Source organism: Kosakonia sp. MUSA4 (assembly GCF_013085925.1).
GTDB classification, from domain to species: domain Bacteria; phylum Pseudomonadota; class Gammaproteobacteria; order Enterobacterales; family Enterobacteriaceae; genus Kosakonia; species Kosakonia sacchari_B.
Map to the genome: position 1 here is coordinate 322,266 of NZ_CP025697.1, position 56,915 is coordinate 379,180.

Genomic DNA, 56,915 nt, shown 5'->3' on the forward strand with positions numbered 1-56,915 from the left:
GGCGAGTAATCCAGATCGTGATAGTGGATTTCGCCACGTTCGTGGGCCAGCACGACATCGCGCGGCAGCAAGTGCTGACGGGCATAGTGTTTAGCAACAATCCCTGCCAGCAAATCGCGCTGCGTCGGGATCACTTTACTGTCTTTGTTGGCGTTCTCGTTCAGCAGCGCCGAGTTGGTCTGCTCGACAAGCCCGCGAATATCCTGGTTCAGGCGGCCACGTTTTTCACGCGCGATATCGCGATCGTGGCGATATTCGATATAGGCGCGCGCCAGCTGTTTGTACGGCCCGGACATCAACTGGTTTTCAACGGCCGTCTGGATCTCGCTGATGTCAACCTGCGATCGATCCTGCATTTGACGACTGATTACGTCTGCGACGGTGGCGCAATAATCTGCGTCATCGACTCCCGCTGCTTTAGCTGCACGCAAAATCGCTTCTTGAATGCGCTCTGATTTGAAAGGCACTTTACAGCCATCTCGTTTCATCACATGCGGTGTCATGATTACTCCATTTTAAAAAACAGGTTATCCACAATGGAAGACGCACTAATGGCTTAGCTATTCATTACTAAAACCAATGAGTTTGTCTTGTTTTGGCCCGTGTTATCCACAGCGTGTATAGGTTCCCGTGGGGACGGCTTGTTTGAATAGTAGACGGAAAATACAAGATATTGGGCCGGAGAGCATTCTAAATTCTATATATAGTGATTTGCATCAAACATGTTTGCGTTTTTATTGACTCAGGACAAAGTAAAAATTTGATAGCACAGAGGACGGGCACCCTGGCGGAATGTAAATTTTAGCGTTCTCATTTTGACTAAAAATTCAACAAAAACAGCAGGCTTATGCCTGCTGTTGTGTTTGCGTTTAGTCGGATAAGTCTAAGACTGTCGCCACCACACGGCTTCGAACGGACGAAGCACCATGTCGCCAGGTTTTGCGGAGATTTCGGCATAATTGCTGATCACAACCTGCCAGTCGCCGGGCATCTCTTCCGGATGCCACGGCTGAAATGTGTTGCTCAGATTCGCAATAACCAGCAGCGTTTCGCCCTGCCACTGGCGGCGGTAACACCACAGATACTGATGTGTGGGCAGCAGATCCTGGTAATCTCCCCAGGTGAGCAGCGGCAGTGTTTTACGCAGACGGATGAGCTTCTGGTAGGTATAAAATACCGAATCCGGATCGCTGATGGCCTTCTCAACGTTGATTTCACGGTAGTTGTCGCACAGGCCAATCCACGGCTCGCCAGTGGTGAAGCCGGCATTTTTGCGGGCGCTCCACTGCATCGGCGTACGGCTGTTGTCGCGGGATTTGCTGGCCAGAATCGCCAGCAGTTCTTCCGCCTCGCGTCCGGCGGCGCGCTGCTCGGCAAACATATTGTGGCTTTCGACATCGCGGTAATCGGTAATGCGGGAAAAGTGCGGGTTGGTCATGCCAATCTCTTCGCCCTGATAGATATAGGGCGTGCCCTGCATGCCGTGCAACATCATCGCCAGCATTTTGGCGGCCGGAACGCGCAGCATGCCTTCATCGCCAAAGCGAGATGCAATGCGCGGCTGATCGTGGTTACACCAGAACAGCGCATTCCATGCGACGTTATGCATCCCCTGCTGCCAGTGGCGGAACAGCGCTTTCAGCGCCGCATAATCCGGCCGCGCGCGAACCCATTTTTCGCCGTTGGGGTAGTCCACCTTCAGGTGGTGAAAATTAAAGGTCATCGACAGTTCACTGCCGTCCAGCGCGCCATAGCGCTTACAGTTCGCCAGCGAGGTAGAGGACATTTCGCCCACCGTCATCAGTTCGCGCGGCTGGAAAACCTCGCGGCTCATCTCCTGCAGAAATTCATGCGCTCGCGGGCCATCGGTATAAAAGCGTCGCCCGTCGCCGTCGTGATCGTCCGGGAAATCCTGCTCTTTGGAGATTAAGTTGATGACATCGAGACGTAAACCGTCAACGCCACGATCCGCCCAGAAAGCGCAGACCTCTTTTAATGCGTCGCGGACCGCCGGATTTTCCCAGTTGAGATCGGCCTGCTCCGGCGCAAAAAGGTGCAAATAGTACTGGCCGCTCTGGCTGTGCCAGCGCCACGCGCTGCCGCCGAATTTGGAACGCCAGTTGTTTGGCGCCACGTCCGGTTCGCCGTCGCGCCAGATATAGAAACTGCGGTAAGGGCTGGCGGGATCCTGCGCTTCCTGAAACCAGGCATGCTGCGTTGAGGTGTGATTGAACACCATATCCAGAATCAGGCGTATTCCGCGTTGGTGCGCCTGTGCCACCAGTTCGTCAAAGTCTTCCAGCGTACCGTAAGCGGGGTCAATAGCGGTGTAATTCGCTACGTCGTAACCGTTATCGATCTGTGGGGAAATGTAGAACGGTGTCAGCCAGATGGCATCCACACCCAGGGTTTGCAAATAGTCGAGGCGGGCGATAACGCCGCGTAAATCCCCGGTACCGCTGCCGGTCGAATCCTGAAAACTTTTTGGGTAAATCTGATAAATGACGCCGTTTTGCCACCAGTGGGGAAGGGTATTCATAACGATTCCTGCGAAAACAAAGGGGGCGCAAACGCGCCCCAAACATTACACAATCTGCAAAGTGCCTTGACGGAACTTGCGCTGATAAACAAAGGAAGTGAGGGCAATAGGGATCACCACGGCGATGGCCATCGCAAGCGTATAGACCTGCCAGTAGGTGGGTTGAATAGAGAGAATGCCCGGCAAACCGCCGACGCCGATACCGTTCGCCATTACGCCGTTCAGACCGCACAGCAGCCCGGCGAAGCCGGAGCCAACCATGGCGCACAGCATCGGGAAGCGGTATTTCAGGTTAATGCCGTACATTGCGGGTTCGGTTACGCCTAAAAAGGCGGAAATGGCGGCAGGCACGGAGACCTCGCGTTCATTTTGTTTACGGCTGGCGATGATGATGCCGACCACTGCCGACCCCTGGGAGATATTGGAGAGCGCAATCAGCGGCCATACCGGCGTGCCGCCCATGCTCTGGATCATCTGCATATCGATCGCCAGCGTGGTTTGATGTACGCCAGTGATGACCAACGGCGCATAGAGAAAACCAAACAGCGCCGCGCCAATCGGGGCAAAGCTGCCGGTCATCAGGTGACGAACCGTATACGCCACGCCATCGCCAATCATGCGGCCGAACGGGCCGATAAAGGCGTGGGCGAGGAACACCGCCAGGATTAACGAGCAGACCGGTACGACCACCAGATAGAGGTAATCTGGCACCAGGCGTTTTAAGCGCGTTTCAATCACGCCCAGCATCAGACCCGCCAGCAGCGCCGGGATAACCTGCGCCTGATAACCCACTTTGGCGATGGTAAACAGGCCGAAATTCCATGCTTCCGGCGTTTGCGAACCCAGCAGATAAGCATTCATCAACTGCGGCGACACCAGCGTGATGCCCAGTACGATCCCAAGGATCGGCGTTCCGCCCATTTTGCGCACCGCTGACCAGCAGATGCCAACCGGCAGATAGAAGAAGATCGCCTCGCCAATCAGCCACAGGAAGTCGTAGACCGTTTTCAGCGACGGGAACATCTGCGCCAGCGTCTGGCCATTGCTCATCGGCACATCGCCGATCACGTTACGAAAACCGAGAACCAGGCCTCCGCTGATCAGCGCCGGGAGCAGCGGGAAAAAGATCTCGGCAAAATGAGAGATCAGGCGCTCGTGCCATTTCATATTTTGCCGCGCCGCCAGCTTGGCCTGCTCTTTATCAGCATGCGCCAGGCCGGTGGCTTCGCGCAGCGCCTGATAGTAGTCGCCGACGTTGGTGCCGATCACCACCTGAAACTGTCCGGCATTGGTGAAACAGCCTTTAACCATCGGCAACTGCTCAATCTCTTGCGGGTTGGCCGCTGCCGGATTGTTCAACACGAAGCGTAACCGCGTAATACAGTGGCTGACAGTCGCGATGTTTTCGCGTCCGCCCACCAGTGCGATCAACTTCTCAATATCTGATTGATTTACTTTGCCCATCAAGGTGCCTCTCGAAGGAGAAATGATGCGTAATGACCGGAGCAAAGCGTAACCAGGAGCAAAAAAATAGAAAATGGGAACGTTCCCGAAACCGGGCAAGGATCACAATAAACCGTACGGCAAAATCAGGCGAGTTTGGCGGGGATCACAATTTGCCGTAAATCAGCGCGACCATTAACTTGTTCTATTAACTGGGCAGCGGCCTGGCGGCCTGCTTGGGCATAGCCGGGATCGACGGTAACAATTTCCGGATGCAGGAACTTCATCAACGGCGTATTACCTACGCTTGCAAGTTGCAGGTTTTCGATGCGCTGTTGCTGCAAGTATTTGCTGGCACCCAGCGCCAGCGTATCGGTAGCGCACAGTAGCGCGGTGGTTTGCGGCGTCAGCACTTCAGCAACATGGTCGTAACCCTGCTTCATGGCAAGGCCCGGCAGCACGGAGAGCGGTTCAATCTGGTATTGCTGGCAGCATGCCAGATAAGCATCGTGGCGGCGTTTACCGGTCGTGACATCGCTGTGCGGCACGCCGATAAAGCTGATATGGCGATGACCCTGAGCGTAGAGTTTTTCCATCAATAGTTGAATGGCGCCTTCGTCGTCGTAACACACCGAAGAAAAACCGTTCGCGTCGCGCGCCAGCAGCACTAACGATGACTGCCAGGAGGCCAGCAACTCTTCGGTAATGCCGGTAAAACCAAACAGCACGACGCCGTCGATATTGCGGTGGCTCAGCATCTGCAAATGCTCGCCGACCAGTTCCGGCGAAAACTGGCTCTCCATCATGATCGGGTCGTAACCCTGTTCGTAGAAGGCGGGGAGCATGGTCTGCACCGCCAGGTTTTCCGACAGGGAATCGAGACGCGAGACGATAATCGCCACCACTTTGTCGCTTTGCCCGCGCATGGCGCGTGCGGAACGGGAAGGGGAGAAGCCGTGTTGATTGACGATGGCCTCCACTTTTTCGCGCGTCCGCTGGCTCACGCCGCTTTCATTATTCAGCACGCGGGAAACGGTGGATTTCCCCACTCCGCTTAAGCGCGCAATGTCTTTGATTGTCAGCCGGTTTTGCATGCGTCCTGTCCTGTTCCTTATTAAGGCGGATTGCAGAATAGAGGAGTTTCGTTCAGGTTCCAACCGCTCAGCAATGAGCAAAGTCTGGTTTATGCACTTTGTGCGGCTAAATATCGTTGCGTATACGTTTGGTTTAATTCAGCGGAGCTATGATACCGCCACGTAATCTTACGAATGCACTTCTTACCCTTACCGGAGGCCAGATGGATCCCGATCCCACACCTCTCCCGCGATGGAGAACTGTTTCCCGGTAAGCCTGCTTTTGCTGCCTTACCGGATGCGTAAGGCAGCGACGTTATTGTCCCTGCCCAAACAGAAACGCCTGCTGGCGCGGTGTTGCCACGCCACTTGCGTAAAATTTACACCCATCATTCATGCTGCATTGAGGCGGCAAGGTATTGAATTCCTCGCTTAACGCCTGGGATTCGCCGCCGCGATCGGGTCTGAAAGATGATGTGCAGAAGGCACCCGCGTGATGCGGGGGCAAGGATATGACTATGCTGAAAAACTTCACCCGGCAGCTCTTCGCTCGCCTGAACCGTCATTTACCGCGTCGTCTGGTACAGCGCGATCCGCTGCCCGGCGTACAGACCGTTAGCCACGGCGATATTCCCGCGTCGATGGGCGAACGCTGCCTGTCGATTGCTGCGATGGAACCGACACTGCTGTGGCAAACTTTTGCCAGCCACCCGGAAGGGCTCACCGAGCAGGAAGTGGCGCAGGCGCGCGAAACGCACGGCGAAAACCTGATCCCGGCGCAGAAACCGTCACCGTGGTGGGTTCATTTGTGGAGCTGCTACCGCAACCCGTTTAACCTGCTGCTCACCTGCCTTGGGGTGATCTCCTATGCTTCAGAAGATCTGTTCGCCGCAGGCGTGATTGCGCTGATGGTGGCGATTTCTACCCTGCTCAACTTTCTGCAAGAAGCGCGTTCCACCAAAGCGGCGGATGCGCTGAAAGCGATGGTCAGCAACACCGCGACGGTGCTGCGGGTGGTGAATGAAAAGGGCGAGAATAACTGGTGCGAGATCCCTATCGATCAACTGGTGCCGGGCGATATCGTCAAGCTGGCGGCGGGCGACATGATCCCGGCGGATCTGCGCGTCTTGCAGGCGCGGGATCTGTTCGTGGCTCAGGCGTCGCTGACCGGTGAATCGCTGCCGGTAGAAAAAGTGGCGATCAGCCGCCAGACGGCGCAGAAAAACCCGCTTGAGTGCGACACGCTGTGCTTTATGGGCACCAATGTGGTGAGCGGAACCGCGCAGGCCATGGTGATTGGCACCGGCGGCAACACCTGGTTCGGGCAACTGGCCGGGCGCGTCAGCGAACAGGAAAGCGAACCGAACGCCTTTCAGAAAGGGATCAGCCGCGTCAGCATGCTGTTGATCCGCTTTATGCTGGTGATGACGCCGATCGTCTTGTTGATCAACGGCTTTACCAAAGGTGACTGGTGGGAAGCGGCGCTGTTTGCCCTCTCGGTTGCCGTTGGCCTGACGCCGGAAATGTTGCCGATGATTGTCACCTCGACGCTGGCGCGAGGCGCGGTGAAACTGTCAAAACAGAAAGTGATCGTCAAACATCTGGATGCGATCCAGAACTTTGGCGCGATGGATATTCTGTGTACCGACAAAACCGGCACCCTGACGCAGGATAAGATCGTGCTGGAAACGCACACCGATATCAGCGGCAAAGTCAGCGAATGGGTGCTGCACAGCGCATGGTTGAACAGCCACTACCAGACCGGGTTGAAAAACCTGCTGGATACCGCCGTGCTGGAAGGCGTCGATGCGGAAGCGGCGCAGACGCTCTCTTCGGACTGGCGCAAAGTGGATGAGATCCCGTTTGATTTTGAACGCCGCCGGATGTCGGTGGTGGTCGCCCAACAGGCGGATGTGCATCAATTGATCTGCAAAGGCGCGCTGACGGAAATTCTCAGTGTGTGCTCGCAGGTCCGCTTTAATGGCGATATTGTCCCGCTGGATGAGACCATGCTGCGGCGCATTGAACGCGTCACCAGCACCCTGAACCGTCAGGGGTTGCGCGTGGTGGCGGTGGCGACCAAATACTTGCCCGCGCGCACGGGAGATTATCAGCGTGCGGATGAGTCGGATCTGATCCTCGAAGGCTACATTGCGTTCCTCGATCCGCCGAAAGAAACTACCGCTCCGGCGCTGAAAGCGCTGAAAGCCAGCGGCATCACCGTTAAGATCCTCACCGGCGACAGCGAACTGGTGGCGGCAAAAGTGTGTCATGAAGTCGGGCTGGAAGTGGGCGATGCGCTGACCGGCAGCGAAATCGAACATATGAGCGATGATGAACTGGCGCAGATGGCGAAACATATCACGCTGTTTGCCCGGCTGACGCCGCTGCACAAAGAGCGCATTGTTCGCTTGCTGAAACGCGAAGGGCATGTGGTCGGCTTTATGGGCGACGGTATTAACGATGCCCCGGCGCTGCGCGCGGCGGATATCGGTATTTCCGTGGATAGCGCGGTCGATATCGCCCGCGAAGCCGCCGATATCATCCTGCTGGAAAAGAGCCTGATGGTGCTGGAAGAGGGGGTGATTGAAGGGCGTCGGACCTTCTCCAACATGCTGAAATACATCAAAATGACGGCCAGTTCTAACTTCGGTAACGTCTTCAGCGTGCTGGTGGCGAGCGCCTTCCTGCCGTTTCTGCCGATGCTGCCATTGCACTTACTGATTCAGAACCTACTGTACGATGTGTCACAGGTGGCGATCCCGTTTGATAACGTTGACGACGAGCAAATTGCCAAACCGCAGCGCTGGAACCCGGCCGATCTCGGGCGTTTTATGATCTTCTTCGGGCCGATCAGTTCGATCTTCGACATTGTGACCTTCTGCGTGATGTGGTGGGTGTTCAAAGCCAATGTGCCGGAAGCGCAAACCCTGTTCCAGTCTGGCTGGTTTGTGGTTGGCTTACTGTCGCAAACGCTGATTGTGCATATGATCCGTACCCGTCGCGTGCCGTTTATCCAGAGCCGCGCCGCATGGCCGCTGATTGGCATGACGCTGATGGTGATTTGCGTCGGCATTGCGCTGCCGTTCTCGCCGCTGGCGAGCTACCTGCAATTGCAGGCGCTGCCGCTGAGCTACTTCCCGTGGCTGGTGGCGATTCTGGCGGGTTATATGACGCTGACCCAGTGGGTGAAAGGCTTTTACAGCCGTCGCTATGGCTGGCAGTAATCCGTTGATTGCCCGCTGGCGCTGCGCTTACCGGGCCTACGGTACTGCTACGTGCTGTGGGGAAGTTGTAGGCCGGATGGCGGCAGGCTTATCCGGCCTGTAAACCGGCTGGCCGGATACGTTTACGCGGCCACCCGGTATGCGGATTAGCGACGTACGGCGATCGCTTCAATCTCGATTTTCACATCTTTCGGCAGGCGCGCCACTTCCACGCAGGAACGCGCCGGGAAGGTGGCGTTATGCTCAGCGAAAAAGGCTTCGTAAGTGGCGTTAACGGTGGCGAAATCGTTCAGATCTTTCACGAACACGGTAGTTTTCACAATGTCGCCCACTTTCAGGCCAGCGGCTTCGACGATCGCTTTCACGTTGTCGAGAGACTGGCGCGCCTGCGCGGCGACATCTTCCGGCACGCTACCGGTTTTCGGATCGACCGGGATCTGGCCGGAGGTGAGGATCATATTGCCGAGATCAACAGCCTGCACATAAGGGCCGATGGCAGCTGGCGCATTTTCCGTCGCGATAACTTTAGTCATGATGTTTCCTGAATATCAGCGGTAATAAGGTGGCGGTCATTATACACGTTATCGCACAGACCGCCTCTTTACTGGCCGGGCGTTAATTGGCCAGCACGACGTGATGCGAGAACTCTTTCTCGCAATATTTGCACTTCAGCGCGATATCCTGCTCGCGTTGTTTCACCGCAAAGCTGGAAGCGACCGGCTCGGCATGGCTGATGCAGTTGCTGTTCGGGCACACCAGTACGCCAGTGATGCGTTCCGGCAGGCTCGGGCGCGATTTGCCCACCACTTCATACTCATCAATCCGGTTAACGGTGGCCTGTGGCGCATACAGCGCCAGCTGGTTGACCTGCTCATCGGTGAGAAAGGTGTTCTCGATTTTGATCAAATCCTTGCGGCCCATTTCACCGGACGGCAGGTTAAGGCCGATGGTGATGCGCTGGTCGGTTTCCGTCAGCTTGAACAGCGTCAGCAGCTTGAACCCGACGCGGGCAGGGATGTGGTCAATCACGGTGCCGCGTTTAATGGCTTCGACCTGAAGTTTATTATCGTGTGTCATTGTCGTTTCCCCCTTACAGAGCCAAATCGCGATTGAGAACCAGCGCCAGCAGAGCCTGGCGGGCGAAAATACCGTTGCCGGCCTGCTGGAAATACCAGGCGTGCGGCGTTTTATCCACGTCGGTGGTGATCTCGTCAACGCGCGGCAGCGGATGCAGCACCTTCATATTGCTGCGTGCGCCGGTCAGATCGCTGGCGCGCAAAACAAACTGCGCTTTGACGTTGGCGTATTCCGACGGATCCAGACGCTCTTTCTGTACGCGGGTCATATAGAGGATATCCACTTCCGCCATCACCTCTTCGATGCTGGCGTGCACGCTCCAGGCCATGCCTTTCTCGTCAAGCATATCCAGAATGTACTGCGGCATCGCCAGCGCATCCGGGGCGATAAAGTAGAAACGGTTGCCGCTGAATTTTGCCAGCGCCTGCGCCAGTGAATGCACGGTACGGCCATATTTCAGGTCGCCGACCATGGCGATATGCAGGTTTTCAAGGCGTCCTTGCGTCTCCTGGATGGTGAAGAGATCGAGCAGCGTTTGCGTCGGATGTTGGTTAGCACCGTCGCCAGCGTTCAGCACCGGAATACCGCCGGAAAATTCGGTCGCCAGACGCGCCGCGCCCTCCTGCGGGTGGCGCATCACGATGGCATCCACATACGTGCTGATAACCGAAATGGTGTCTGCCAGCGTTTCGCCCTTCTTACCCAGCGAAGTGTTGCTGCTGTCGGAAAAGCCGACTACGCTCGCGCCGAGACGGTGCATGGAAGTTTCAAATGACAGACGCGTACGGGTGGAGGCTTCAAAGAAGCAACTGGCGATCACTTTATGCTTGAGCAGCTCTGGCTGGGGGTTGGCCTTCAGTCGTGCGGCGGTGTTAAGCACCAGTTCCAGTTCTTCGCGGCTGAGATCGTTTATGGAAATGATATGTTTCTGATATAGCGGATTAGCCATGGTTATCTCCTGACGACTGCGCAAAAAAAAGCCCCTCAATAGAGGGGCTGTGGAATAGGGTTCGCAACGGGAAAGAAAAACGGCAGGCCAGCGTCCTTTTTCAGACGCGGTAAGACAGTTTGTCGTACACACTGGACCATGCTTCCTCCCGGCAAATTGTCCCGGATTATACGCAGCTGCTTTTTTGGATCAAGCGATTGATGCACATTTTACGCAGTGCAAACGGTTCTCTTTGAATATTAATGCGTTCTAAGTAGATAATTAATTTGTTTGTGTACTAACGCCGTATGCTTTACCTCTCTGGGCGCAACCCAGACAATGCTGCTCCCCGCCACGACGCCGAGGATTTCCGGCAACTGGTGATAATCCAGAATGCGTGCCACGGCGCGGCCATATCCGGCCACGGTGTGAATAAGGATAAATTCGCTATTATGCTCAACGCTGACCACCATTTCGGAGACCGTGCGGGCGGCGTCCGGCACCGGGCGCAGTTGCGGATTCAGCGCATAAATTTTTTGTCCTTTGGCGTTGCGGATTTTTATCACACCGAGCAGTTTCAACAGGCGGGACACGGTGGACTGGCTAATAGCGTCAAAACCGTGGTACTGCAAATCGCGACGGATCGCTTCCTGCGAAAGGTAGCTTTTTTCGCTAATCAGACGCTGGCAAACGGCCAATTGAAGCTGCTCTTTCGGTGAATAATCTCCATATTCCATCATCTTCTTTCCCGTATCAGTTGCCGAAACAAAATGCCCGGCAGCTCAACGCCTGCCGGGCCTGGTTACTCTCTGCACGGCCGGTTAAGCGTTGAGCCACCCGACGTGTTACAGCAGGGCCCCAATGCTCAGCGCCGCCATGATCACCACGGTCAATATCGCCAACAGCGGAGCAACCCACTTCAGATAACGGACGTAAGGAACATGAGCGATAGCCAGCCCCCCCATTACCACGGCGGAAGTCGGGGTTACCAGGTTGACGATGCCGGACGCGGATTGATAAGCGGTGACGACCAGATCGCGGTTGACGTTAGCGAAATCGGCTAGCGGCGCCATTATCGGCATCGTCAGAACCGCAAGGCCGGAAGAAGAGGGCACGAGAAACGACAACACCACTTCCAGCCAGTACATAACGTTAATAAACGCGACGGTGGATAACCCGCTGACCATGTCTTCGGCACTGTGCAAAATAGTATGAGTAATCATACCCTTATCCATGATTACTACGATACCGCGGGCAATTCCAATAATCAGCGCTACGCCCAGCAGATCCCGTGCGCCGTTGATAAATGTTGACGTCAGCTCCTCTTCGCTCATCCGGTCTAGCAGACCAACGATAATCGCACTCGCCAGGAACACCGCCGAGATCTGCGCCATCCACCAGCCCAGCACGGCGACGCCATAAATCATCACCACAAAGGCCAGCGCGAAAATCACCAGGATCAGCTTACGAAGCGGCGTAAATTCGAGCATCTCCTCAGATTTGTTCCCAAGGAAGAAGACCCGATCCTCTTCCTGCTTATCCGCGACGATCGACAGTGCAGGGTTCGCGCGGATTTTGCGAGCGTAGTGCATTACCCAGCCGACGCAAATCAGCCAACCGATGACCAGCAGCGCTAAACGCAGGGCGATACCGTGGGTAAAGGGGATCCCGGCAGCGTTGGCGGCGATCACCGTGGCAAATGGGTTGATGGTTGATCCGAGCGTGCCGATCCCCGCGCCGAGCAGAACGGTAGATGCGGCGACGACCGGATCAAAACGGGCGGCGAGCATAACGGGAACCAGCAGCGTATAAAACGGCAATGACTCTTCGGCCATGCCATAGATGGTGCCGCCAGCGGCAAACAGTGCCATCAGGATCGGGATCATCCACTCTTCGTGGCCGCGTAAGCGCGTGGTGACGCGCTCGATCCCGGCGTCGATGGCGCCTGTTTTGGTGACGATGCCCAGAAAGCCGCCGATGATCAGAATAAACAGCGCCACATCGATAGCGCCTGCCTGGCCGGTATCCGGATCGTACAGGCCGCTAATCGGTGCCATGATCACCGCGATAAGCCCCTGCGGTTGCGCGGCAACGTGCGCATAGGTACCGGCAACGGGTACCTCTTTGCCGAGCGCGGTGTTCATCGCCATATGATACTGACCGGCAGGAATGATCCAACTGAGCGCGGCGACAATGGCAATCAACAAAAAGAGAATGGTGTAAGCGGAAGGGAATTTGAACTTGCCCATGATGTGCTCCTTAACCCCGGCACACCTCGTGATGTGCCGGGGGAGTGATTAGTCGCCGAGTGTCGCCACCATCACCGCTTTGATGGTGTGCATCCGGTTTTCAGCTTCGTCAAAGACGATGGAGTTTGGCGATTCGAAAACCTCTTCCGTGACTTCCAGCCCTTTCAGGCCGTAGGCCATTTCGATCTCGCCGCCCACTTTGGTGTGCTCGTTATGGAATGCGGGCAGACAGTGCATAAATTTCACCTGCGGATTGCCGGTGGCTTTCACTACCGCGCTATTGACCTGATAGGGTTTCATCAGGCTGACGCGCTCGGACCAGGCCTCTTTCGGTTCGCCCATCGACACCCACACATCGGTGTAGAGGAAATCCACGCCGTGCACGCCTTCGTCCACCTCTTCGGTGAGCATGATGCGCGCGCCGGTTTCACGGGCGATGGCCTGGCATTGCTCAACCAGCGCGGCTTCCGGCCAGAACGACCTGGGCGCGACCAGCCGGATATCCATGCCCATCTTGGCCGCGCCAACCATCAGCGAGTTACCCATGTTGTTGCGCGCATCGCCGAGGTAGGCAAAACGCAGTTCCGACAGGCGTTTGCCCGGCGCGTGTTCGAGCATGGTCATCAGATCGGCAAGGATCTGCGTCGGGTGAAACTCGTTGGTCAGCCCGTTCCATACGGGGACACCGGCATACTGGCCCAGCTCTTCCACAATTTGCTGGCCATAACCGCGATATTCGATGCCGTCATACATGCGTCCCAGCACGCGAGCGGTATCTTTCATTGACTCTTTATGACCGATCTGCGAACCGCTCGGCCCGAGATAAGTCACCTGCGCGCCCTGATCGAAAGCGCCCACTTCAAACGCGCAGCGGGTGCGGGTGGAGGTTTTTTCAAAAATCAGCGCGATGTTTTTGCCAACCAGCCTCTTTTTCTCACAGCTCGCTTTTTTGTCAGCTTTCAACTGGATAGCGAGATCGATCAGGTACTGGATTTCCGCCGGTGTGTAATCGAGCAGTTTGAGAAAGTTGCGATTTTTCAAATTGATACTCATGAGATCTTCCTTTTTTAAATCAGTGACGAATTAATGTGCCTTTATCCCCGGCGAGAATGGCCGGGCCATCCACCAGCGCGCCAATGCCCGCGATGCCGTTGCAGGCCTCGACAAACTGGCGGCAGGCGGCGACTTTCGGCCCCATCGAGCCCGCGTCGAACTGCATCCCTTGCAACATTTCCGGGGTTACCTGCGCCAGCGGGCGCTGCGTGGGTTTGCCCCAGTCGAGATACACCGCGTCGGCATCGGTGAGGATCAGCAGAGCGTCCGCTTCGATTTGCCGCGCCAGCAGCGCCGCCGAGAGGTCTTTGTCGATCACTGCTTCAATGCCGTGGTAACCGTTGGCGTTTTCCACCACCGGCACCCCGCCTCCGCCATTGCAAATGACCAGGTGATCGCGGTTTATCAGCGCACTAATTGCGTCGCTCTCGACAATGCGTTTGGGCTGCGGGGAGGGAACCACGCGGCGGAAGTAGGGGCCATCCGCCTTAAATACCCAGCCTTTTTCCTGCTGCAGCGCGTGGGCTTGCGCCTTGCTGTAGACCGGGCCGATGTATTTGGTGGGGTTGGTGAATGCCGGATCGGCCGGGTCCACTTCCACCTGGGTGAGCAGTACGCTGACCTCGCGTTGCGGCAGGATATTTTTCAGCGACTGTTGCAGCATGTAGCCGATCATCCCCTGGCTTTCGGCGCCAAGAATGTCGAGCGGGTAGGGTGTGACTTTGTCGTAAGCGCTGTTTTGCAGCGCCAGCAGACCCACCTGCGGCCCGTTGCCGTGTACCAGCACCACGCGCCACTGCGCGGTCAGCCCGGCGATGGTGCGCGCGGCAAGATCAATGTTCTGGCGCTGAATGTTCGCTTCCAGCGGTTCACCGCGTTTCAGCAGTGCGTTGCCGCCGAGCGCGACAACCAGCGTAGGTTTTCTTTCCATGATGGCTCCTTTAAATCCCGTCGCGTTCCAGTGGGCAACTCATGCAGCGTGCACCGCCGCGCCCGCGTCCCAGCTCATCGCCAGGAATGGGCAGCACGGTGATCCCGGCTTTGTCATATTTTTCGTTCGTCCAGATATTGCGTTCGTAGCCCACCACCACGCCGGGGCGCAGCGTGAGGACGTTGTTGGCGTCATTCCACTGTTCGCGTTCGGCTTCGAAGGCATCGCCGCCAGTGGTGATGAGCCGCACCTGGTCAATGCCGAGCGCTTTCTCAATGGCGTGCAGAAGATCGTTCTCTTGCGTGCGTTGCAGGCCGCCGCGACCGTCCGGGGTGAGCGTCCAGCAATGTGCATCTTTGCGCACCACTTCCGGGTAGACGGAGAAGGTGTCGATATCGATATGCGTCATTACGGTATCGAGGTGCATACAGGAGCGGTGTTTGGGGAGTTCGACGACGATAACCCGTTCTGCCTGGCGGTGTTTGAACAGGCTGTTGGCAAGAAACTCAACGCCCTGCGGCGTGGTGCGTTCAGACAAACCAATTAATACCGCGCCGCGACCGATCACTAATACGTCGCCGCCTTCTAAGGTGGCATGGTCATAATTAATATTCTCGTCGCCAAAGTATTTAATAAATTCACCGTCAGCGAAGGCTGGATGCCAGCGATAAATTGCGCGCAGATTATTTGTTTCACGCTGGCGAGCCGGTTTGGCCATCGGGTTAATCGATACGCCGTTATAAATCCAGCACGAGGTATCGCGGGTAAATAAATGATTGGGCAACGGCTTCATAATAAAATCATTTGCCGTGTGGATATCCACCACCATATTTTTAATAAATGCCGGGATTTCTCCGTAGGTTAATCCGCCGCTGAGCCGCCGCGCCAGCTCGCGATTCGGCATATCCGCCAGCCAGCTGCGTACATCTGCGGCGAAGGTGGGGCCAAGGCGATAGTCGGAGATCTGCATGTCCAGCAGCCAGGCTTTCGCTTCAGCAATATCAAGTGTTTGGGTCAGAAGGTCGGTTAACAGCAGGACTTCCACACCCTGCTCGCGCAGCGTGTTTGCGAAGGCGTCGTGCTCTTCACCGGCACGCTCAACCGATAACACATCATCAAATAATAATTCCTGGCAATTCGATGGTGTTAAACGTTTCAGACTTAGATTGGGGCGATGCAGCATAACGCTTCGTAATTGGCCTATTTCAGAACCGACGTAGTGCTTTTCCATAATTATTCCTTTAACCGTTTTTTAAGAATAAAAAGGGGGCACGCGATGAAATCTTTTTAATTCCGTCGCGGGTTAATGGCTGTTAATTTCACGACTCATAGTAGAAGCCGTATGAATTAATAATGTGATTGTGCGCACGTCGGATGGGATATTAAAGGGCTGTTGTTCGAATGCATGATTCGCATCAGAGAATAGAGAATTAGCCTTATTATAAAGATGAATGGCTACGCATTAATGGCTGATATTATTCATGGTTGTTATAAATTTGTAGATATGCATGGATTTCATTGATATGTAACACCTTGATTTTTATGCGCTAATAGTGATGATTAGAATAAGTATGCAAAATAGTGAATAAAGCTGTTTTACAAGCGGGTGAAAAGGGAAATAACCAGTGAATTAACACGCAAATAAGCGGAGCGTCAAAGTGTGATTCAGAGAGGGGTTTTTAAATAATATATTAAATATCAGAATGTAACGGATGGGATAGGGTTTCCGTTGACCGAGTTTATGCACTATTACTGCATAAATTCCGCCTGAGGATTAACAGGCATATAACATATTTTCCGATAAACATGCGTTGTCACAAATCTCCCGTAAAAAGTAGTGGTATGGCAGTGTGAATTTTCGTATAAACATTTAAAAATGAAACGATGTTTTATATCGAGGGTTAAATCATGATCGTTGGTAATATTCACCATCTGCAATCCTGGCTGCCGCAGGAATTGCGCCAGGCTATTGAACACGTTAAACAGCATGTCACCGATGCGACGGCGATCGGCAAACACGACATCGACGGTAACCGCCTGTTTTATCTTATCTCTGAGGATTCTACTCAGCCATTCGCCGAGCGCCGCGCGGAGTATCACGCGCGCTATCTGGATATTCAGATCGTCCTGAAAGGCCAGGAAGGGATGACCTTCAGCACCTTGCCTGCGGGCGCGCCGGATACCGACTGGCTGGCTGATAAAGACATCGCGTTTTTGCCGGAAGGCGGCGAGGAAAAAACCGTGGTGCTAAGCGAAGGGGACTTTGTCGTCTTCTGGCCGGGCGAAGTACATAAACCGCTGTGCGCGGTGAATGCGCCTGCGAAAGTGCGTAAAGCGGTGGTGAAACTGCTGGTTGCCTGATAATGCTCCCTCACCCGCAGCGGGTGAGGGGCAAAACTTACTGGCTGAGCGTTGCCACCATCACGGCTTTGATGGTGTGCATCCGGTTTTCCGCCTGGTCGAATACCACGCTTGCCGGTGATTCAAACACTTCATCGGTGACTTCCATGCCGCCGTGCAGGCCAAACTCTTCCGCCATTTTCTTGCCGAGCGTGGTTTGATCGTCATGGAAGGCCGGCAGACAGTGCAGGAATTTCACCTGCGGGTTGCCGGTCAGCGACAGCATCATGCTATTCACCTGGTAAGGGCGCAGCAGCGCGATGCGTTCAGCCCATTTCTCTTTGGCTTCGCCCATCGACACCCAGACATCGGTATAGATGAAATCTGCGCCCTTCACGCCAGCGGCGACATCTTCTGTCAGCAGAATATTGCCGCCGTTTTTCACTGCCAGCGCGGTGCACTCCGCCACCAGGCTGGCATCCGGCCAGCAGGCCTTCGGCGCAACAAGGCGCAGATCCAGGCCGACCAGCGCCGCCGCTTCCAGCATGGAGTTGCCCATGTTGTTGCGCGCATCGCCAGCGTAGACCAGCGTCATCTGGTTGAACGGTTTGCCCGGCAGGTGCTCGCGCATGGTCAGCAGATCCGCCAGCAGTTGCGTCGGGTGGAACTCATTGGTTAAACCGTTCCACACCGGCACGCCTGCATATTGCGCCAGCGTTTCGACAATCTCCTGGCCGTAGCCGCGATATTGAATGCCGTCGTACATACGGCCCAGCACGCGCGCGGTATCTTTAATTGATTCTTTATGGCCGATCTGGCTGCCGCTTGGCGCAAGATAAGTGACGCGGGCGCCCTGATCGTATGCGGCAACTTCGAAAGAGCATCGGGTGCGGGTAGAGTCTTTTTCGAAGATGAGCGCGATGTTTTTGCCGGTAAGTTTCTGCACTTCCTGGCCTTTTTTCTTATCAGCTTTTAATTGCGAGGCGAGTTGCAGCAGGGCATTGATTTCCGCAGGTGTAAAATCGAGCAGTTTCAAAAAATGTTTCTGGTAAAACGCAGACATGTTTTCCTCACATGGCTAAGGCCACTTGTTGAATTAAAATTCAATTTATATGTATGAATATGCATTTGCAACCCCGGCGGATAAATCTTTTCGGCGAGGAGTGGAGGCAATGGCGGCGGTGTGTGACAATAAGTGTATCTGCCACATTATGAGGAACGAGCCATGGCGAACCCGGAACACCTGGAAGAGCAGCGCGAAGAGACGCGTTTGATTATTGAAGAATTGCTGGAAGACGGGAGCGATCCTGACGCGCTGTACACCATTGAGCATCATCTGTCGGCAGATGATTTTGAGACGCTGGAAAAAGCCGCCGTTGAAGCGTTCAAACTGGGTTATGAAGTGACCGAACCGGAAGAGCTGGAGCTGGAAGAAGGCGAAGTGGTGATTTGCTGCGACGTTCTGAGCGAATGTGCGCTGAACGCCGAACTTATCGACACGCAAGTTGAACAACTGATCAACCTCGCGGAGAAAGTCGGCGTTGAGTATGACGGTTGGGGGACTTACTACGAAGATCCTGACGGTGAAGAAGGCGAAGACGGCGAAGAAGGTGATGACGATTACGTCGATGAAGAAGACAACGGCGTGCGCCACTGAGTGACCGTTGCGGCAGCGCCTGCTGCCGCAAAGCAAGGAACCGCCATGGATTACCCGCAAATACTCGCCCCGGTTTTAGATTTTCTCCACTGCCCGACACCCAACGCCTGGATAGAAAAAGCCCGCGATCCGGCCATGCTGCCGCTGCTGCTGACCGACCACATGATCTGCGAACTGAAAGCGGCGCAAACCGCCATGCTGCTGGTACGCAAATATGTGGCGGATAAAGCCGGTTCGGATGCGCTGCTGGAGTGGCTGAAACCTTACGAAGCCTTCGCCTTTCGCGAAGGGCCGGAACCGGATTTTGTCGCCCTGCATAAACAGATCGGCAAAAGCGTCATGCCGCAGACCGACGATGCCTGGGGACGCCAGCTTATCGACAGCATGGTGCTGCTGATTAAAGAAGAACTGCACCATTTCTGGCAGGTGCGGGAAGCGATGAACGCCCGTAATATTCCCTACGTTAAAATCACCGCCAGCCGTTATGCCAAAGGCATGCTGAAAGAGGTTCGCACTCATGAGCCGCTCACTTTGGTCGATAAGCTCATTTGCGGCGCTTACATTGAAGCCCGATCCTGCGAACGCTTTGCCGCGCTTGCGCCGTGGCTGGAGGCAGATTTGCAGAGCTTTTATCTGTCGCTGCTGCGTTCAGAGGCGCGTCACTATCAGGATTATCTGGCGCTGGCACAACAGATTTCTACTGTCGATATCAGCCCGCGCGTGCGCCATTTTGGCGAAGTGGAAGCGGCGCTGATCTCAACACCGGATACGGAGTTCCGTTTTCACAGCGGCGTGCCGGTGTAATCCAACGTTAAGGGAACAAAGGATGAACTGGACGCACGTATTGATGGCGGCCTATGCCGGTGCGGCGATAACCATTGTCACCGGGCTGATGCGAAAAAAAGGGTGGCTAAGCAAGGGCAGCGCGGCAGTGCTGGTGGCGGTATTTATCGCCCTGTGGAATTTTATCGACATCCGCTATTTGCAGGCACAAAAAAATGCGCAAACCGCCGAGGCGCGGTTTGATGCAATGGTGCAGCAAGTTCCCACCTGGCAATTAATGGCCGAACACGAACCGAAGCTGTTTAGCGAGCTGCGTAATCAGGTTGTGGTGCTGATGAAAGCCGGTGCCAGTGAGCAAAAAATTATCGACACCATCCAGCCCCGGTTTAGCGCTTTGCAAATGCAACGTATGCCACTGGCATCGGATCAACTGGTAGTTGCGGAAACGCGTGTGTTGGCCGATCAAACGGTAGAAATGCAAAAAATCAGCGATAATGCCTGCTTTCGTTTCCATTATCCGGAAGTAAAAGGCGGCGTTAACCCGGTGGCGCTTAACTCGCGCGAGACGCTGAAACGCCGTCTGGACACCGATTACGCCATGCTACAGTCCACCTACGGGCCGGATAAGCACACCATTACGCCACAAGAAGAGAAGCAAGCGCAGGCGGATCTCGAACCGATTGTGCGTCAGCTCTACAGCAAATACGGGCAGGATGTGCAATTGCTCAGCCATCCGGATCAGGCGTCTGGCAAGGAGAAAGTGGTTTGCGACATGATGCTGGAGATTTTGCACGGAGTGCAGGCGCTGCCGCAGGAGCGGGCAGCTGGTCTGTATCGTTCATTAATGCTTGAGGCGAGCCGCTCGTAATCAGCACACGGAGCGGGTGCGATACCCGCTCGTTTACCGTTACAGCGTTTTCAGCATGCGCACTTCGCAGTCAACATGACCGGTGCAGCCCAGCGGCCCGTCGATATGTTCAAACCCCAGATGTTCATACAGACCGATGGCGTCGGTTAAAAACGCGGTCGTTTCCAGGTAACAGCGGGTAAAGCCCTGCGTACGGGCGTGATCCATCGCCATCAGCGCCAGCTTTTTCGCCAGCCCCTGACCGCGTGCGGCGGAAAGAAAATACATCTTTTGCAGTTCGCAAATATCCGGCTCGCTACATTTCAGCGGCGCAACGCCGCCTCCGCCCACGACCTCGCCATTCAGTTCGACAACCCAATAGGCGCAGCCCGGTTTACTGTAAAGCTGATAAAGCTCATCCAGTTCAGGGTCGGCAACGGTGTAGCCTTTATCGGCGGTGAGGCCATATTCCGCCGATACCTGGCGGATCACAGATGCGATTGCGGCATTGTCTGTTGCAGCAATCCGGCGCATTTTTACCTCTACCGGAGCGGTCACATTCATCTCTGATCTCTGTTAGGTTACTTTTTCACGTGATCACGCTTAATACCACTCCCACGGCAATCTGGCAAGACCAGGAATATTGGTCGCTATTTTTTTATCCATCAGCTATTTAAACTTGAGGTTGGAAATAACTATTCCGTAACATTTTTGTGTCTTATCAGGCTGGGCTTTTCTTTTTTTTTGCGATAAGGATTGTTATGACTTTCGATACTCAGGATTCCGCGACAACGCCGGTACGCCATTTCCTTTTTCAGGGAAGCGGTAAAGGCTATTTCCTGATCTGGCTGATTAATATTCTGCTAACCATGATAACGCTGGGGTTATATTTGCCATGGGCGTTAGTCCGTGCCCGCCGTTATTTCTACGCCAATACTGAACTGGAAGGCGCGCGTTTTTCTTACCACGCGACCGGACGTTCGGTATTTGTCGGCTGGCTGTGCATGCTGGTGCTGTATGCGGTTTTCATCATTAACATGGTGCATGGCAATATTGTCCTGCAACTGTGCATGATGGCGTTATTCCTGATCTTTTTCCCGTGGCTGATTACTCAGGGTTTGCGTTATCAATTTCTGATGACGGAGATTAACGGCATCCGCTTTAGTTTTTACGCCAGCCCGCTGCGCGCGTGGTGGGTGATGATGGGCTGCCCGCTGCTGATCGTGGCGGCTGCCATTATTGTGTTTTCATTCTTTACCTCCTCGGCGCTGAGCAGCGGTTCGTATACCGTTATTTTCACCATGATTGGCGCTGGTGCCCTGGTATTATTGCTGGGCGTGGCGATAATGCAGGGCGTATATGCTGCCCAGTGGTTTGGTATGCTGGTGAATAATCTGCAATACGGTAAGCTGAAATTTTCCGGCGAATTTTCGGTGAAAAAGTGCATCACCATTATTGTGCTGTCGATGCTGCTGTTTGTACCGTTTATTGCCATCGCGCTTTATATCACCATCCCGGCTTTCTTTATGCTCTCACAATATGCTTACGCGGTTGGCGACAATCCGGAGCAACTGGCGATGCTGATGGGGCCGTTTTATGGCAAATTAATCCTCAGCTACCTGGTTTATATCGTCGGCGCGATCATTTGCTATATTTTCGCCTTTGTGAAGCTGCGCAATTACCTTTATAGCCAGTTGGCTCTGGAAGGAAATATTCGTTTCTCCTCCACGGTCACGCTGGGGCGCGTGTTCTGGATTTCCGTCACCAATTTGCTGGTGTGCTCGGTAACGCTGTTTCTGGCGTGGCCATGGGCGAAGGTGCGTTTTACGCGCTATCTGCTGGAAAACACGTATCTGCACGGCGATCTGTCGTCATTACCGCTGGAAAATCACGATCAACAACCGGCAAAGGATCCGGCCAGCCTGCTGGCACGCGGTCTGTCGTTCTACCCGGCGCTGTTCTGATTTATTGTGCCGGATGGCGGCTACGCCTTATCCGGCCTACAGGCTGTATTGTGTTGGCTGAAACGTTGTAGACCCGGTAAGCGTCAGCGCCACCGGCCAATCGACCGAAGGGATAAAAAAAGCCGGGCATCGTAGCCCGGCTTTTCATGCCTGAAGAGGATTACAGCGCGGCGATGACGGCCTGCTGTTCAACCAGCTTCGCTTTCGCCTGAGCATAACCGTCCAGTTTTTCACGCTCTTTCGCGATCACCGCTTCCGGTGCGCGTGCGACAAAACCTTCGTTGCCCAGCTTGCTTTCGATACGACCAATTTCCTGCTCGACTTTCGCCACTTCTTTCGCCAGACGCGCCAGCTCGGCTTCTTTGTCGATCAGACCCGCCATCGGGATCAGCAGCTCTGCGCCATCGATAATTTTCGTGACCGACACCGGCCCTTTATCATCGGCTGGCAGCACGGTGATGCTTTCCAGACGCGCCAGCGTTTGCAGGAAGTTGCGGTTATCGTTCACGCGACGCATCGCCTCTTCGCTGCAACCGCGCAGCAGCAGATCCAGCGGTTTACCCGGCGCGATATTCATCTCGGCGCGAATATTACGCACGGCGATAATCGCCTGTTTCAGCCACTCGGTATCAGCCAGCGCTTTTTCGTCAACCTGCGACGCATCGTACTGCGGGAACGGCTGCAGCATGATGGTGTCGGCGGTAATGCCTTTCAGCACTTTCACGCGCTGCCAGATAGTTTCAGTGATAAACGGAATTATCGGATGCGCGAGGCGCAGCAAACCTTCCAGCACTGTCACCAGCGTATTGCGGGTGCCGCGCAGTTCGGTTTCCGAACCACCGTTCATGACCGGTTTGGCTAGCTCCAGATACCAGTCGCAGAACTGGTTCCAGGTGAATTCGTACAGAATCCCTGCGGCGATATCGAAGCGGAAGTTGTCCAGCGCTTCGCGGTACGCTTTGATGGTCTGGTTGAATTCAGCGAGGATCCAGCGGTCAGCCAGCGACAGCACCTTTTCACCGCCGTTAAAGCCGCAGTCCTGATCTTCGGTGTTCATCAGCACAAAGCGGCTGGCGTTCCACAGCTTGTTACAGAAGTTACGGTAGCCTTCCAGACGCTTCATATCCCAGTTGATATCGCGACCGGTTGAAGCCAGCGCCGCCAGCGTGAAGCGCAGGGCGTCGGTGCCGTGCGGCTCAATGCCGTCCGGGAACTGTTTCTCGGTGCGCTTACGGATTTTCTCCGCCAGCTGCGGCTGCATCATGTTGCCGGTACGTTTCTCCAGCAGATCCGCCAGCGAAATGCCGTCAACCATATCCAGCGGGTCAATCACGTTGCCTTTGGATTTGGACATCTTCTGCCCTTCGTCATCGCGGATAAGACCGGTCATGTAGACGGTCTTGAACGGCACCTGAGGCTTGCCGTTTTCATCTTTGATGAAGTGCATGGTCATCATGATCATGCGCGCGATCCAGAAGAAGATGATGTCGAAGCCGGAGACCATCACGCTGGTCGGATGGAACTGACGCAGCGCATCGGTATTTTCCGGCCAGCCGAGCGTGGAGAAAGTCCACAGCGCGGAGGAGAACCAGGTATCCAGCACGTCATCGTCCTGACGCAGCGCGATATCAGCCGCCAGGTTATTTTCCTGACGCACTTCCTCTTCGCTGCGGCCAACGTAGACGTTGCCGTCGTTGTCATACCACGCCGGAATGCGGTGACCCCACCACAACTGACGGGAGATACACCAGTCCTGAATATCGCGCATCCAGGAGAAATACATGTTTTCGTACTGCTTTGGCACGAACTGGATATCGCCGTTTTCCACCGCTTCAACCGCCGGTTTCGCCAGCACATCGGCACGCACGTACCACTGGTCGGTCAGCATCGGTTCAATAACCACGCCGCCGCGATCGCCGTACGGAACGGTCAGGTCGTGCGGTTTAATCTCTTCCAGCAGGCTGAGCGCGTCCACGGCGGCAACCATTGCTTTACGCGCGGCAAAACGCTCCAGATTCTGGAATTCTGCCGGGATATCCGCCGGGTAAACGTCTGATTCGTTGCCGTTGGTATCGTAAACCTGCGCGCTTTCACGGATATCGCCGTCAAAGGTCAGGATGTTGATCATTGGCAGCTTGTGGCGACGGCCCACTTCGTAGTCGTTAAAGTCGTGCGCCGGGGTGATTTTCACGCAGCCGGTGCCTTTTTCCATGTCGGCGTGTTCATCGCCAACGATCGGAATACGACGGTTAACCAGCGGCAGTACCACGAACTTACCAATCAGATCTTTGTAACGCGGGTCTTCCGGGTTGACGGCCACGCCGGTATCGCCCAGCAGGGTTTCCGGACGGGTGGTGGCAACCACCAGATAATCTTTACCGTCAGCGGTTTTGGCGCCGTCGGCCAGCGGATAGCGGATATGCCACATTGAGCCTTTCGACTCGCGGTTTTCCACTTCGAGGTCGGAAATCGCCGTGCGCAGTTTCGGATCCCAGTTTACCAGGCGTTTGCCGCGGTAAATCAGATCTTCTTTATACAGGCGGACAAACACCTCTTTAACCGCGTTGGAGAGGCCTTCATCCATGGTGAAGCGCTCGCGCTCCCAGTCCACGGAGTTGCCAAGACGACGCATCTGGTTGGTGATGGTGCCGCCGGATTCGGCTTTCCACTGCCAGATTTTGTCGATAAACGCGTCGCGACCGTAATCGTGGCGGGTTTTCCCTTCTTCTGCGGCAATTTTACGTTCAACCACCATCTGGGTTGCGATACCAGCATGGTCAGTACCCACCTGCCAGAGGGTGTTTTTCCCCTGCATGCGCTGGTAGCGGATCATGGTGTCCATGATGGTCTGCTGGAAGGCGTGGCCCATATGCAAACTACCGGTGACGTTCGGCGGCGGGATCATGATGCAGAAGCTTTCCTGGCTTTCATCACCGTTCGGTTTGAAATAGCCCTGCTTTTCCCACTGCTCGTACAGCGGCTGTTCGATATCTTTGGGGTTGTATGTCTTTTCCATTATTTCCAGGTTGCCGTGTTCAGGTTGAAACCGGCCACGCGGTAGGCTTTATAGCGTTCGCGCGCCAGTTGTTTCAGAGAGTCTTCGTAAGGGACGAAGTCTACCACTTCTGTGAAAGCGGTGGCAAAATCTGCAAATTCCGCGCGCAGGCTGATAAGAATATCGCGCGGGCTGCTGTTGCGCTTTTGCGGCCAGGCCAGTTCGACCGGTGCACCGCCGCGCGGCCCTTCACCTGCCAGATTGTGCGGCACAAAACTCTCCGCCGGGCGCGCCCATAATGCTTCATCCAGCCGAATCGCCTGCTGCTCATCGGCACAGGCAATCAGCACGCGCTTGCCGTTACGCCAACGTTCTGCGGCAATTTCACACACCAGTTGCTCAACGGCGCTTAAGCCGTCAACGGCGTTATCATTGTCCAGAAGGTAGAACGTCGCATTTTTCATATATGGGGCTTTTGGTTGAGGTTTTAAATGCAAAGCCCGGTGGCGCTACGCTTACCGGGCCTACGAAATACTGTGCACCAAATTATCGGCCGGGTTTGTAGGCCGGATAAGCGTAGCGCCATCCGGCAATCAACGCGCCTCCGGCCTGGCAAACTTACTCTTCGCCGTTAAACCCGGCGCGGTTCAGCAGGAACTGCGACAGCATCGCCACCGGACGACCGGTTGCGCCTTTGGCTTTGCCGGAGCGCCATGCGGTGCCAGCGATATCCAGGTGCGCCCAGTTGTATTTACGGGCAAAGCGCGACAGGAAGCAACCCGCGGTGATAGCACCGCCAGGACGGCCGCCGATGTTCGCCATATCCGCAAAGTTGGATTCCAGCTGATCCTGGTACTCATCGCCCAGCGGTAAACGCCATGCGCGGTCGCCAGCCTGCTCGGACGCGCCAATCAGTTCGTGCGCCAGCGGGTTGTGGTTCGACAGCAGACCGGTGATGTGATGGCCAAGGGCAATCACGCACGCGCCGGTCAGCGTCGCGACGTCGATCACCGCTTCCGGCTCGAAGCGCTCAACGTAGGTCAGCACATCGCACAGCACCAGACGGCCTTCGGCGTCGGTATTCAGCACTTCGACCGTCTGGCCGGACATGGTGGTCAGCACATCGCCCGGACGATACGCGCGCCCGCCCGGCATGTTTTCACAGCCTGCCAGCACGCCAATCACGTTCAGCGGCAGTTGCAGTTCGGCCACCATGCGCATCACGCCGTACACCGCCGCCGCGCCGCACATGTCGTACTTCATCTCGTCCATGCCTTCGGCAGGTTTGATGGAGATACCGCCGGAGTCGAAGGTCAGGCCTTTACCGACCAGCACAATCGGACGCGCGTCTTCCGACGGGTTGCCTTTGTACTCAATCACCGACATCAGCGACTCGTTCTGCGAGCCCTGGCCGACAGCCAGGTACGAGTGCATGCCCAGTTCGCGCATCTGCTGTTCGCCAATCACGCGGGTCAGGACGTTTTTGCTGTAGGTGTCCGCCAGCTGGCGCGCCTGCGAAGCGAGGTACGCGGCATTACAGATATTCGGCGGCATATTGCCGAGATCTTTGGCTGCTTTAATCCCCGCAGAGATAGCCAGACCGTGCTGGATAGCGCGTTCGCCGCTGGTTAACTCGCGACGTGTCGGCACGTTGAAGACCATTTTACGCAGCGGACGACGCGGTTCGATTTTGTTGGTTTTCAGTTGATCGAAGCTGTACAGAGTCTCTTTCGCTGTCTCTACGGCCTGGCGCACTTTCCAGTAGGTGTTGCGCCCTTTGACATGCAGTTCGGTCAGGAAGCAGACGGCTTCCATCGAGCCCGTATCATTCAGGGTGTTTATCGTTTTCTGAATGACCTGCTTGTACTGGCGCTCATCCAGTTCACGCTCTTTACCGCAGCCAATCAGCAAAATACGCTCGGAGAGGACATTCGGTACGTGGTGAAGCAGCAGGGTTTGTCCTGGCTTACCTTCCAGCTCTCCGCGACGGAGCAGCGCGCTGATGTAGCCATCGCTGATCTTATCGAGTTGCTCGGCGATCGGGGAGAGTCGGCGCGGTTCAAAGACACCCACAACGATGCAGGCACTACGCTGTTTCTCCGGGCTACCGCTTTTTACACTGAACTCCATGCACTACGCTCCTGAATCTTAAAGACAACGGCGGCGGCTACGGATAGAATTGCAAGCTTACGTAACTCATGTCCGCTGTTGCGATGACTTCGTGTTAATCTTAATGGTACTTCGGTTTCGGCACGTCAGAATCAGCTCTTACGCACCCATCCGCTGAGTATATTAATCTTAGCGATGATTTCGACGACTCAAGAGAATAAATGACGTTTAAGCCATGAAACAAGCGATTTTCCAGGAAAAAGACTGGTTTTTACGGGCGTATTTAAAGTGATAATCATAAGATATCTGGTGCGGGAGACGCTAAAAAGCCAGCTTGCGATCCTATTCATCCTGCTTCTGATTTTCTTCTGTCAGAAACTGGTGAGGATTTTAGGCGCAGCCGCTGATGGCGAAATCCCAACAAACCTCGTGCTCTCGCTGCTGGGGCTGGGCGTGCCGGAGATGGCGCAGCTTATCCTGCCGTTGAGTCTGTTCCTTGGCCTGCTAATGACGCTGGGCAAACTCTATACCGAAAGTGAAATCACGGTGATGCACGCCTGCGGTCTGAGCCGTGCGGTGCTGATCAAAGCCGCCATGGTGCTGGCGCTGTTTACCGGCATTATCGCTGCGGTTAACGTCATGTGGGCTGGCCCCTGGTCATCCCGTCATCAGGATCAAGTGCTGGCGGATGCCAAAGCGAACCCCGGTATGGCGGCGCTGGCGCAGGGGCAGTTCCAGCAGGCGACAGACGGCAGCTCGGTGCTGTTTATTGAAGGCGTCGAAGGCAGCCGCTTTCATAACGTATTCCTTGCGCAGATCCGCCCCAAAGGCAATGCGCGCCCGTCAGTGGTGGTGGCGGATTCCGGCCAGCTTTCCCAGCATAAAGACGGTTCCCAGGTGGTGACGCTCAACACCGGCACACGCTTTGAGGGCACCGCTATGCTGCGCGACTTCCGCATCACTGATTTCCAGAACTACCAGGCGATCATCGGCCATCAGACCGTCGCGCTCGATCCGAGCGATACCGAACAGATGGACATGCGTACGTTGTTCAAGACGGACAACCCGCGCGCCAGCGCGGAGCTGCACTGGCGCTTAACGCTGGTCTTTACCGTGGTGATGATGGCGCTGATGGTCGTGCCGCTGAGCGTGGTTAACCCGCGTCAGGGACGCGTGTTATCGATGCTGCCCGCAATGCTGCTGTATCTCGTGTTCTTCCTGTTGCAGACCACGCTTCGCTCAAACGGCGCGAAGGGTAAGCTGGATCCGATGATCTGGATGTGGGCGGTTAACCTGGCCTACCTGGCGCTGGCTGTGGTGCTGAACCTGTGGGATACGGTGCCGATGCGCCGGGTTCGCGCCCGTTTTACGCGTAAAGGAGCGGTATAATGCAGGCTTTTGGCGTACTTGACCGCTATATCGGGAAAACCATCTTTTCCACCATCATGATGACGCTGTTCATGCTGGTGTCGCTCTCCGGCATTATCAAATTTGTCGATCAGTTGAAAAAAGCCGGGCAGGGGAGCTACGACGCGCTGGGCGCCGGGATGTACACCATTCTCAGCGTGCCGAAAGATATCCAGATCTTCTTCCCGATGGCCGCGCTGCTTGGTGCGTTACTCGGTCTGGGCATGCTGGCGCAGCGCAGCGAGCTGGTGGTGATGCAGGCTTCCGGCTACACCCGCATGCAGGTGGCGCTGTCAGTGATGAAAACCGCTATTCCGCTGGTTTTGCTGACCATGGCGATTGGCGAATGGGTTGCGCCGCAAGGCGAGCAGATGGCGCGTAACCAGCGTGCGCAGTCGATGTACGGCGGTTCGCTGCTCTCCACGCAGGCCGGGCTGTGGGCGAAAGACGGCAACAACTTTATCTACATCGAACGTGTGAAAGGTGATGATGAGCTTGGCGGCGTCAGTATTTATGCCTTCAACGATCAGCGTCGTTTGCAATCGGTGCGCTATGCCGCGTCGGCTAAATTCGATGCGGAGAACAAAATCTGGCGGCTGTCGCAGGTGGATGAATCGAACCTGACCGATCCGAAACAAGTGACCGGCTCGCAGACCGTCAGCGGCATCTGGAAAACCAACCTCACGCCGGACAAACTCGGCGTAGTGGCGCTCGATCCTGATGCGCTCTCGATCAGCGGTCTGCACAACTATGTGAAGTACCTGAAGTCGAGCGGCCAGGATTCCGGCCGTTATCAGCTCAATATGTGGAGCAAAGTCTTCCAGCCGCTGTCGGTGGCGGTCATGATGCTGATGGCGCTGTCGTTTATCTTTGGCCCGCTGCGTAGCGTGGCGATGGGCGTGCGCGTGGTGACGGGCATCAGCTTCGGCTTCGTTTTCTACGTGCTGGATCAGATTTTTGGCCCGCTGACGCTGGTGTATGGCATCCCGCCAGTGGTCGGCGCGCTGCTGCCGAGCGCCTCGTTCTTCCTGATTAGCTTGTGGCTGATGATGCGCAAAAGCTAATACAGCAATAATGTTCTGTATTGCATAGAGAGAGGCTGCGGCCTCTCTTTTTTTTCGCCAAAGGCACAGAGATGTTGCAGTGGCTTATCCGTATCCGGGACGCTCCACGCCGTAACGGCTTTCAGTAAATTCTGTTCTTTGCCACGTCCGGTGTGCTTCGGGCTATGATTGAGTAACGATTCACAACATTTAGGGAAATTATGTCCAGGTTCTTTTTCAATGACCGCAAACAACTGGTCAATGACGCCATTGAAGGCTTAGTGATCTCCGCGCCGCACGGCAACCTTGTCCGACTCGATATTGATCCCGCCATTCGCATTGTGGCCCGCGCGGACTGGGATAAAAGCCGCGTAGCGGTGATTTCCGGCGGGGGTTCCGGTCATGAACCGGCGCATGCTGGCTTTGTCGGCAAAGGCATGCTGACTGCCGCCGTCTGCGGCGATGTGTTTGCTTCACCCAGCGTTGATGCGGTGCTGAACGCCATTGTGGCGGTGACCGGCGATCGCGGCTGCCTGTTGATTGTTAAAAACTACACCGGCGATCGCCTTAACTTCGGCCTTGCGGCGGAAAAAGCCAAGCGCTACGGCCTGAAAGTCGAGATGGTGATCGTCGCCGACGATATCGCCCTGCCGGATAACAAACAGCCGCGCGGCATCGCCGGAACGGCGCTGGTGCATAAGATTGCCGGCCATGCCGCCGATCAGGGTAAATCGCTGAGTGAAGTGCGCGACATCGCGCAAAAGGCCTGCGATAACGTCTACAGCCTGGGGCTGGCGATGGAGACCTGCAACCTGCCGGGCAGCGAAGAGGAAGGGCGTATTCAGCGCGGCAAGGTCGAGCTGGGGCTGGGGATTCACGGCGAGCCGGGCGCCTCGATTGTCGATACGCAGAACAGCAAGTCGCTTATCGATACGCTGGTGAAACCGCTGAAAGCCGCGGTGGGCGACGATCGCGTCGCCGTGCTGATCAACAACCTTGGCGGCGTTTCGGCGCTTGAGATGGCGCTGCTGACCAAAGAGCTGGCGCATTCGGCGTTGAAAGATCAAATTGCGTATTTGATTGGCCCTGCGCCGCTGGTCAGTTCGCTGGATATGAAAGGTTTTTCCCTGTCGTTGCTGCGCCTGAATGACGCGTTCGAGCAGGCGATTTGCGCGAATGCGCAAACCGTTGGCTGGCAAAAACCGGTGGCGTTCGCGCCGATGAAAACCCAGCAGCACAATGCGGTGTATGACGGGCTGGAGATTGAACCTTCAGACAATCCACAGGTAAAAGCGCTGGTCGGCACGGCGGTGCAGACGTTGATCGGCCTGGAAAATCGCCTGAACGCGCTGGATGCGAAAGTGGGCGATGGCGATACCGGTTCGACCTTCGCCGAAGGCGCGCGTGAGATTGGCCGACTGCTGGAAGAAGACGCGCTGCCGCTGAATAACACCGCGCAGTTGCTGCAACTGATTGGCGAACGGCTGGCAACGGTAATGGGCGGCTCCAGCGGCGTACTGATGTCGATCTTCTTTACTGCGGCAGGCCAGGCGATACACAGCGGTACAGCGCTGCCAGAGGCGTTATTGCTGGGGCTAAAACAGATGAAGCACTACGGCGGGGCGGATCTGGGCGATCGTACGCTGATCGATGCGCTGCAACCGGCGCTGGAGGCGTTGCGTGACAACGGGCTGGATGCCGCCGTCTCTGCGGCGAAAAGTGGGGCTGCCAGTACGGCAACCATGCAAAAAGCCGGTGCCGGGCGCTCGTCGTACGTTAACAGTGAAAACCTTGATGGTGTGAGCGATCCCGGCGCGGTGGCGATTGCCGAAGTGTTTGCCGCTATCGCGAAATAGAGCGAAACCGCCATCCGGCAAAATTGCCCGGTGGCGCTGGCGCTTACCGGGCCTACGCACCACATGCCAGAGCAATCAACCTGTAGGCCGGATAAGGCGCAGCCGCCATCCGGCGCAATTGCCCGGTGGCGCTGGCGCTTACCGGGCCTACGCACCACATGCCAGAGCAACCCGCCTGTAGGCCGGATAAGGTGCAGCCGCCATCCGGCAAAATTGCCCGGTGGCGCTGGCGCTTACCGTGCCTGGGCACCACATGTCAGAGCAACCCGTCTGTAGGCCGGATACGGTGCCGCCGCCATCCGGCATTTATTTCAATGTTGTGGAATGGTTTCGTTGATCGGCGTTCTGTGGTTTCTGAAATCTCGCCTCTAGTGAACGTGAAAAGGGGGACTACCGTGTCCCCCTTATCACTCCCCTGCGCGATCAATTTGTGGATCGGGCAAAGCTACGCTTCCACTCCGTTCTGGAAATCTGCCTTTAACACCACGCGGTAGCGGGCTTTCCCGTCGCGCACGTGCTGCAAGGCTTCATTGATTCGCGACATCGGGAACATCTCGGTGGTTGGCGCGACTTTGGCGCGTCCGGCAAACTTCATCAGCTTGCGCAGCTCAAACGGCGTGCCGGTTGCCGAACCCGATACGCTGCGGTCACCGGCGATCAGGGTAAATGCCGGGACTTCCAGCGGCTTCAGCACGGCACCCACCGTGTGGAAATGGCCGCCGTGGGTCAGCGCTTCAAAATAAGGCTGCCAGTTAAGATCAACGTTAACGGTGTTGATGATCAGATCGTACTGACCCGCCAGCGCTTTCAATGCCTCCGGATCGCGGCTGTTCACCACATAGTCGGCACCCATAATCCGCACTTCCGCTTCTTTCGCCGGATTTGAACTGAACGCCGTCACTTCACAGCCCATGGCATGCAGCAGCTTGATGGCGATATGCCCGAGGCCGCCAATACCAATCACGCCGACGCGGCTGGTCGCGGTGATGTTGTGCATCAGCAGCGGTTTAAACACGGTAATGCCCCCGCACAGCAGCGGCCCGGCGGTTTCGATATCGATGCTGTCCGGCAGCGGAATCACCCACTGCCAGTCGGCGCGGATCTTATCGGCAAAACCGCCGCGATTCAGAATGGTCGGCACCGCGCCTTCCAGACAGTTAATATGGTTGCCGTCGATACAGGCATCGCAGTGCCCGCAGCTGCGCGCCGTCCAGCCGATGCCCACGCGCTGGCCCACTTTTAATCCTTTGTTTTGCGCGGCGCTACCCAGCTCCACCACGCGGCCAATCACTTCATGCCCGGCAACCAGCGGGTACTGGGAGAAGCCCCATTCGTTGTCGATCATCGACAAGTCTGAATGGCAGATACCGCAATAATCCACCTGTACTTCCACATCTTCTGCCGCCAGCGGGCCGGCATCGTATTCCTGTAATTCAAGCGCGGCGCCGGCCTGCGGCGCGACGTAATTTTTGATGATGCTCATTACGGATTCCTTAGGTTTTTAGGGGGACGCATGAAGTGTAGGGCATCTGGCGCTTGCCCGGCAGAATGTCGCGCGTCTGACCGCCCGTTTCGCCAAAGCCATGCCTTCCGTCCTGGGCCATTTTCCCTGCTTTAACCCGTCATCCAGCCAATATTTTCAGACTTTCCCGGCCTGTAGTGTGGGTCCTGCGAATTCGCAACACGATGTTTCTGTACAACTCACAGGAGTACGCATTATGGATTCACAATTCATTGGATCGGTCATTAATGCACTACCGCTGGAACATATGATCGGCGGCCCGTTGCAGGCAATGATCAAAGCACAGGTACAGGCAAGTAAGGCCTACGCCGACTTCCTGCTCTCTGTCTGTATTAAGGATGGTAAAGCGGAGTCGGTGCAGTTCGATTACGACGAAACCGTGGTTGACGACAAAGGCGTGATTCAGGGCGTGGTGAAAAAAACCATGCGCATCCCGCTGCTGGCGGCCATCTCTCACCCGAACATCAGCATCGAAGAAGGGACCATCGACTTCGAACTGGAAGTCTCGCAGAGCGAAGCCAGCAGCAGCCAGACCGAAGCGGAAGCCTCGCTGGAAGCCTCCGTCGGCTGGGGACCGTTCAGCGTCAAAATCAGCGGACGTGTTTCGCATAAAGATCAGCAAACCCGCTCCACCGATACCCGCGCGAAATACAGCATCCACACCCAGGTCAAACGTCAGCCGCCGCCGGAAGCGCTGATGCGCGTGATTGATTTTCTGACGGATGCCGCAACACGCCCGGCTGTTCTGCCGTCTGAGGCGCAAAAGCTGGAATCGAAACAGCTTGATGCCTATCCCGAAACGTCTACTGGCGCTGAAAAAGCCCCGGCTGACGCAACGCGTTAATTCTGATGTTCACGCTGAGGCTGCGTTGCAGCCTCATTTTTCACGGAGCGCACTATGTCAATGAAAGACTGGCTTCGCGGCAACCGGAATACGCAAGAGAAGGCGAGCGAGCAGCCTACGGCTCCGCCGGACGAGCGCGTCGGAATGTCGCCCGACGATCCGCCGACAGAAGAGAGCAGCGGGTTGCCGCCTGCGGATCCTCCCTCTTCGGATCTCCCGCCCGATCCGCCGCCGCCGGAAAGCCCGCCACCCGGCGGCCCGGTTGGGGCACCTCTCTCGCTGGCGGATATCACGCGCGGGATGCAGCACGCCGCCTCGGCGGCAAACCAGCTTATCGCGCATCAATACATGCAGGCGCTGGACCCCTTTTTTGAGCACAGCGATGACGGGAGGCTGGTGCCAAAAGTCGTCGAAATGGCGCTGGATGATCAACATCACTTTGCCTTGCCGCTGGTGGCGCTCTCCACGCCGCGCGGGCTGATGCTGGACAAAATGAAGGTCTTTTTGACGGTGCGGACCGATGCCGTTGAGCAGCAGAGCGCGGTTTCCGGCACGCCCGATGACACGGTTGGCCGTTTCCTCGTCAGCATGTCGCCGCCGAGCCGCGAAGGCAGCGGTCGCGACAGCGGGCATGTGGACATTGAAATGCAGTTCACCGTGCTGGAACCGCCGGAAAGCGTGATGCGACTGATTGAAGAGTACACCCGACAAGTTCTTCCCCAATCTAACGTGAGGAGTGATGACAATGGCTAATCAACCAGCAAATACCGGCGCGGCCGGGTTGACGTTAATTAAGTCTTTTGAAGGGCTAAGCCTGGAGAAGTACCGCGATGCGGTCGGTAAATGGACCATCGGCTACGGCCATTTGATTTTGCCCCATGAAAATTTCCCGCAGGCGTTAAGCAAGGTGGAAGCGGAAGATTTGTTGCGGGCGGATCTGGGGATGACCGAGCGCGGGGTGCATCGTCTCGTGATGGTCGATCTCAACCAGAACCAGTTCGATGCGCTGGTGGCGTTCGCCTTTAACGTCGGGCTGGGCAATTTGCAGAACTCGACGCTGCTGCGCCTGCTCAACCAGGGGCAATATCAGGAGGCGGCGGACCAGCTTCCGCGCTGGAATAAAGCCGGCGGCAAAATTCTCGCCGGCTTGACCCGTCGCCGCGACGCGGAACGTGCGCTGTTTATGGCACCCGTAAACTGAACTGACTGGAGGGATTCCAATGAAATACACACTGTCGATACTGTTTCTGGCTGTGTTAACCGCTGTACCGGCGTATGCCGACTTACCGCAATGCAGCGCGGTAGTACAAGCGGCCAACCAGCAACTGGCGAAACAGAACAACAAGACCGTGCAGGATGAGAAGAAACTGACGGCTCTGCTCAAAACGCTAAATCGTGATGATGTGCTGCCCGCTGAGTACGTGACCCGCGAACAGGCGATCAAATTGGGCTGGAGCGGGAAGGCGGAAGATTCGCTGTGGAGCATCTGGGCGCTGAACAAGAAGGTGTTGGGCGGCGATCCCTGGACCGGTAAGCCTGCGCCGGGGAAAGGAAAATGGTACAGCGCCGATGTCGATAGCGTACGCGGTCTGCGCAGTAACAAACATCTGATCTACAGCCCGGAAAGCACGACGCGTTATCTCACTACAGATAATGACGCGACAACCGTCACGCTTCCTCCTTGCCAGTAGTCAGTCTTGCGGCCTCATCCTATTCGTTGAGGCCGCCTGTTGAGGAGGAGATTGCCATGGTTGACGGTATTCAGATGTTAAGTCAGGGGCTGGCCGCGCTCGCCGGGTTATTTGGCGGGCTGAGCGTTTCGTTTTTCTGGCAACCGAAAAAATTGCATCAGCACGGTCGGCTGGCGGCTGGGGTGATTATCGGTGCCATTAGCGTCAGCACGACCTTCACGCTGGGCGGTTTTATTGCGCGCTGGCTGGGCATGAACTTCAAAGATAGCGATATCGCGATGGGTATTGGCTATTTTGTCGGCGCGATCAGCGTCGGGATGATTGCCTGGCTGGCTAACTTTTTTAACCGTCGGGAAGGGCACGATATTTTACAGGTTGCCGGCGAGCTAAAACGCGTCGCCCGTGGCGTAAAAGTTTCGCCATCGCGCCGCCGCGCGCCACGACGCCCTAAATCGGGAGATCCATCATGACGTTGAAACTCATTTTCTGGGCGGCCACGCTGGTGGATGGGGCGATTGCGGTGATTATTTTTGTCAGCGCCCTCAGTTCCCGCATGCCCAATATCCCCATCTGGTATCGCATTGGGTTATTAATTACCGCGTTAGGGTTTACCGTGCAGGGGTTTCTCAATCTTCCCTATTTGCTGTTCAATGTCATGTTAATGGCGCAAGAACTACCGTTCTGGATATTAAAAGATGTCGGTGTCGGCGTGATTGCTATTTATTATTTTTGCCACACGATGCGTAAAGATGAGAAGCCGAAAAAAACACCAGCACGTAAAAAAACGTCAATGGTTAAAAAAGCGACATCTTCCAGAGCGCCCCGCAAGACAACACCCGCCAAATAAAAGTCACAGCGTATCTGCGCTGCTGTAAATGTTGATGTTAAATATCTCTGGCAGGAGCATTATGCACGGGCATAGTGCTCCTTTATTTGCTCAGTGAGAAATGTAGCAACAATTAACTGTTAATAAAAATTCAGGCTGGACTATTCGTCCGAATACATCATCGCGGCTTGTGTGCGGTTATTCACATTCAGACGGCGGAAAATAGATTCCAGATGCGCTTTCACCGTACCGGCGCTGATATTTAACTGGCGGCTGATTTGCTTGTTGGATTCCCCGGCAGCCAGCAGCTTGAGGATTTCGCGCTGGCGCTCGCTGAGCCGTGCAATTGCGCCGTGTCCGCCATCCAGCAGCGTGATGCTTTCCTGCGGGAAACAGAGCATCCCCAGCGACGCGGTGCGTAGCGTCTGTGCGATGGTTTCCGGCGGTGAATCGCGTCTGACAAACGCAATCGCATGGTGATGCAGAAACTGCCTGAGTAATGTCGGCTGGCATTTATTCATCAGCATCACCACCGGAATAGTGGGGTGGTGCAATGCCAGCGTATCGAGTAATTCAAGACTTTCTGTTTTATTTCCGTCACCATCCAACAGAATTAACGATGCCGGAAATTCATTTAGTGTTTCATTAATTTCATTCTGATTATTCAGCCCTCGAATCTTCACATTAGGGATAAAGTGCGAAAGTACTGATGCCATTCCTTCAATAAATATCGACTGCTTGTCAATCATGAGTACATGCATGCGTCATCTCCACGTAAGAGCGTTCGTCAATGAGCCTGGTAATCATCAGAGTATTAAATGAAATGAAAAAAATGAAACAGGCTAATTGTCATAGGTCTTTTAACCGATATGGCAAATTAGCGAAGATGAAATAGATAACCCGATTAATAAAATATCATATATTAAAAATGGCCGTTTCGCTATTTTATAAATAATTAGCAGGGTGAGGATGATAAATAACATGAGAGAGAGGACAGGGAATTTCGAAAGGCGGGTTAATGTAGCGGATAACGCGCTGCGACAGGAAAAGGGAGCGCCAACAGCTTGACGCAGCGCTGGTTTTTTCATCACTTAGCAGCTGAACGCGAGATCGTGGCTTGCATAGCCGCGAGCGGCAGGTATAATCCCACACGTTTCCGCATCCCCTTCAGTGCCGAAGTGGCGAAATCGGTAGACGCAGTTGATTCAAAATCAACCGTAGAAATACGTGCCGGTTCGAGTCCGGCCTTCGGCACCAAGACCTCTTCCAAGACCATCCGAGAAAGTCCACCAAACCCTTTAAAATCAAGGCTTACAGCGATTTTTGTATCCGGTATTGTCCGAGTCCGTCCGTTGAAATCCAGGGGGCACTGGGGGCATAATTGGGGGCATCTTAACTTCGATTAGAAATGTGCCCCCAAAATGAAGCTCAACGCCAGACAGGTAGAGACCGCAAAGCCTAAAGACAAAACCTACAAAATGGCCGATGGCGGCGGTTTGTATCTTGAGGTTTCGGCCAAGGGCTCTAAATACTGGCGCATGAAATACCGACGACCCTCTGATAAAAAAGAGGATCGCCTTGCTTTTGGTGTCTGGCCTACTGTTACGCTTGCTCAAGCTAGAACAAAGCGCGATGAAGCTAAAAAGCTGTTAGTACAGGGCATCGACCCAAAAGCTGAACAGAAGGAAGCCCAGGCCGAAAACGCTGGGGCATATACTTTTCAAACCATCGCCCTCGAATGGCATGCGAGCAATAAGCGCTGGAGCGAAGACCATCGATCGCGCGTTCTTCGTTACCTTGAACTGTATATCTTTCCTTATATTGGCTCGTCTGATATCCGGCAGCTTAAAACCAGCCACCTGCTTGCCCCGATCAAGAAAGTTGATGCCAGCGGTAAGCATGATGTCGCGCAGCGCCTGCAACAACGTGTCACGGCCATTATGCGCTATGCCGTACAGAATGATTACATCGACTCAAACCCGGCCAGTGACATGGCTGGCGCGTTATCAACTACCAAAGTGCGGCATTACCCAGCTCTACCCTCAAGCCGGTTCCCTGAGTTTCTTGCTCGTCTTACTGCATATCGTGGCCGTGTGATGACACGTATCGCGGTCGAACTTTCATTGCTAACTTTTGTGCGCTCCAGCGAATTACGCTTCGCACGTTGGGATGAATTCGACTTCGATAAATCCCTTTGGCGTATACCAGCAAAACGAGAAGAGATTAAAGGCGTGCGTTACTCTTACCGTGGCATGAAGATGAAAGAGGAACATATCGTTCCCCTCAGTCGGCAAGCGATAGGGTTGCTAGAGCAGCTTAGGCAAATCAGCGGTGACAAAGAGCTTCTATTTCCGGGGGATCACGACGCAACGAAGGTGATGAGTGAAAACACGGTAAATAGTGCTTTGCGTGCCATGGGCTATGATACGAAAACTGAAGTCTGTGGGCATGGTTTCAGGACGATGGCACGGGGCGCATTAGGAGAGTCTGGATTATGGAGTGATGATGCCATAGAACGTCAATTGAGCCATACAGAGCGTAATAATGTGCGCGCAGCTTACATTCACACCTCTGAGCATTTGGATGAGCGCCGTCTAATGGTGCAATGGTGGGCTGATTATTTAGATTCCAACAAAAATGAAGGGATTGCTCCCTATGATTTTGCTAGTCGATTGAAAAAAAGCTTAGTCTAATCTAGCCAACCCGCATAAACGGGGCCGACTAGATTTGTAAGGTTTAGGAACTCGTATCAAGTGTTAAAAGAGCATGCATTCTTTTAACTATCATAATAATATTTAAGATTAGGTGTACGCATACGTATATAATTAATGGACACAATATGTGAGTTAATACATTAAATTTTAAAGTTATATTTGCTTTGTCAAAAAAATACTCGTGAGTTGAACTATGGAAATAACCATATGAATCAACTGAGTATAATGAAACTATAAAACATAATACAACTAATAACACACCACACAATATAGAATAGCAAATATTGTAGTAAAGCTCAGTTAATAGTGATTTCTTAGATTCGTAAAAAGTATCAATATCTTTTCTTTGTCTTATCTTTGATTCTTGATCATATACTAAGACAAGAACACTAAGTAGCAATGCTGTTAATATAGCGCTAAAGTTTACTAGTAATGATATTAGATCCTTTGTTATGCCACTCCCAAAAAAAGAAAATGAGGCAGCAACGATGAAAGGAAGGATAACAAAAGTGAATATATCCCACATGCTTATTTTTTTCGTGTCAGCATCACGTAAGGTTCTAAAGTGTCCTATAAGAACTTCGCATATGTTTACTTTTGAACTCATTGCGCTCTCCTTATATCAACTCCGCGATATAATAACTGAATGTATTCGCTGATAATAGAATCAACCAACTTATTTAACGATGTGATTTCAGGCATCCCGTCATTAAATACAACTTGTTCTTCATCGAATATAATTTCACAAACAGCACCTCTGGCTGTTGTTCCAATTCGAAAAGTCCTTTTTCTACCATCTCCTAGTTCTACAACTGTTTTAACTGTTTCTCCATATTCTTTTAGTATTTCAACTAATTGATATTGTTCGGAATCTCTGGTGAAATAGTCCCTTAGTCTTCCTAGTCCTGAGTTTCTGGGGGGTTTTATTACCAATTCTTGTTCATTATGACCTAGTTTCCGCGCTTGTTCAGCAACATCTTTTATTCCCTGAAATTTGGTTACTTTTATCTCTTTAGCAATGGCATCCATCCATTTTTCGATCGCTTTATCATATGCAAGAGGATTCATTTGAATTACAAGGTTGGTAACTCTTTTAAAATAATCAGAAAATAAATTCATAAAAAGGGTTTTGATACCATCCCCTCTGTATGTATGCAAAAAAGCCATCCCTTCGTTTACATCTCGAGGAATATAGAAATGTATATAATATCTTATTATTTCCGCATTGTTCTTTGTTTTTTCAAAATCAACATCGCCAGTTTCGATATTGATTATGTCAGTTTTTGTTCCGTAATATCCTGACTCAAACCATCCATAAATTTCACGATTGCTATCGTCACGAACAATTTCATTGAAACGAAAAACTTGTTTGGTTTGTTCGGAAATAATGTATCCATCATTATACTGTTCAATGAAGGTATATAATATATCCAATAAATCATGTTGTTTGATATTACTCAAGGCAGAGTAACGTTGTTCTTTTGCTGCATTAGGGTTATAGCAGCGAAAAAGATACGGTGCTAAGGCATGCATTTTAATCTCCTTTTTTCGTAAGAGTAACAAGTTGTCTTAAGTAGATCAATAAATGAACAGATCTTAATGTGATCCTTTTTGTTGTTTTAGTCTTCATAAAAATCAATATGTTAACTAAATACTCTTTTTTCCTGTGAGATCTATGATACGGCTATTAACAGGAGGAGTAAAAATAGTGACGACTCTTCAGTTTGGACGTTTTAATTCGAATATTAAATAGAAATCTTAGAGCGGAATGCTCTCTCCGCCACGCCTTCCCACTCTGTGGGTAATACTCATGCAGGTGCGTGGACGAAGTTATTCCACGACAGGACTGGATTCGCTCTGTGAACGAGTGGGAAGGGGGAGATGATCTGCTTCATAAGCCACATCCTCGACGCATAAAATGACTGATTTCCACTGCCTCATGTTGACTTGTTCGTATCCCTCACTTGGCCGCCTCAGAAGTCCGCTATGCCCTCGAATAACACCGCACCGCCCATTGAGCGCCGTGAATCGGCCACGCTTAGGATGCGAAAATAAAAGCACACATTACTGCTTGCGCGCAGTGCTTTCCCCGCCTCGCCTGCCCGCTTTGCAGGGCGGTTTAAATGCAGATGCATGACCGGGTTCAGGCCGCGCCGGGACTGGCGCGGGCGGGGTTCCGGCTGGCAGGGAAATAAATGCAGTTAAATGCACCTGATGCATGCAGGGTATTTTTCGAAAAAATAACGGGATTTTTTGGCATTTTTTCGGGGTACTGAGAGTGCAGCCGGTAGCCAGTACCGGCGCACATAAATCGGGAGATTTTCGGGGAGGTTATTGCTGTTGAATATCTGCCTGCAAGACCTCATTTTCCGGCATCGCCGGTTTACGTATCACGCCGTCGAGTGTCTCGGTGGTGCGGAACGTGGCCGAGCATTCAATACTGGTGCACTGGTGATAGCGCTGTTTGAGGTTTTCTGTCAGATAGCGGCTGGTACGCGTGTGCGCAGGCTGTTTGCAGAACGGGCAGTGAAACATGGCTCAGCCCTCCGCCTGCTTTCTCTTTTCGGCCAGTTGCGTGGCAAGTTGCGAACGCTTCAGCGGACTTTTATACAGCGCCATGTCCACGCCGGTCAGCGGCGGGCGGTGCATGCCGAGTTGTGAGAAGACCGGCTCATTGTCCATATCAAAGTTATAAAATTGTGCCTGCACCGCAACATGCATGTGCAGCTCCTCAGCCAGAATATCCGCCGGGCGCGTCGCACCGTTCAGCTCCAGCGCACGCAGGCGCAGGCAGAACGCCCGCACCAGTGCCGGGCTGATGTCCCGCATGGCCTCTGCCCACTCTGCCTGTGCGCAGACGGAAAACGCCCGTGCATGCTCAGTGACATACGTTTTACCTGTCGTGCACGCTTCCAGCATGGCGCGGGATTTGTCCGTTTCCAGTTCAGCAATCAGGCCGGTGAATTCCTCCGCCAGCTCACGACCGGCGATGTGTCTGCTGTGTCCGGCTTTGAGCTCCGGCGTCATGGCACCGCCCAGACTGCGGAAACGCTCGCGCCAGCTCTTCTCTGCTGCTGAGCTTTCCTCAAGTGCGCTCTGACGTTCCTTTTCGCTGCGCGTGATGGCTGCGCCGATGTCGTTCAGTTTTATCATGCTGCCGGTGTGGGCGGCTTTTGCCTCTGTAAAGGTTTTCAGGGCACGGTTGACGGCGGTGGCGTTATCCTCTGCGGCTTTTTTATGCACAGTATTAACAGCACCCTCGATGACGGCGCGGGAAGCACCGGTCTGCGTGCTGCCGATGGTTTTCATGATGGAGGTCAGAAGTTCAGTTTTCATGGCGGGGCTCTCTGTGTTGTCAATGTAAGTTCATTCTGCCGCGCCCTGCACAACGAAACGACCGGTTGCAGTTGTGGCCGGGATGGCACAGAAAGCCGCTGAAAAACCGGCTCGCCAGAAAGAGGTCTCTGGAAAAAGCTTCTTTCTGTTTGTTTTTCTGTAATTAACTCTTCACACTGTTCACTGAGAAATAAAATAATAAGTAATACAGTAAGTTAAAGGGTGAACAGTTGAGGAATTAAGTGTTCACCGACTGTTCACCACTGTTCACCCCGGCGTTTAAACTCTTCCCGGCCCTTTATGTTTTTTTTGAATTTTTCTCCCTGTTAATAAAAAGAATTTAATAGGCAGAAGTAAATTCAACTGACTTATTTTTAACCACCTCATCACTATTCAATCGTATTCGACACCATTCCACACCCGCCTGTTTTTCAGGCATTTTTACCGGCGTATCAGCACGCTTTTGCCCTGTTGCATTGTCCGTTTTTATTCACAAAATAGAGCGCTACCCGAAGCCGGAAAGACACAACCGGCACTGTATGGACATTATGAGGTAGCCCGATGCACACCGCTTTTTCTTCCCCGTCTTCTGCCCCTGCCGCACCGTTAATGCCGGTTTCTGACGTTATTCAGGAGCGTTTTTTACGCCTGCCGGAAGTGATGCATTTATGCGGCCTGTCCCGCTCGACCATTTACGACCTCATCAGCCGCAACATGTTTCCGCAGCAGGTTTCCCTCGGCGGAAAAAACGTCGCCTGGCTGCACAGTGAAATTACTGCCTGGATGACTGCGCGAATCTCCGACCGTAACCGGGGCTGCGACGCATGATGATGTCCGGTCTGCAAAAACAGCCTTTTCCTGGCTTGCTTCTTTTCAGTGTTTCCAGGTATAGTTTTCCCGCTGTCGCAAAATCGGCAGCCGGGATTAGCAGCCCGTGTAACTCAATGGCGACACAACACGCGCCAGGCGTGTTTTTTTATGTCGTGGCTCAGACACACCCATTTTGCGGGCTGTGGTGCTTACACCGTGGCCCCTGTCAGATAATGGTGGTCCGGGCGGGGCAGCCTTCGGGCTGGCCGGTGTCCATTGAGGCCGGTACTGCTAACCCCGTCCGGGCTACCACCCATGAGATTAGCAGCTCCGGTGGTGGCAATAACCGCTACTCAATGGAGGCTGCCATCATGGCTACTATCCTCACCCCGTCATACCCGCAGTTTGTCTTTGTGTTTGCCGCCGTCCGCCGCGCAGACCGTACACCCCGTATTCGTATGCTCCGCACCGTGGCCGGTGATGAACACGCCGCACGCCTTTCCCTCGTTCGCGATTACGTTCTCTTCTTTGCCGCCCGTCTGCCGGTTGCGGAGGTACCTGCATGAAAGAAATGACCCTGACCATCACCCACGCCGACCTCCGGCACCTTGAACACCTGCGTAATGTCGGCCAGTTCGTCGGGAATATGCTGATATCGCAGGATGTTTCCGGTGCCTGCCAGTCACCGGAACAGCATTTACAGCTCGCCTCCGTCATTCACCTGATGACCGCCCGGCTTGACGATGTGGTCGAACGCTGCAACCGGCGCTGGCTCACTGAGGAGGTACGCGCATGAAACAGCCATTACCGCCCGTATTACGTGCCGCGCTGTACCGCCGCGCGGTCGCCTGTGCCTGGCTGACCCTGTGCGAACGCCAGCACCGCTATCCATACCTCACCCTCGATGCGCTGGAAAGCGCCATCGCTGCCGAGCTGGAAGGGTTTTATCTGCGTCAGCACGGCGAGGAAAAAGGCCGCCAGATTGCCTGCGCGCTGCTGGAAGATTTGATGGAAGCCGGGCCGCTTAAGGCCGCCCCGTCACTGTCCTTTCTGGGGCTCGCCGTCATGGACGAACTTTGCGCCCGCCATATCAAAAAGCCTGTGCTGCACTGAGGTAGAAAAAACCAATGAAAATGAACGTAACGGAAACCGTGAAACAGGCATGCGGCCACTGGCCGCGCATTCTCCCGGTGCTGGGGGTGAAGGTCATTAAAAACCGGCATCAGGCCTGCCCGGTCTGTGGCGGGAGTGACCGCTTCCGCTTTGACGATAAAGAGGGGCGCGGCACATGGTTCTGCAACCAGTGCGGCGCGGGTGACGGCCTGAGCCTGGTTGAAAAGGCGCTGGGCGTGACGGTCAGCGAAGCCGCCATCCGGGTGAACGCCGTGACCGGCAGCCTGCCGTCGGTTGCCCCGAATGTGATTGCTGCTGATGCGGAAACTGAAGCCAGCCGCAGGGAGGCCGCCGCGCTGGCGGCCAGTCTGCTGGCAAAAAGCCGCCCGGCCACCGGCAGCGCCTACCTGACCCGCAAGGGCTTCCCCGGCTTCGAATGCCTGACGCTCACCACCACGCATAAAACCGGTGGCGTGACCTACCGCACCAGGGATGTGGTTGTCCCGTTGTATGACGATGCCGGCGCGCTGGTTAACCTCCAGCTCATTAACGCTGACGGGGACAAGCGAACCCTGAAAGGCGGCCAGGTGAAAGGGGCATGCCACACCATCGAAGGGCAGAAACAGGCGGGAAAACGTCTGTGGATAGCAGAAGGTTACGCCACGGCGCTGACCGTGCATCACCTGACCGGCGAAACCGTGATGGTGGCGCTGTCGTCCGTGAACCTCCTTTCTCTGGCGAGCCTTGCCCGCAACCGGCATCCTGGCTGTCAGATTGTCCTCGCGGCTGACCGTGACCTGAACGGTGTCGGCCAGACAAAAGCCGCTGCGGCCGCAGATGCCTGCAACGGCGTGGTTGCCCTGCCGCCGGTGTTCGGTGACTGGAATGATGCGTTTATGCAGAAAGGCGAGGAGGCCACGCGCCGGGCGATTTACGATGCCATTAAGCCACCGGTCGCGAGCCCGTTCGACATCATGAGCGAGGCGGAATTTACCGCCATGAGCACCAGTGAGAAGGCGATGCGGGTGCATGAGCACTACGGCGAAGCGCTGGCCGTGGATGCAAACGGGCAGCTTCTCTCCCGTTATGAGGCCGGAGCGTGGAAAGTGATTTCCCCGGCTGACTTCTCCCGCGATGTGGCGGCACTTTTCCAGCGCCTGCGCGCCCCGTTCTCATCAGGGAGAATTGCGTCGGTGGTGGAGACCCTGAAACTGATTGTGCCGCAGCAGGGCGCTCCGGCACGGCGTCTGATTGGCTTTCGTAACGGCGTGCTCGATACCGTCAGCGGCACATTCAGCCCGCACCACAAATCTCACTGGCTGCGTACCCTGTGCGAGGTGGATTTCACCCCGCCGGTGGCGGGCGAAACGCTGGAAACGCATGCCCCGCATTTCTGGTACTGGCTCGACCGCGCCGCCGGTGGTCGCGCTGACAAACGCGACGTGATACTCGCCGCGCTGTTTATGGTGCTGGCGAACCGCTACGACTGGCAGCTTTTTCTCGAAGTGACGGGACCAGGGGGAAGCGGGAAAAGCATTCTGGCCGAAATAGCGACCCTGCTCGCCGGGGAAGATAACGCCACATCAGCCGATATCGACACACTGGAAGACCCGCGCAAGCGTGCATCCCTGATTGGCTTCTCACTCATCCGTCTGCCTGACCAGGAGAAATGGAGCGGTGACGGTGCGGGGCTCAAGGCCATCACCGGCGGCGATGCCGTGTCAGTTGACCCGAAATACCGCGACGCCTATTCCACGCATATTCCGGCGGTGATTCTGGCGGTGAACAATAACCCGATGCGCTTCACTGACCGTAGCGGCGGTGTCTCCCGTCGCCGGGTTATCCTGCATTTCCCGGAACAGATTGCCCCGGAGGAGCGCGACCCGCACCTGAAGGATAAAATCGCCCGCGAGCTGGCTGTCATTGTGCGCCAGCTTATGCAGCGGTTCAGCGACCCGATGACTGCCCGCACGCTGCTTCAGTCGCAGCAGAACTCAGACGAGGCGCTGAACATCAAGCGCGACGCCGACCCGGCCTTTGATTTTTGCGGCTATCTGGAGGCATTGCCGCAGACTAACGGCATGTTTATGGGAAATGCGAATATTGTTCCCCGCCAGCCCCGCAACTATCTCTATCATGCTTATCTGGTCTATATGGAAGCTCAGGGGTACAAAAATGTGCTAAGTCTGAAAATGTTTGGGCTTGGGTTGCCGGTGATGCTCAAAGAATACGGACTCAATTACGAAAAGCGCCATACTAAACAGGGAACGCAGACCAACCTGACACTGAAAGAGGAAAGCAACAGCGACTGGCTGCCGAAGTGCAATGAGGCAGCAACGAAATGACCTAACCAGACCGGCGATTGCCGGTCTTTCTTTACCCTAAATCGCCAAAAATGAAGAGCTTACTGTTCACTCTCCACTATGTGTTCGTCATTCATCTACCTGAAAATAAAGTAAAATTATCAAGAGTGAACAGTGTAGCCAGTTAATCTGAAAAAAAATTTCTTAATATGACTTAGTGGCTTTTGTTTAATGCAATTATAATGATCGCCCTAGTTGTAATTTCCCGCCGCCAGTATAAGATGCTAGGATTTCAAAGTATTAATTATACCCCTAAGTATCTGAAAGCTTTTGGCGAGACGTGGACTTTGCAAGCATCTATGCATAAAGAGCAATATACATTTGTTTGCGATAAATAATCGTTAAAATAACAAATTAAAAATCATGGCTATTTATTACATTGCATTATCTTTCCTTTGAAAAGCACCAAAATCAAGAGTGCTCATCGTTAAGAATGGAGCTAAAATCGTCACGATAGGATTTATGTGCACTCAATAGTGGATTGTATTCATTTAATCTTTTACTCATTGTGTAAATACTCAGGGAGCAGTATGCAAGCCAACACCACATAGTAAACGCTACAAAAGAAATTATTAAGGTTATAATAAATTGAGTGGAATCGTTTTTTGAGTAATTTTTTACAATCTCTGTACCCATTACCAATAATAAATAAAGCATCATACCTGGTATAGCCCAGTACTGATGTCTGTGAGGGGTTATTTTTCCATTGTCAACATCATACAGACCAGGCCAGCGTAATATCGATTTAAGCGCCGGGATATACGATTGAGGTTGACTGGAATGAAATGCAATTAGCTTACATGATAAATCCCTATCTCTATGAAGACCAAATGATTGAAGACGGAACTGTTGTTCAGCTTTAGCTAATGGGTCTAAAGTTTGATCAGTTTCCTGCCTAAGCCACTTAATTGCTTTCACTTGTTCATCTGGTGATCGTGAAAAAAAATCACGACGACTGAAATGAGTATATTTTTTTGAAATCGCAGCCAAGATAGCAAGAATAATACTTGATATTACCGGGATACTTAGAACTTCTTTTAGCATCATTAACATCAGCACCCTCTCTTCACAACTCAAATTAAAGGTTTTTTAACAATCCCTATCAAACTCATAAATAAGCATCAAGAAATTATAATGCTTTACAACTTTTGGGACTATACTACATATATAGAAATATCGCGCTTGGTAAAAAAGTATTACATTCCCTAACCTCCTGAAAACGAAGCAATACAGACTTATGCAGGAAATCATTCAAGTTATTATATTAGAAGACCCAAAAGATAACACAGGCCCATCATCTTTAATATCATTAGGATATAATTGCCATACTTTCGATGGGGGAGACATAAAATATATAGTCTCAAATGGAATGGTTAAGGATTCCAAACGATTACGAATGCACCGAAGAACTGGAGGAGGGACAAATAATGTGTCGTGTGTAATGTAAATAAGCAAAATAACCTCATCACCATAGCATTTATTTTTTTTATTGTTAATAAGGGTTAAAAATGAAGCAATCATATCTTCAGCATTCCATGCAGCAGGTATATTCCCATACTTACCACCGAACTTTTCTAACGGGGCAAACTCTGTTAATTCGAGCCATCTTTGACCTTTTTTCTCTGTTGTGACTTGGAAATCCAAGCTGTTCTCGTGTTGAGGTTCAAGTTTGGTGAAACTACCATAACGTGCAATGTGGGGATTTAGCGCAGGTTTTCCCTCGCAGAATGATTCTGCTATCAGTAACTCAATTTCGCCCTTTGCTGGAGGGTAGTCTATTTTTTTAATGCAAGTTCCTGAGGAAGTGATTTGTACTGATGTACTAGTTCCAGATGGTTTTTTTCGCTTTCCCATCGTTTCATCCCCTTTATCGCCGGAATGTAAAATAATATCCAACCTGAAAATATTATAACAAAACGTCACCTGGTTAGAATGCTTTTTAACCAAAACTGATAATCAAGCGACCATACACTTTATTTTTAATGGCTAAAGTCCGCATTTAAGTGGTAGATTGCATTCCCTACTCTCATTATGATGCTTATGCTATTGTTATTTAATGATAAAAATAAGACGAAAAACTCAATAAGTCAGCTTGTGAATGACATATAAGCATTGGTATACGCTTAGGTATACAAATTCAAGTCGAATTCACTAAAAAATATTTTAATTCAATTGATTAGCGAATTCATTCAGACTCTGCCAGCTTGGCTACGAAGTGCGACGAACCCGCAGTGAAATAACCCACTCAGACCGGCTCCTGCCGGTCTTTTTATTCCCACCGACACAAAGGTGAACAATGCACTGTTCACTCTTCACCATGTATTCATTACTCATGCCTTTGAAAATAAAGAAAAATTATCGCAGGTGAACAGTGTGACCAGTTAATCGGAAAAAAACTTTTTTTCGCGTATGATCTTAATAACAGCTTTGATGGACAATTTTTTGATGGATAAGACAAGAGATTATATTTTAACGGGGCTATCACGTCTGGGGCTGGCGAATTTACCGGGCAGACCGTATGACTGTGCTTTTGAACTTCTGGCCGCACCACCTTCCAGAAAACGGCTGGTTATGATGGGCTTCAACGGCTCGTCAGCAGATGCCTGTATGACTAATGCTCAGTCGGTTCTACGGGATCACGCTTACCCTCTTATTTCTGGTGTTCAGCAGGGTATTCAGGGAAAGTGGGGGATAACGCACCTGGCAAAAAGGCTACAGCAAATACCTGGTAGCCTCGGTTATAGTTGGGAGGATGTTATTTATACCAACGCGCTGATGATGTGTTCCCGTAATGCTTCGACGCTTCGGGAGGAAGCGCAGCATTTCAACATGACTGTGAAAGAAATAATCAAAAGCTCAATGGCATTTTTCGAACAAGTAACGATGTCGCTGAGTGAGCCCGAGATCATTGTTGCGTATAGCAATAGTCTTCAAACGCTTTCTGCCGCGAGTTTATTACTTGAACACTTTGGCGATGCTTCCACGCTAAAATATTCTCACTCTAAGGGCTATCACACCACGTTCGCTTTTATAGCCAAACTCAACGGCAGAAACATCCCGGTAATTTGTGTTCGCCATATGTCGAGATTTAAACCAGAGGAAAATTACATCAAAGCGGCACTATCATTTATGGCTGGTTAAATCCGTTCTGGTAAGGATCCGATTGACGGAACCTAACCGAGTTGAGCAAAAAAGTACTATCACGTATTTACTTCAAACAGTTACATGCCTCTGAGGCGAAAAAAATTGTGGGGGCACAAAAGGGGGCATATCAAGAGTTTGTTTTTATTTATTCCTTTATTTTCATTGTCATATGAAATGATTTGAGTCCGGCCTTCGCACCAAGTGATGCAAAAATGAGCTACCTCCGGGTGGCTTTTTTTGTGTCCATTGTCGTCCATATTCGTACATATTTCATTGTTTAATAAAGATAATTTCTTATCTTTACACCTGCTTTTGTAGTGTAGGTATTTTCCTTGGTGGTCGTTTTTCATCCATTGGCATCCAGGGGATTTGGGGGCAAAAAAGGGGGCAATCCCGGTTCGATAAAGGAGTAACCCCCAAATGGCACTAACAGATCTCGCAATCCGGCATGCCAGGCGGCTTGACAAGGCATACAGGCTTTCTGACTGTCACGGTCTTTACCTTCAGGTGAATCCCAGTGGTTCTAAGCTGTGGTACCTGAAATTTCGTTTTGGAAACAAAGAGAACCGCATGGCATTAGGGCCTTATCCGCTGATTTCCCTCGCACAGGCAAGAGAGAAACAAGCAGAAATAAGAAGGCTTATTTATGAAGGTGTTAATCCGGCGGAAAAACGCAGAGAGGAAAAACGCGGCGGAGTGCCACTCCATACGTTCGAGTCCGTGGCGCGCGAATGGGTCGCCAGCAACCTGAGATGGACGCCGGAACACGCAAAGCGGGTGCTGCGTTATTTCGAGTTGTATGTTTTTCCCACCAATGGCGACCGCGACATAACCAAACTGAAAGTGATGGATCTGCTGGTCCCTATCAAAGAGGTAGAAAAAGCCGGCAAACTGGATGTTGCTTCCCGCCTGCAACAGCGCACCGCTTGTGTGATGCGCTACGCGGTGCAGAACGGCATTATCGATCATACCCCTGCCGCAGATTTAACCGGAGCGGTTGCTACCGCAAAGGTACGACACCATCCGGCGCTGGATCTCCACCTCATCCCTAATTTTCTGGAACGTATTGACGACTATAAAGGCCGCAAGTTAACCCAACTGGCGGTGAAACTGGCGCTGTTGCTGTTCATCCGTTCCAGCGAGCTGCGCTTTGCACGCTGGGAAGAGATCGACCTGGATAACGATGTGGACGATCCCGGCCGAGCGGAAGCCGATTCCGGGCGTGAAACACTCTGTCCGCGGCGCGAAGATGCGCTCCACGCATCTGGTACCGTTGTCTCGCCAGGCAAGCGTTCTGCTTAACGAGATCAAACAATACAGCCGCCCGGGGATGGGTATCGCCACCTCCTTCAGCAATACCAGGCAATGGGGGGCTGAGCAGCGACATCTCCGACCACGGATTTTCCCCGGTTGCGCTGTAGGCCGATATCACCAGATCGGGCCGGAAATGTTGGATTTTTACTGAGGTGCGTACTGTGCAGCCGAACGGTGTGCAGAGTAACCAGTAACACATCCCGACTACCCGGTATTTCACACAGTCCGGCGACAGGGCGGAGGCCGCGATTTCCGGCGTAGTGATGGCGCTTACCGGTAATACGGTGCACAGCAGCAGGGGAAGTAAAAAGGTCAACCGGCCAGACATAATGGCTCCGCAGTGAGAGATTCTCCTTACGGATGTAACGCAACGCCGGGGAATTCACTGCAGGAAACTGATATGCCGTGTGAAAAATTGGACAGAACGGAGGAAGCAGCAAAACCGTGCTTCAGCGTGATTATTTATTTCTGCGGGAGAGCCGGATAATCACTGGCTGCTGATGCTTTTCCGCGACAGCTATTCATTGAGCGGTCGCGTGGGTTACCAGCTGGTTCACCGCTATTTGCATGCAATAGGGTGCTCTGCAGGCAGCAGGAATCGGGAGAACAGGCAGCATGCATACCAGGGAAAACTCCCGGAAGAATGCCAGGCCTTAATGTACTGTTCTGGTATTGAAACAATGTGCTACTTGCGTAACGGTAAGTACAATTACTAGTCGGATGATGAATGGTTACTTGCTTTTTCTTGCCAGATTTTTATCAGATCATTTTTTGTTGCTTCATTATAAATCACATAATTACCACTTTGTTTCTGCAATTGCTCATACCTCGACAGCAGTTCCTTTCCTTTATCAATACTCATTGGTACAGATGTACCAAATGCTTCAAAACTGAAAAATTCTGTATGTTCCTCCGAGAATTTATCCTCATATTTTACCATTAAATATCTTTCAATACTTCCCCCCATAGATTTATCATATGTGCGATAATCGGCAGAGAAGTCATTTATTACTTCATCCATTTTTTGCGTGTTGTCAATCGTTAATTCAGAGAAAACGCCTTTATTTATATTTGACACAAATGTAAGAGAGGGAAAGTAATTGATTAATGGTATTTCAACGCTTTTTAATTCAGGTGAAGAACGCTCCATTCCCGGTGTGATTAATTCCAGCTCATTTAATTTTATAAAAGCGAACGGGAAAGATGTAAAATGATACATAACATCACCCGAATTATTTATGACCAGAGTTTCTGTTCTCCCTTTACCATCTTTACTCTTATCGAGGCGAAAATAGGCTGAGATGTTAGGGAGGTATGGGATTTTACTCACCTGGGATGAGTTTTCAGCTATGGTGTTAGATTTACACGAAACGACAATTGCCATACAGGAAAGCGCAACGGCGGATAATGAAATAGTCGTTGCAGCCAAAGTTTCAAAATATATTTTATTGTCAGTTAAGAAGGTTTTTATATCTCTCATATATTTCTCACTTATAATTTAATTGGGATTCTATTACCAAAATTTAAATAATGCTAAGGTTTTATCATCTGTACAGCATGCTTAAAGGTAGTTCTGAAATATTGCGCGTAGATAACATTATCCGATACACGAACGGTGAGTGTATTGAAATTTTACTTCTGTAAAATATCAGATCAAGTGGTTAGTCAGACTACTACTAAACTTCGTGGTTGCCATAAATGTTGATTGATTATTGGAATGGTTCATGAATCAAGGTGGCTCAAACTGCGAGATCACTGAAACCCACATGCCTTACGCCCAGGCGTCCTCATCCCGGGCTACTGAAAACGGATAATGGCTCCGGGTTTACAGGGAAAATGCTGGAAAAGTGGGTGTATGAGCGTGGAATGCGCATTGATTTTTCCCGGCCGGGAACCCCGACAGATAATGCCACGGTGGAATCCTTCAACGGCAGGCTGCGCCAGGAGTGCCTGAACGAGAACGGGTTTGTGTCGCTGGATGACGCCATCTGAATTTGCTGAGAAGTCTGCCGGTTGCCAGAATATGCAGCCAACATGTGAAGCCGGTTATTCCTGATTACAGCTGGATCATATTCGGGGTCAGGGTCACATGGCACTCATTTTGTCACCAGGATTGCAATGAACAATAATGATGGGCATCTGAATAAGTGAGTTAACTTTTAATAAAAAATCAAGGGTAATATTATTTATACTGGGTAATGATAATAAATACCCGGTTATAGAAAGCTAATATCCAAACAGTAAAAATTACAGGGTGCTGATAAATGATGGCCGGTTGCACCTGTACAATCGAAACACTTTTAATCAAATAATCGTCACTCTCGTATAATTATTAGATAAAAAAATAACTCTAATGCTGAATAGCTATTGAAAATGGTGATCGTTTTTTTTATATCCATTTTTGATATTTGAAAAGAATATCATCAAATAACATTTTCTTATTTGATGAGGGTTGTATGAGCATCGCGAGATTTAGAGCTATATATTTTTTTTGTTTGTATATTGGTTGTAGCCCTATTAATGCAGCTGAAAATGTTAGTCAACAGAAGTTTGAAGCAATTTTGGGTGCAACCAGATTAATCTATGATTTAAATGGTAATGGGGAAAGCATTAGGGTAAAAAACCCACAAACATATCCTATTTTAATCCATTCTAAAATTTATGACAAAGAAAGCAAAGAAGATTCTGATTTCATCATAACACCTCCAATATTTAGATTAGATGCGCAAAGAGAAACTGATATACGTATAGTTAGGATTAGTGGTTCATACCCTAATGACAAAGAATCAATGAAAACTCTTTGTGTAAGAGGAATTCCTCCTAAATCAGACGATCTTTGGGTGAATGATGATAAAAAACAAACAAGCATGAAAATAAATGTGTCAATTAACACATGTATAAAGTTAATTCTACGCCCAAACACTATATCAAAGCTAAATGTTAATGATGAAAATCTAATAAAATGGACCTTCAAAGATAACTATCTGGTGGCGAAAAATAAAACGCCATATTATTTAACAATCGTAAATGCTTCTATCAACAATAAACCAATTAAGACTCCTGGTGTTTTACCACCTTTTGAAGAAAAAAAATATTTAATACAAAATTTAAATTTTGAAAAAGGTAATTTGGCATGGTCTATCATTGGTGATTTTGGTGAGATTAGTGCAATTAAAAAGGACGACATTTAATGTGATTCGGTCATAACTAAATGTATCCAGAATCATTGTAGTGAAGGCGAGTAAGTTGATACTGACAATAAGCAGTCAATAGTCGTAAATACGGCATAGCACATTAGTATTAGGCTGTATTAATTCCTGATACCGATAAACATTAACGCTTAAAAAGGGTGGGTGCTGAAAGGGTTGCAATGACGTCCAGTTAATTGACCAGGATCGGTAAGACCAAAACTTCAGGGGGGCTGAAAATCTCATACAAATCCTACAGATCTAGTTGTAGAAAAAAGGGACATCAGCCTGTTGTCTACTGTTAATGTCAAAATAAGAGATGTCATTGTAAAACGGGATGTATTCACGAAGCCTAAATGAAGAAAAAAATGTTATTGCTGGTTTTACTGTGCTCATGGAAATTTGCACAATCAAAAGAATATTCATTTGATAAATTTTTTTTGCCTGAGTCAAATAATATTGACTTGACCTTCTTAGAGTCTAACTCTTATCCACCTGGCCGTTATTATGTAAGCATTTACCTAAATGGGGAGTACGTTTCTAAGGACTATTTTGATTTCGGTGAAAAAATGGGTGAAAAGATTTGTATAAGCTACTCAATGCTACAAAAATTAGGTGTTAATACGGCTAAAAATGATAATGAATGTGCAGTTAGTGAAGACGATCTGAACCTTCAGACACAATTTGATTTCTATGCAAAAAGATTAGATGTATTTGTCTCGCCAAAATATCTTTCTAAAAAAAAGAAAGGTATTGCTCCTATTCAATCTTGGGATGAAGGTGAAAATGCTTTTTTTGCTAGTTATTATTTTAGTGATGATTATTACTCATTTGGCGGTGGGGGGAGTAAGCATGCACAATATGCAAACATTCAACCACGTTTGAATATAGGTCCGTGGCGCATCAGGACTCAGGCTCTTTGGAATAGGAACGATAATGGAGAAAGTAAATGGGATAATAATTATCTTTATGCAGACAGAGGCTTGAGTAATATCAAAAGTCGTTTATTTATTGGGGATGCTTATTTTCCACTTAAAAACTTTAATAATTTCAAATTTAAAGGTGTTGTATTGAAAACAGATGAGAATATGTATCCCTACTCAGAAAGGTCATATGCTCCAATAATAAAGGGGGGAGCTAAAACCCAATCTAAAGTCGAGATATATCAGGATGGGTTAATGATATATAGCACTGTTGTTCCTGCTGGTGAGTTTAATATATCAGATTATATATTATCAGGTTCAAATAATGATCTGTATGTTAAGGTAATTGAGGATAATGGTTCAACTCAATATATCCTTGTGCCTTTTACAGTGCCTGCGATAGCAGTTCGGGAAGATTTTACTTATTATGAAGCTGCGATTGGCGAGATAAGTGAATCTAAGAATAACTTCGCGCAGTTATCATTAGTTCACGGATTACCTTATGATTTTACGATATTCTCATCAACAGAATATTCTGATTTTTATAAGTCAATAGAGTTTGGTGTTGGTAAAATGCTTGGAGAATTAGGCGCGTTATCAATCAGTTCTGAACAGTCTTTATTTAAAAATAATAATCTTGAAAGCGCCAAAAATAAAAGCTGGGAGGTTAGATATAATAAAAATATTACAGAAACAGATACGTACTTTTCTTTTTCAGCCTCAGGTCAGGACAAGCATGGTGTGTCTTCGCTTAGGGATGCTATAAATTATAATAACTCAACCTATCATTCGAGTGTAAAAAATGAGTACTCTGCATCTATTTCTCAGTCATTTGGAATATATGGAAGTCTAAGCCTGAATGGAGCATGGAGAAATTATTGGGCTAGCAATGAAAAAACAGATTCTTATAGCTTAACATATACCGCGCCTATTTTTAATAATAAGGCTTTTTTAACAGGGAGCTTTATAAAAAATGATATGGTCACCACTAATGGAGGTAGGGTCCAGGATACAATTTTTAATATTGGAATTAATATACCATTAAACTTATTCTCAAATAATCAATCCCTGAGCTACAACGTTGCATCAGAAAAAAACAGGAGTGATTATCATCAGCTAGGGATTAGTGGGTCCGGATATGAGAATAAAATATCATGGAATATAAACCAGAGTTACACAACCGCTAATGACAGAACCACCACTTCTTTGTATGGTTCTTATAAAGCAAAGTATGCAAAAATAAATGCTGGATACTCCAGGTCTGAAATATATAACCATACTCATGGTGGTATAGAGGGGAGTATGGTGCTCTATAATGACGGTCTCATTTTCGGACAGCAAGTTGGCGACACTATTTCTATAATAGAAGCAAAAGGTGCCGAAAACACAAAAATTCGTGGCTGGGGGGGAGTAGAAACTGATAGGCATGGAAAAGCATTAACTGGGCATATTGTGCCTTATCAATACAACATCATCTCTCTTGACCCAACAACCTTGCCCTTAGACGCATCATTAGATGTAACAACAACTTCAGTTGTTCCTACAAGTGGGGCTATCGTAAAAGCCTCTTACAATGTGAAGAAAGGTAAAAAAATAGTACTTACAT

The 56,915-nt window shown here is 51.9% G+C and carries 56 protein-coding genes, 1 tRNA gene and 2 pseudogenes (2 of these 59 cut by a window edge); 30 read left to right on the forward strand and 29 right to left on the reverse strand.

From position 1 onward, the window contains the following. The 4 genes from nrdD to treR all read right to left on the reverse strand — a co-directional run. On the reverse strand, positions 1-503 hold the 5' end (the start) of the coding sequence (gene nrdD / locus C0557_RS01480; protein ID WP_007372822.1) for an anaerobic ribonucleoside-triphosphate reductase. Its footprint begins 1,633 nt before the window's first position; 503 of the gene's 2,136 nt are visible here — the first part of the coding sequence; its start codon is at positions 501-503; the stop codon falls past the left edge of the window. 380 nt (positions 504-883) lie between these two features. Next, the gene (gene treC / locus C0557_RS01485) at positions 884-2,539 is read right to left on the reverse strand and encodes an alpha,alpha-phosphotrehalase (protein ID WP_208657248.1); all 1,656 of its coding nucleotides are present in this window, start codon (positions 2,537-2,539) and stop codon (positions 884-886) included. A 45-nt stretch (positions 2,540-2,584) separates the two neighbouring features. Continuing rightward, positions 2,585-4,003 (reverse strand): PTS trehalose transporter subunit IIBC, encoded by a 1,419-nt coding sequence (treB, locus tag C0557_RS01490; RefSeq protein WP_074774332.1) that lies wholly within the window; start codon positions 4,001-4,003, stop codon positions 2,585-2,587. 125 nt (positions 4,004-4,128) lie between these two features. Next, positions 4,129-5,076 carry a trehalose operon repressor TreR gene (gene treR / locus C0557_RS01495; protein WP_074774335.1) on the reverse strand — a complete coding sequence of 316 codons (948 nt, stop codon included), beginning with the start codon at positions 5,074-5,076 and terminating at the stop codon, positions 4,129-4,131. 203 nt (positions 5,077-5,279) lie between these two features. On the opposite strand from treR, the gene mgtL reads away from it, so the two are divergent. Further along, positions 5,280-5,330 (forward strand): mgtA regulatory leader peptide MgtL, encoded by a 51-nt coding sequence (mgtL, locus tag C0557_RS27600; RefSeq protein WP_227123200.1) that lies wholly within the window; start codon positions 5,280-5,282, stop codon positions 5,328-5,330. Positions 5,331-5,573: 243 nt separating this feature from the next. Continuing rightward, the gene (mgtA, locus tag C0557_RS01505; protein WP_208662759.1) at positions 5,574-8,282 is read left to right on the forward strand and encodes a magnesium-translocating P-type ATPase; all 2,709 of its coding nucleotides are present in this window, start codon (positions 5,574-5,576) and stop codon (positions 8,280-8,282) included. Between the two features lie 146 nt (positions 8,283-8,428). Here mgtA and ridA read toward each other — a convergent pair whose 3' ends face one another. The 4 genes from ridA to pyrL all read right to left on the reverse strand — a co-directional run bounded on the left by ridA (position 8,429) and on the right by pyrL (position 10,448). Then, on the reverse strand, positions 8,429-8,815 hold the full coding sequence (gene ridA / locus C0557_RS01510) for a 2-iminobutanoate/2-iminopropanoate deaminase (RefSeq protein ID WP_035887044.1): 387 nt from the start codon (positions 8,813-8,815) through the stop codon (positions 8,429-8,431). An 82-nt stretch (positions 8,816-8,897) separates the two neighbouring features. Next, entirely contained in the window at positions 8,898-9,359 is a 462-nt protein-coding gene (gene pyrI / locus C0557_RS01515) for an aspartate carbamoyltransferase regulatory subunit (RefSeq protein ID WP_043955368.1), read from the reverse strand. Positions 9,360-9,372: 13 nt separating this feature from the next. Beyond that, positions 9,373-10,308, reverse strand: a complete 936-nt coding sequence (gene pyrB / locus C0557_RS01520; protein ID WP_007372832.1) for an aspartate carbamoyltransferase — start codon at positions 10,306-10,308, stop codon at positions 9,373-9,375. Between the two features lie 35 nt (positions 10,309-10,343). Then, complete coding sequence (gene pyrL / locus C0557_RS01525) at positions 10,344-10,448, reverse strand: pyr operon leader peptide (RefSeq protein ID WP_072043081.1); 105 nt, start codon at positions 10,446-10,448, stop codon at positions 10,344-10,346. Here pyrL and C0557_RS01530 point away from each other — a divergent pair. Further along, positions 10,428-10,544: a hypothetical protein gene (locus C0557_RS01530; protein WP_090135648.1), complete on the forward strand. Its 117-nt coding sequence runs from the start codon at positions 10,428-10,430 to the stop codon at positions 10,542-10,544. The two genes, pyrL and C0557_RS01530, sit on opposite strands and share 21 nt — an antisense overlap. A 3-nt stretch (positions 10,545-10,547) precedes the next feature. Here C0557_RS01530 and C0557_RS01535 read toward each other — a convergent pair whose 3' ends face one another. The 5 genes from C0557_RS01535 to arcA all read right to left on the reverse strand — a co-directional run bounded on the left by C0557_RS01535 (position 10,548) and on the right by arcA (position 15,751). Beyond that, positions 10,548-11,027 carry an arginine repressor gene (locus C0557_RS01535; RefSeq protein ID WP_007372833.1) on the reverse strand — a complete coding sequence of 160 codons (480 nt, stop codon included), beginning with the start codon at positions 11,025-11,027 and terminating at the stop codon, positions 10,548-10,550. A 105-nt stretch (positions 11,028-11,132) separates the two neighbouring features. Then, a complete protein-coding gene (locus C0557_RS01540; protein WP_208657250.1) occupies positions 11,133-12,536 on the reverse strand; it encodes a YfcC family protein in 1,404 nt (467 codons plus the stop codon). Between the two features lie 48 nt (positions 12,537-12,584). Then, a complete protein-coding gene (gene argF / locus C0557_RS01545; RefSeq protein ID WP_208657251.1) occupies positions 12,585-13,589 on the reverse strand; it encodes an ornithine carbamoyltransferase in 1,005 nt (334 codons plus the stop codon). A gap of 19 nt (positions 13,590-13,608) precedes the next feature. Next, positions 13,609-14,520: a carbamate kinase gene (gene arcC, locus C0557_RS01550; RefSeq protein ID WP_208657252.1), complete on the reverse strand. Its 912-nt coding sequence runs from the start codon at positions 14,518-14,520 to the stop codon at positions 13,609-13,611. Positions 14,521-14,530: 10 nt separating this feature from the next. Continuing rightward, positions 14,531-15,751, reverse strand: a complete 1,221-nt coding sequence (arcA, locus tag C0557_RS01555) for an arginine deiminase (protein WP_208657253.1) — start codon at positions 15,749-15,751, stop codon at positions 14,531-14,533. Between the two features lie 677 nt (positions 15,752-16,428). Here arcA and C0557_RS01560 point away from each other — a divergent pair. Further along, entirely contained in the window at positions 16,429-16,881 is a 453-nt protein-coding gene (locus C0557_RS01560; RefSeq protein ID WP_035887053.1) for a YhcH/YjgK/YiaL family protein, read from the forward strand. Positions 16,882-16,918: 37 nt separating this feature from the next. On the opposite strand, the gene argF (C0557_RS01565) is transcribed toward C0557_RS01560, so the two are convergent. Both argF (C0557_RS01565) and C0557_RS27605 read right to left on the reverse strand, forming a co-directional pair. After that, positions 16,919-17,923 (reverse strand): ornithine carbamoyltransferase, encoded by a 1,005-nt coding sequence (gene argF / locus C0557_RS01565; RefSeq protein WP_074774353.1) that lies wholly within the window; start codon positions 17,921-17,923, stop codon positions 16,919-16,921. Further along, complete coding sequence (locus C0557_RS27605; RefSeq protein WP_371813225.1) at positions 17,893-17,988, reverse strand: hypothetical protein; 96 nt, start codon at positions 17,986-17,988, stop codon at positions 17,893-17,895. The genes argF (C0557_RS01565) and C0557_RS27605 overlap by 31 nt, the downstream gene beginning before the upstream one ends. A gap of 97 nt (positions 17,989-18,085) precedes the next feature. Between C0557_RS27605 and rraB the strand changes: the two genes are divergently transcribed. The 3 genes from rraB to C0557_RS01580 are packed head-to-tail and all read left to right on the forward strand — an operon-like array spanning position 18,086 to position 20,168. Then, complete coding sequence (rraB, locus tag C0557_RS01570) at positions 18,086-18,517, forward strand: ribonuclease E inhibitor RraB (RefSeq protein ID WP_074774356.1); 432 nt, start codon at positions 18,086-18,088, stop codon at positions 18,515-18,517. 45 nt (positions 18,518-18,562) lie between these two features. Further along, positions 18,563-19,321: a tRNA isopentenyl-2-thiomethyl-A-37 hydroxylase MiaE gene (gene miaE / locus C0557_RS01575; RefSeq protein ID WP_007372842.1), complete on the forward strand. Its 759-nt coding sequence runs from the start codon at positions 18,563-18,565 to the stop codon at positions 19,319-19,321. Positions 19,322-19,343: 22 nt separating this feature from the next. Then, complete coding sequence (locus C0557_RS01580) at positions 19,344-20,168, forward strand: topoisomerase II (RefSeq protein WP_208657254.1); 825 nt, start codon at positions 19,344-19,346, stop codon at positions 20,166-20,168. A 39-nt stretch (positions 20,169-20,207) separates the two neighbouring features. Here C0557_RS01580 and C0557_RS01585 read toward each other — a convergent pair whose 3' ends face one another. Next, the gene (locus C0557_RS01585) at positions 20,208-20,711 is read right to left on the reverse strand and encodes a GNAT family N-acetyltransferase (protein ID WP_074774360.1); all 504 of its coding nucleotides are present in this window, start codon (positions 20,709-20,711) and stop codon (positions 20,208-20,210) included. A 197-nt stretch (positions 20,712-20,908) separates the two neighbouring features. On the opposite strand from C0557_RS01585, the gene C0557_RS01590 reads away from it, so the two are divergent. Then, complete coding sequence (locus C0557_RS01590) at positions 20,909-22,111, forward strand: YjgN family protein (RefSeq protein WP_208657255.1); 1,203 nt, start codon at positions 20,909-20,911, stop codon at positions 22,109-22,111. A gap of 160 nt (positions 22,112-22,271) precedes the next feature. Here the strand turns inward: C0557_RS01590 and C0557_RS01595 are convergent, their stop codons facing one another. From C0557_RS01595 to pepA, 3 genes are all read right to left on the reverse strand, one after another. After that, positions 22,272-25,127: a valine--tRNA ligase gene (locus C0557_RS01595; RefSeq protein ID WP_208657256.1), complete on the reverse strand. Its 2,856-nt coding sequence runs from the start codon at positions 25,125-25,127 to the stop codon at positions 22,272-22,274. Continuing rightward, complete coding sequence (gene holC / locus C0557_RS01600) at positions 25,127-25,570, reverse strand: DNA polymerase III subunit chi (protein WP_035887060.1); 444 nt, start codon at positions 25,568-25,570, stop codon at positions 25,127-25,129. Before holC ends, C0557_RS01595 begins: the two co-directional genes overlap by 1 nt. Before the next feature lie 154 nt (positions 25,571-25,724). After that, entirely contained in the window at positions 25,725-27,236 is a 1,512-nt protein-coding gene (gene pepA / locus C0557_RS01605; protein WP_007372848.1) for a leucyl aminopeptidase, read from the reverse strand. Between the two features lie 153 nt (positions 27,237-27,389). Between pepA and C0557_RS27250 the strand changes: the two genes are divergently transcribed. The 4 genes from C0557_RS27250 to C0557_RS01620 all read left to right on the forward strand — a co-directional run bounded on the left by C0557_RS27250 (position 27,390) and on the right by C0557_RS01620 (position 31,521). Next, positions 27,390-27,440 (forward strand): hypothetical protein, encoded by a 51-nt coding sequence (locus C0557_RS27250; RefSeq protein ID WP_216637209.1) that lies wholly within the window; start codon positions 27,390-27,392, stop codon positions 27,438-27,440. A gap of 63 nt (positions 27,441-27,503) precedes the next feature. Then, on the forward strand, positions 27,504-28,604 hold the full coding sequence (gene lptF, locus C0557_RS01610) for an LPS export ABC transporter permease LptF (RefSeq protein WP_208657257.1): 1,101 nt from the start codon (positions 27,504-27,506) through the stop codon (positions 28,602-28,604). Beyond that, complete coding sequence (lptG, locus tag C0557_RS01615; protein WP_074774376.1) at positions 28,604-29,686, forward strand: LPS export ABC transporter permease LptG; 1,083 nt, start codon at positions 28,604-28,606, stop codon at positions 29,684-29,686. The genes lptF and lptG overlap by 1 nt, the downstream gene beginning before the upstream one ends. A gap of 200 nt (positions 29,687-29,886) precedes the next feature. Then, positions 29,887-31,521, forward strand: a complete 1,635-nt coding sequence (locus C0557_RS01620; RefSeq protein ID WP_208657258.1) for a dihydroxyacetone kinase subunit DhaK — start codon at positions 29,887-29,889, stop codon at positions 31,519-31,521. A gap of 52 nt (positions 31,522-31,573) precedes the next feature. Here the strand turns inward: C0557_RS01620 and C0557_RS27255 are convergent, their stop codons facing one another. Next, entirely contained in the window at positions 31,574-31,774 is a 201-nt protein-coding gene (locus C0557_RS27255; protein WP_217273280.1) for a hypothetical protein, read from the reverse strand. A 192-nt stretch (positions 31,775-31,966) separates the two neighbouring features. After that, positions 31,967-33,004, reverse strand: a complete 1,038-nt coding sequence (locus tag C0557_RS01625; protein WP_074774381.1) for an NAD(P)-dependent alcohol dehydrogenase — start codon at positions 33,002-33,004, stop codon at positions 31,967-31,969. A gap of 235 nt (positions 33,005-33,239) precedes the next feature. Between C0557_RS01625 and C0557_RS01630 the strand changes: the two genes are divergently transcribed. Genes C0557_RS01630 through C0557_RS01655 form a run of 6 tightly spaced genes read left to right on the forward strand, consistent with a single transcriptional unit; the run spans position 33,240 to position 36,425 of the window. Further along, positions 33,240-33,887 (forward strand): DUF2589 domain-containing protein, encoded by a 648-nt coding sequence (locus C0557_RS01630; protein WP_208657259.1) that lies wholly within the window; start codon positions 33,240-33,242, stop codon positions 33,885-33,887. Positions 33,888-33,941: 54 nt separating this feature from the next. Further along, positions 33,942-34,640, forward strand: coding sequence for a DUF2589 domain-containing protein (locus tag C0557_RS01635; RefSeq protein ID WP_208657260.1), 699 nt, complete (start codon positions 33,942-33,944; stop codon positions 34,638-34,640). Then, positions 34,633-35,088: a lysozyme gene (locus C0557_RS01640; RefSeq protein WP_208657261.1), complete on the forward strand. Its 456-nt coding sequence runs from the start codon at positions 34,633-34,635 to the stop codon at positions 35,086-35,088. Before C0557_RS01635 ends, C0557_RS01640 begins: the two co-directional genes overlap by 8 nt. 19 nt (positions 35,089-35,107) lie before the next feature. Further along, complete coding sequence (locus tag C0557_RS01645; RefSeq protein WP_208657262.1) at positions 35,108-35,578, forward strand: ribonuclease; 471 nt, start codon at positions 35,108-35,110, stop codon at positions 35,576-35,578. Positions 35,579-35,634: 56 nt separating this feature from the next. Continuing rightward, the gene (locus tag C0557_RS01650; RefSeq protein ID WP_074774393.1) at positions 35,635-36,048 is read left to right on the forward strand and encodes a hypothetical protein; all 414 of its coding nucleotides are present in this window, start codon (positions 35,635-35,637) and stop codon (positions 36,046-36,048) included. Then, positions 36,045-36,425, forward strand: coding sequence for a hypothetical protein (locus tag C0557_RS01655; protein WP_208657263.1), 381 nt, complete (start codon positions 36,045-36,047; stop codon positions 36,423-36,425). The genes C0557_RS01650 and C0557_RS01655 overlap by 4 nt, the downstream gene beginning before the upstream one ends. A gap of 140 nt (positions 36,426-36,565) precedes the next feature. On the opposite strand, the gene C0557_RS01660 is transcribed toward C0557_RS01655, so the two are convergent. Further along, positions 36,566-37,165: a response regulator transcription factor gene (locus C0557_RS01660; RefSeq protein ID WP_007372859.1), complete on the reverse strand. Its 600-nt coding sequence runs from the start codon at positions 37,163-37,165 to the stop codon at positions 36,566-36,568. 411 nt (positions 37,166-37,576) lie between these two features. On the opposite strand from C0557_RS01660, the gene C0557_RS01665 reads away from it, so the two are divergent. Continuing rightward, positions 37,577-37,661: transfer RNA gene (locus C0557_RS01665), tRNA-Leu, on the forward strand. A gap of 164 nt (positions 37,662-37,825) precedes the next feature. Continuing rightward, positions 37,826-39,097: an integrase arm-type DNA-binding domain-containing protein gene (locus C0557_RS01670; RefSeq protein ID WP_208657264.1), complete on the forward strand. Its 1,272-nt coding sequence runs from the start codon at positions 37,826-37,828 to the stop codon at positions 39,095-39,097. A gap of 624 nt (positions 39,098-39,721) precedes the next feature. On the opposite strand, the gene C0557_RS01675 is transcribed toward C0557_RS01670, so the two are convergent. The 3 genes from C0557_RS01675 to C0557_RS01685 form a co-directional block, all read right to left on the reverse strand. Next, positions 39,722-40,651, reverse strand: coding sequence for a hypothetical protein (locus tag C0557_RS01675; RefSeq protein WP_208657265.1), 930 nt, complete (start codon positions 40,649-40,651; stop codon positions 39,722-39,724). A gap of 798 nt (positions 40,652-41,449) precedes the next feature. Continuing rightward, positions 41,450-41,653, reverse strand: coding sequence for an ogr/Delta-like zinc finger family protein (locus tag C0557_RS01680; RefSeq protein WP_161518662.1), 204 nt, complete (start codon positions 41,651-41,653; stop codon positions 41,450-41,452). A gap of 3 nt (positions 41,654-41,656) precedes the next feature. Next, entirely contained in the window at positions 41,657-42,454 is a 798-nt protein-coding gene (locus C0557_RS01685; protein WP_208657266.1) for a capsid protein, read from the reverse strand. 561 nt (positions 42,455-43,015) lie between these two features. Here C0557_RS01685 and C0557_RS01690 point away from each other — a divergent pair. From C0557_RS01690 to C0557_RS01710, 5 genes are read left to right on the forward strand one after another with little or no spacing between them, the layout of a single operon-like run. Then, the gene (locus tag C0557_RS01690) at positions 43,016-43,282 is read left to right on the forward strand and encodes an AlpA family transcriptional regulator (protein WP_208657267.1); all 267 of its coding nucleotides are present in this window, start codon (positions 43,016-43,018) and stop codon (positions 43,280-43,282) included. After that, on the forward strand, positions 43,279-43,830 hold the full coding sequence (locus C0557_RS01695; RefSeq protein ID WP_208657268.1) for a host cell division inhibitor Icd-like protein: 552 nt from the start codon (positions 43,279-43,281) through the stop codon (positions 43,828-43,830). The genes C0557_RS01690 and C0557_RS01695 overlap by 4 nt, the downstream gene beginning before the upstream one ends. Next, positions 43,827-44,060: a hypothetical protein gene (locus C0557_RS01700; protein WP_208657269.1), complete on the forward strand. Its 234-nt coding sequence runs from the start codon at positions 43,827-43,829 to the stop codon at positions 44,058-44,060. Before C0557_RS01695 ends, C0557_RS01700 begins: the two co-directional genes overlap by 4 nt. Beyond that, positions 44,057-44,377, forward strand: coding sequence for a DUF5375 domain-containing protein (locus tag C0557_RS01705; protein WP_208657270.1), 321 nt, complete (start codon positions 44,057-44,059; stop codon positions 44,375-44,377). Before C0557_RS01700 ends, C0557_RS01705 begins: the two co-directional genes overlap by 4 nt. Before the next feature lie 14 nt (positions 44,378-44,391). After that, on the forward strand, positions 44,392-46,722 hold the full coding sequence (locus tag C0557_RS01710; protein ID WP_208657271.1) for a primase-helicase zinc-binding domain-containing protein: 2,331 nt from the start codon (positions 44,392-44,394) through the stop codon (positions 46,720-46,722). 429 nt (positions 46,723-47,151) lie between these two features. Here C0557_RS01710 and C0557_RS01715 read toward each other — a convergent pair whose 3' ends face one another. Continuing rightward, positions 47,152-47,793: a hypothetical protein gene (locus C0557_RS01715; RefSeq protein WP_208657272.1), complete on the reverse strand. Its 642-nt coding sequence runs from the start codon at positions 47,791-47,793 to the stop codon at positions 47,152-47,154. A 198-nt stretch (positions 47,794-47,991) separates the two neighbouring features. Beyond that, the gene (locus C0557_RS01720) at positions 47,992-48,594 is read right to left on the reverse strand and encodes a hypothetical protein (RefSeq protein ID WP_208657273.1); all 603 of its coding nucleotides are present in this window, start codon (positions 48,592-48,594) and stop codon (positions 47,992-47,994) included. A gap of 591 nt (positions 48,595-49,185) precedes the next feature. Here C0557_RS01720 and C0557_RS01725 point away from each other — a divergent pair. Further along, positions 49,186-49,881: a hypothetical protein gene (locus C0557_RS01725; RefSeq protein ID WP_208657274.1), complete on the forward strand. Its 696-nt coding sequence runs from the start codon at positions 49,186-49,188 to the stop codon at positions 49,879-49,881. A gap of 423 nt (positions 49,882-50,304) precedes the next feature. Then, positions 50,305-51,186, forward strand: a complete 882-nt coding sequence (locus C0557_RS01730) for an integrase arm-type DNA-binding domain-containing protein (protein WP_253073770.1) — start codon at positions 50,305-50,307, stop codon at positions 51,184-51,186. A 19-nt stretch (positions 51,187-51,205) separates the two neighbouring features. Here the strand turns inward: C0557_RS01730 and C0557_RS01735 are convergent. After that, a pseudogene (locus tag C0557_RS01735) lies at positions 51,206-51,526 on the reverse strand (TraU family protein); the annotation flags it as partial. 384 nt (positions 51,527-51,910) lie between these two features. Further along, a complete protein-coding gene (locus C0557_RS01740; protein WP_208657275.1) occupies positions 51,911-52,678 on the reverse strand; it encodes a hypothetical protein in 768 nt (255 codons plus the stop codon). A 302-nt stretch (positions 52,679-52,980) separates the two neighbouring features. On the opposite strand from C0557_RS01740, the pseudogene C0557_RS01745 reads away from it, so the two are divergent. The 3 genes and pseudogenes from C0557_RS01745 to C0557_RS01755 form a co-directional block, all read left to right on the forward strand. Then, positions 52,981-53,184, forward strand: a pseudogene (locus C0557_RS01745) (integrase core domain-containing protein); the annotation flags it as partial. Positions 53,185-53,654: 470 nt separating this feature from the next. Next, positions 53,655-54,389, forward strand: a complete 735-nt coding sequence (locus C0557_RS01750; RefSeq protein WP_208657277.1) for a fimbria/pilus periplasmic chaperone — start codon at positions 53,655-53,657, stop codon at positions 54,387-54,389. Between the two features lie 353 nt (positions 54,390-54,742). Next, positions 54,743-56,915: the 5' portion of a fimbria/pilus outer membrane usher protein gene (locus C0557_RS01755; RefSeq protein ID WP_208657278.1), read on the forward strand. It continues 242 nt past the right edge of the window; the window shows 2,173 of its 2,415 coding nt (coding positions 1-2,173); it begins with the start codon at positions 54,743-54,745; the stop codon falls past the right edge of the window.

Bases quoted from the DNA above. Each gene is read 5' to 3' on its own strand.
- treC (WP_208657248.1), bottom strand. From the start codon at position 2,539: ATGAATACCCTTCCCCACTGGTGGCAAAACGGCGTCATTTATCAGATT.
- treB (WP_074774332.1), bottom strand. From the start codon at position 4,003: ATGGGCAAAGTAAATCAATCAGATATTGAGAAGTTGATCGCACTGGTG.
- treR (WP_074774335.1), bottom strand. From the start codon at position 5,076: ATGCAAAACCGGCTGACAATCAAAGACATTGCGCGCTTAAGCGGAGTG.
- mgtA (WP_208662759.1), top strand. From the start codon at position 5,574: ATGCTGAAAAACTTCACCCGGCAGCTCTTCGCTCGCCTGAACCGTCAT.
- ridA (WP_035887044.1), bottom strand. From the start codon at position 8,815: ATGACTAAAGTTATCGCGACGGAAAATGCGCCAGCTGCCATCGGCCCT.
- pyrI (WP_043955368.1), bottom strand. From the start codon at position 9,359: ATGACACACGATAATAAACTTCAGGTCGAAGCCATTAAACGCGGCACC.
- pyrB (WP_007372832.1), bottom strand. From the start codon at position 10,308: ATGGCTAATCCGCTATATCAGAAACATATCATTTCCATAAACGATCTC.
- pyrL (WP_072043081.1), bottom strand. From the start codon at position 10,448: ATGGTCCAGTGTGTACGACAAACTGTCTTACCGCGTCTGAAAAAGGAC.
- C0557_RS01535 (WP_007372833.1), bottom strand. From the start codon at position 11,027: ATGATGGAATATGGAGATTATTCACCGAAAGAGCAGCTTCAATTGGCC.
- C0557_RS01540 (WP_208657250.1), bottom strand. From the start codon at position 12,536: ATGGGCAAGTTCAAATTCCCTTCCGCTTACACCATTCTCTTTTTGTTG.
- argF (WP_208657251.1), bottom strand. From the start codon at position 13,589: ATGAGTATCAATTTGAAAAATCGCAACTTTCTCAAACTGCTCGATTAC.
- arcC (WP_208657252.1), bottom strand. From the start codon at position 14,520: ATGGAAAGAAAACCTACGCTGGTTGTCGCGCTCGGCGGCAACGCACTG.
- arcA (WP_208657253.1), bottom strand. From the start codon at position 15,751: ATGGAAAAGCACTACGTCGGTTCTGAAATAGGCCAATTACGAAGCGTT.
- C0557_RS01560 (WP_035887053.1), top strand. From the start codon at position 16,429: ATGATCGTTGGTAATATTCACCATCTGCAATCCTGGCTGCCGCAGGAA.
- argF (WP_074774353.1), bottom strand. From the start codon at position 17,923: ATGTCTGCGTTTTACCAGAAACATTTTTTGAAACTGCTCGATTTTACA.
- C0557_RS27605 (WP_371813225.1), bottom strand. From the start codon at position 17,988: ATGCATATTCATACATATAAATTGAATTTTAATTCAACAAGTGGCCTT.
- rraB (WP_074774356.1), top strand. From the start codon at position 18,086: ATGGCGAACCCGGAACACCTGGAAGAGCAGCGCGAAGAGACGCGTTTG.
- miaE (WP_007372842.1), top strand. From the start codon at position 18,563: ATGGATTACCCGCAAATACTCGCCCCGGTTTTAGATTTTCTCCACTGC.
- C0557_RS01580 (WP_208657254.1), top strand. From the start codon at position 19,344: ATGAACTGGACGCACGTATTGATGGCGGCCTATGCCGGTGCGGCGATA.
- C0557_RS01585 (WP_074774360.1), bottom strand. From the start codon at position 20,711: ATGAATGTGACCGCTCCGGTAGAGGTAAAAATGCGCCGGATTGCTGCA.
- C0557_RS01590 (WP_208657255.1), top strand. From the start codon at position 20,909: ATGACTTTCGATACTCAGGATTCCGCGACAACGCCGGTACGCCATTTC.
- C0557_RS01595 (WP_208657256.1), bottom strand. From the start codon at position 25,127: ATGGAAAAGACATACAACCCCAAAGATATCGAACAGCCGCTGTACGAG.
- holC (WP_035887060.1), bottom strand. From the start codon at position 25,570: ATGAAAAATGCGACGTTCTACCTTCTGGACAATGATAACGCCGTTGAC.
- pepA (WP_007372848.1), bottom strand. From the start codon at position 27,236: ATGGAGTTCAGTGTAAAAAGCGGTAGCCCGGAGAAACAGCGTAGTGCC.
- lptG (WP_074774376.1), top strand. From the start codon at position 28,604: ATGCAGGCTTTTGGCGTACTTGACCGCTATATCGGGAAAACCATCTTT.
- C0557_RS01620 (WP_208657258.1), top strand. From the start codon at position 29,887: ATGTCCAGGTTCTTTTTCAATGACCGCAAACAACTGGTCAATGACGCC.
- C0557_RS01625 (WP_074774381.1), bottom strand. From the start codon at position 33,004: ATGAGCATCATCAAAAATTACGTCGCGCCGCAGGCCGGCGCCGCGCTT.
- C0557_RS01630 (WP_208657259.1), top strand. From the start codon at position 33,240: ATGGATTCACAATTCATTGGATCGGTCATTAATGCACTACCGCTGGAA.
- C0557_RS01635 (WP_208657260.1), top strand. From the start codon at position 33,942: ATGTCAATGAAAGACTGGCTTCGCGGCAACCGGAATACGCAAGAGAAG.
- C0557_RS01640 (WP_208657261.1), top strand. From the start codon at position 34,633: ATGGCTAATCAACCAGCAAATACCGGCGCGGCCGGGTTGACGTTAATT.
- C0557_RS01645 (WP_208657262.1), top strand. From the start codon at position 35,108: ATGAAATACACACTGTCGATACTGTTTCTGGCTGTGTTAACCGCTGTA.
- C0557_RS01650 (WP_074774393.1), top strand. From the start codon at position 35,635: ATGGTTGACGGTATTCAGATGTTAAGTCAGGGGCTGGCCGCGCTCGCC.
- C0557_RS01655 (WP_208657263.1), top strand. From the start codon at position 36,045: ATGACGTTGAAACTCATTTTCTGGGCGGCCACGCTGGTGGATGGGGCG.
- C0557_RS01660 (WP_007372859.1), bottom strand. From the start codon at position 37,165: ATGCATGTACTCATGATTGACAAGCAGTCGATATTTATTGAAGGAATG.
- C0557_RS01670 (WP_208657264.1), top strand. From the start codon at position 37,826: ATGAAGCTCAACGCCAGACAGGTAGAGACCGCAAAGCCTAAAGACAAA.
- C0557_RS01675 (WP_208657265.1), bottom strand. From the start codon at position 40,651: ATGCATGCCTTAGCACCGTATCTTTTTCGCTGCTATAACCCTAATGCA.
- C0557_RS01680 (WP_161518662.1), bottom strand. From the start codon at position 41,653: ATGTTTCACTGCCCGTTCTGCAAACAGCCTGCGCACACGCGTACCAGC.
- C0557_RS01685 (WP_208657266.1), bottom strand. From the start codon at position 42,454: ATGAAAACTGAACTTCTGACCTCCATCATGAAAACCATCGGCAGCACG.
- C0557_RS01690 (WP_208657267.1), top strand. From the start codon at position 43,016: ATGCACACCGCTTTTTCTTCCCCGTCTTCTGCCCCTGCCGCACCGTTA.
- C0557_RS01695 (WP_208657268.1), top strand. From the start codon at position 43,279: ATGATGATGTCCGGTCTGCAAAAACAGCCTTTTCCTGGCTTGCTTCTT.
- C0557_RS01700 (WP_208657269.1), top strand. From the start codon at position 43,827: ATGAAAGAAATGACCCTGACCATCACCCACGCCGACCTCCGGCACCTT.
- C0557_RS01705 (WP_208657270.1), top strand. From the start codon at position 44,057: ATGAAACAGCCATTACCGCCCGTATTACGTGCCGCGCTGTACCGCCGC.
- C0557_RS01710 (WP_208657271.1), top strand. From the start codon at position 44,392: ATGAAAATGAACGTAACGGAAACCGTGAAACAGGCATGCGGCCACTGG.
- C0557_RS01715 (WP_208657272.1), bottom strand. From the start codon at position 47,793: ATGTTAATGATGCTAAAAGAAGTTCTAAGTATCCCGGTAATATCAAGT.
- C0557_RS01720 (WP_208657273.1), bottom strand. From the start codon at position 48,594: ATGGGAAAGCGAAAAAAACCATCTGGAACTAGTACATCAGTACAAATC.
- C0557_RS01725 (WP_208657274.1), top strand. From the start codon at position 49,186: ATGGATAAGACAAGAGATTATATTTTAACGGGGCTATCACGTCTGGGG.
- C0557_RS01730 (WP_253073770.1), top strand. From the start codon at position 50,305: ATGGCACTAACAGATCTCGCAATCCGGCATGCCAGGCGGCTTGACAAG.
- C0557_RS01740 (WP_208657275.1), bottom strand. From the start codon at position 52,678: ATGAGAGATATAAAAACCTTCTTAACTGACAATAAAATATATTTTGAA.
- C0557_RS01750 (WP_208657277.1), top strand. From the start codon at position 53,655: ATGAGCATCGCGAGATTTAGAGCTATATATTTTTTTTGTTTGTATATT.